Origin of the sequence: Streptococcus sp. HMSC072C09 (genome assembly GCF_001813105.1) — a bacterium.
In the GTDB taxonomy this organism is placed as follows: Bacteria; Bacillota; Bacilli; order Lactobacillales; family Streptococcaceae; genus Streptococcus.
Window position 1 is genome coordinate 1 of sequence record NZ_KV811505.1, and the last position, 44578, is coordinate 44578.

Annotated in this window: 56 protein-coding genes, 1 rRNA gene and 1 pseudogene; 6 read left to right on the forward strand and 52 right to left on the reverse strand. The window is 43.1% G+C overall.

Annotation, left to right across the window (positions count from 1 at the left end; translation table 11 throughout):
- From HMPREF2893_RS09420 to tgt, 32 genes are all read right to left on the reverse strand, one after another.
- Positions 1-265: ribosomal RNA gene (locus tag HMPREF2893_RS09420) — 16S ribosomal RNA — on the reverse strand; the annotation flags it as partial.
- A 259-nt stretch (positions 266-524) separates the two neighbouring features.
- Positions 525-1796, reverse strand: a complete 1272-nt coding sequence (locus tag HMPREF2893_RS09425) for a glutamate-cysteine ligase family protein (RefSeq protein ID WP_070675897.1) — start codon at positions 1794-1796, stop codon at positions 525-527.
- 253 nt (positions 1797-2049) lie between these two features.
- The gene (gene rplQ / locus HMPREF2893_RS09430) at positions 2050-2436 is read right to left on the reverse strand and encodes a 50S ribosomal protein L17 (RefSeq protein WP_003002399.1); all 387 of its coding nucleotides are present in this window, start codon (positions 2434-2436) and stop codon (positions 2050-2052) included.
- A gap of 11 nt (positions 2437-2447) precedes the next feature.
- A complete protein-coding gene (locus tag HMPREF2893_RS09435; RefSeq protein ID WP_003009635.1) occupies positions 2448-3386 on the reverse strand; it encodes a DNA-directed RNA polymerase subunit alpha in 939 nt (312 codons plus the stop codon).
- A 45-nt stretch (positions 3387-3431) separates the two neighbouring features.
- Positions 3432-3815 carry a 30S ribosomal protein S11 gene (gene rpsK / locus HMPREF2893_RS09440; protein WP_003002390.1) on the reverse strand — a complete coding sequence of 128 codons (384 nt, stop codon included), beginning with the start codon at positions 3813-3815 and terminating at the stop codon, positions 3432-3434.
- Between the two features lie 23 nt (positions 3816-3838).
- Positions 3839-4204: a 30S ribosomal protein S13 gene (gene rpsM, locus HMPREF2893_RS09445; RefSeq protein ID WP_003009631.1), complete on the reverse strand. Its 366-nt coding sequence runs from the start codon at positions 4202-4204 to the stop codon at positions 3839-3841.
- A 17-nt stretch (positions 4205-4221) separates the two neighbouring features.
- Positions 4222-4338 carry a 50S ribosomal protein L36 gene (rpmJ, locus tag HMPREF2893_RS10730; protein ID WP_001808836.1) on the reverse strand — a complete coding sequence of 39 codons (117 nt, stop codon included), beginning with the start codon at positions 4336-4338 and terminating at the stop codon, positions 4222-4224.
- 23 nt (positions 4339-4361) lie between these two features.
- On the reverse strand, positions 4362-4580 hold the full coding sequence (gene infA / locus HMPREF2893_RS09450; RefSeq protein ID WP_001029883.1) for a translation initiation factor IF-1: 219 nt from the start codon (positions 4578-4580) through the stop codon (positions 4362-4364).
- Between the two features lie 116 nt (positions 4581-4696).
- Positions 4697-5335 carry an adenylate kinase gene (locus tag HMPREF2893_RS09455; protein ID WP_021154254.1) on the reverse strand — a complete coding sequence of 213 codons (639 nt, stop codon included), beginning with the start codon at positions 5333-5335 and terminating at the stop codon, positions 4697-4699.
- 96 nt (positions 5336-5431) lie between these two features.
- Positions 5432-6742, reverse strand: a complete 1311-nt coding sequence (secY, locus tag HMPREF2893_RS09460) for a preprotein translocase subunit SecY (protein ID WP_023920186.1) — start codon at positions 6740-6742, stop codon at positions 5432-5434.
- Positions 6743-6754: 12 nt separating this feature from the next.
- Positions 6755-7195 (reverse strand): 50S ribosomal protein L15, encoded by a 441-nt coding sequence (gene rplO, locus HMPREF2893_RS09465; RefSeq protein ID WP_003002405.1) that lies wholly within the window; start codon positions 7193-7195, stop codon positions 6755-6757.
- 145 nt (positions 7196-7340) lie between these two features.
- Complete coding sequence (gene rpmD, locus HMPREF2893_RS09470; RefSeq protein ID WP_002894509.1) at positions 7341-7523, reverse strand: 50S ribosomal protein L30; 183 nt, start codon at positions 7521-7523, stop codon at positions 7341-7343.
- A 14-nt stretch (positions 7524-7537) separates the two neighbouring features.
- On the reverse strand, positions 7538-8032 hold the full coding sequence (gene rpsE, locus HMPREF2893_RS09475) for a 30S ribosomal protein S5 (RefSeq protein ID WP_003009617.1): 495 nt from the start codon (positions 8030-8032) through the stop codon (positions 7538-7540).
- A 17-nt stretch (positions 8033-8049) separates the two neighbouring features.
- Positions 8050-8406 carry a 50S ribosomal protein L18 gene (rplR, locus tag HMPREF2893_RS09480; RefSeq protein ID WP_003010871.1) on the reverse strand — a complete coding sequence of 119 codons (357 nt, stop codon included), beginning with the start codon at positions 8404-8406 and terminating at the stop codon, positions 8050-8052.
- An 83-nt stretch (positions 8407-8489) separates the two neighbouring features.
- Positions 8490-9026 (reverse strand): 50S ribosomal protein L6, encoded by a 537-nt coding sequence (gene rplF, locus HMPREF2893_RS09485; RefSeq protein WP_003009612.1) that lies wholly within the window; start codon positions 9024-9026, stop codon positions 8490-8492.
- Between the two features lie 189 nt (positions 9027-9215).
- On the reverse strand, positions 9216-9614 hold the full coding sequence (gene rpsH / locus HMPREF2893_RS09490; protein WP_003010897.1) for a 30S ribosomal protein S8: 399 nt from the start codon (positions 9612-9614) through the stop codon (positions 9216-9218).
- A gap of 283 nt (positions 9615-9897) precedes the next feature.
- Positions 9898-10083, reverse strand: a complete 186-nt coding sequence (locus HMPREF2893_RS09495) for a type Z 30S ribosomal protein S14 (RefSeq protein WP_001085699.1) — start codon at positions 10081-10083, stop codon at positions 9898-9900.
- Between the two features lie 17 nt (positions 10084-10100).
- Entirely contained in the window at positions 10101-10643 is a 543-nt protein-coding gene (gene rplE, locus HMPREF2893_RS09500) for a 50S ribosomal protein L5 (RefSeq protein WP_003009606.1), read from the reverse strand.
- A 23-nt stretch (positions 10644-10666) separates the two neighbouring features.
- Positions 10667-10972: a 50S ribosomal protein L24 gene (gene rplX, locus HMPREF2893_RS09505; RefSeq protein WP_003002315.1), complete on the reverse strand. Its 306-nt coding sequence runs from the start codon at positions 10970-10972 to the stop codon at positions 10667-10669.
- A gap of 74 nt (positions 10973-11046) precedes the next feature.
- Positions 11047-11415, reverse strand: coding sequence for a 50S ribosomal protein L14 (gene rplN / locus HMPREF2893_RS09510; RefSeq protein WP_003002384.1), 369 nt, complete (start codon positions 11413-11415; stop codon positions 11047-11049).
- 25 nt (positions 11416-11440) lie between these two features.
- Positions 11441-11701 carry a 30S ribosomal protein S17 gene (gene rpsQ / locus HMPREF2893_RS09515; protein WP_003009600.1) on the reverse strand — a complete coding sequence of 87 codons (261 nt, stop codon included), beginning with the start codon at positions 11699-11701 and terminating at the stop codon, positions 11441-11443.
- Between the two features lie 23 nt (positions 11702-11724).
- Positions 11725-11931 carry a 50S ribosomal protein L29 gene (rpmC, locus tag HMPREF2893_RS09520; protein WP_003002350.1) on the reverse strand — a complete coding sequence of 69 codons (207 nt, stop codon included), beginning with the start codon at positions 11929-11931 and terminating at the stop codon, positions 11725-11727.
- 9 nt (positions 11932-11940) lie between these two features.
- Complete coding sequence (gene rplP / locus HMPREF2893_RS09525) at positions 11941-12354, reverse strand: 50S ribosomal protein L16 (protein ID WP_000960947.1); 414 nt, start codon at positions 12352-12354, stop codon at positions 11941-11943.
- A 3-nt stretch (positions 12355-12357) separates the two neighbouring features.
- The gene (gene rpsC, locus HMPREF2893_RS09530; protein ID WP_003002336.1) at positions 12358-13011 is read right to left on the reverse strand and encodes a 30S ribosomal protein S3; all 654 of its coding nucleotides are present in this window, start codon (positions 13009-13011) and stop codon (positions 12358-12360) included.
- A 12-nt stretch (positions 13012-13023) separates the two neighbouring features.
- Positions 13024-13368: a 50S ribosomal protein L22 gene (gene rplV / locus HMPREF2893_RS09535; protein ID WP_000818139.1), complete on the reverse strand. Its 345-nt coding sequence runs from the start codon at positions 13366-13368 to the stop codon at positions 13024-13026.
- 11 nt (positions 13369-13379) lie between these two features.
- Positions 13380-13661 (reverse strand): 30S ribosomal protein S19, encoded by a 282-nt coding sequence (gene rpsS, locus HMPREF2893_RS09540; protein WP_000533766.1) that lies wholly within the window; start codon positions 13659-13661, stop codon positions 13380-13382.
- Between the two features lie 96 nt (positions 13662-13757).
- Positions 13758-14591 (reverse strand): 50S ribosomal protein L2, encoded by an 834-nt coding sequence (gene rplB, locus HMPREF2893_RS09545; protein WP_000512900.1) that lies wholly within the window; start codon positions 14589-14591, stop codon positions 13758-13760.
- 17 nt (positions 14592-14608) lie between these two features.
- Positions 14609-14905: a 50S ribosomal protein L23 gene (locus HMPREF2893_RS09550; protein WP_003009593.1), complete on the reverse strand. Its 297-nt coding sequence runs from the start codon at positions 14903-14905 to the stop codon at positions 14609-14611.
- Positions 14905-15528 (reverse strand): 50S ribosomal protein L4, encoded by a 624-nt coding sequence (gene rplD, locus HMPREF2893_RS09555; RefSeq protein WP_003009591.1) that lies wholly within the window; start codon positions 15526-15528, stop codon positions 14905-14907. The genes HMPREF2893_RS09550 and rplD overlap by 1 nt, the downstream gene beginning before the upstream one ends.
- Positions 15529-15552: 24 nt before the next feature.
- Positions 15553-16179, reverse strand: coding sequence for a 50S ribosomal protein L3 (rplC, locus tag HMPREF2893_RS09560; protein WP_003010846.1), 627 nt, complete (start codon positions 16177-16179; stop codon positions 15553-15555).
- A gap of 81 nt (positions 16180-16260) precedes the next feature.
- Positions 16261-16569: a 30S ribosomal protein S10 gene (rpsJ, locus tag HMPREF2893_RS09565; RefSeq protein ID WP_003009585.1), complete on the reverse strand. Its 309-nt coding sequence runs from the start codon at positions 16567-16569 to the stop codon at positions 16261-16263.
- A 432-nt stretch (positions 16570-17001) separates the two neighbouring features.
- On the reverse strand, positions 17002-18144 hold the full coding sequence (gene tgt, locus HMPREF2893_RS09570) for a tRNA guanosine(34) transglycosylase Tgt (RefSeq protein ID WP_049515053.1): 1143 nt from the start codon (positions 18142-18144) through the stop codon (positions 17002-17004).
- 150 nt (positions 18145-18294) lie between these two features.
- Here tgt and HMPREF2893_RS09575 point away from each other — a divergent pair, with 150 nt between their 5' ends.
- Positions 18295-19164, forward strand: coding sequence for a DUF975 family protein (locus tag HMPREF2893_RS09575; RefSeq protein ID WP_070675899.1), 870 nt, complete (start codon positions 18295-18297; stop codon positions 19162-19164).
- Between the two features lie 57 nt (positions 19165-19221).
- Here the strand turns inward: HMPREF2893_RS09575 and HMPREF2893_RS09580 are convergent, their stop codons facing one another.
- The 16 genes and pseudogenes from HMPREF2893_RS09580 to hisS form a co-directional block, all read right to left on the reverse strand.
- The gene (locus tag HMPREF2893_RS09580; RefSeq protein WP_021154247.1) at positions 19222-19674 is read right to left on the reverse strand and encodes a CoA-binding protein; all 453 of its coding nucleotides are present in this window, start codon (positions 19672-19674) and stop codon (positions 19222-19224) included.
- A 134-nt stretch (positions 19675-19808) separates the two neighbouring features.
- A complete protein-coding gene (gene polA, locus HMPREF2893_RS09585; protein WP_070675901.1) occupies positions 19809-22454 on the reverse strand; it encodes a DNA polymerase I in 2646 nt (881 codons plus the stop codon).
- Positions 22455-22711: 257 nt separating this feature from the next.
- Complete coding sequence (locus HMPREF2893_RS09590; protein ID WP_070675903.1) at positions 22712-24175, reverse strand: alpha-L-fucosidase; 1464 nt, start codon at positions 24173-24175, stop codon at positions 22712-22714.
- A 141-nt stretch (positions 24176-24316) separates the two neighbouring features.
- Entirely contained in the window at positions 24317-25093 is a 777-nt protein-coding gene (gene trpA / locus HMPREF2893_RS09595) for a tryptophan synthase subunit alpha (protein ID WP_070675905.1), read from the reverse strand.
- A gap of 1 nt (position 25094) precedes the next feature.
- On the reverse strand, positions 25095-26300 hold the full coding sequence (trpB, locus tag HMPREF2893_RS09600; protein WP_049515058.1) for a tryptophan synthase subunit beta: 1206 nt from the start codon (positions 26298-26300) through the stop codon (positions 25095-25097).
- On the reverse strand, positions 26290-26877 hold the full coding sequence (locus tag HMPREF2893_RS09605) for a phosphoribosylanthranilate isomerase (RefSeq protein WP_070675907.1): 588 nt from the start codon (positions 26875-26877) through the stop codon (positions 26290-26292). The genes trpB and HMPREF2893_RS09605 overlap by 11 nt, the downstream gene beginning before the upstream one ends.
- Positions 26864-27631, reverse strand: a complete 768-nt coding sequence (gene trpC, locus HMPREF2893_RS09610; protein ID WP_070675909.1) for an indole-3-glycerol phosphate synthase TrpC — start codon at positions 27629-27631, stop codon at positions 26864-26866. The genes HMPREF2893_RS09605 and trpC overlap by 14 nt, the downstream gene beginning before the upstream one ends.
- Positions 27628-28632, reverse strand: coding sequence for an anthranilate phosphoribosyltransferase (trpD, locus tag HMPREF2893_RS11245; protein ID WP_070676000.1), 1005 nt, complete (start codon positions 28630-28632; stop codon positions 27628-27630). Before trpD ends, trpC begins: the two co-directional genes overlap by 4 nt.
- Before the next feature lie 9 nt (positions 28633-28641).
- Positions 28642-29202 (reverse strand): annotated as a pseudogene (locus tag HMPREF2893_RS11250) (aminodeoxychorismate/anthranilate synthase component II); the annotation flags it as partial.
- Entirely contained in the window at positions 29199-30557 is a 1359-nt protein-coding gene (gene trpE / locus HMPREF2893_RS09620) for an anthranilate synthase component I (protein ID WP_070675911.1), read from the reverse strand. The gene trpE and the pseudogene HMPREF2893_RS11250, both read right to left, overlap by 4 nt.
- Before the next feature lie 504 nt (positions 30558-31061).
- Complete coding sequence (locus HMPREF2893_RS09625) at positions 31062-31424, reverse strand: DUF1304 domain-containing protein (RefSeq protein WP_049483572.1); 363 nt, start codon at positions 31422-31424, stop codon at positions 31062-31064.
- 15 nt (positions 31425-31439) lie between these two features.
- Positions 31440-31868 carry a MarR family winged helix-turn-helix transcriptional regulator gene (locus HMPREF2893_RS09630; protein ID WP_049483573.1) on the reverse strand — a complete coding sequence of 143 codons (429 nt, stop codon included), beginning with the start codon at positions 31866-31868 and terminating at the stop codon, positions 31440-31442.
- A 268-nt stretch (positions 31869-32136) separates the two neighbouring features.
- Positions 32137-32766: an HAD-IA family hydrolase gene (locus HMPREF2893_RS09635; RefSeq protein ID WP_049483574.1), complete on the reverse strand. Its 630-nt coding sequence runs from the start codon at positions 32764-32766 to the stop codon at positions 32137-32139.
- Entirely contained in the window at positions 32763-34040 is a 1278-nt protein-coding gene (locus HMPREF2893_RS09640) for an MATE family efflux transporter (protein ID WP_070675913.1), read from the reverse strand. Before HMPREF2893_RS09640 ends, HMPREF2893_RS09635 begins: the two co-directional genes overlap by 4 nt.
- A gap of 50 nt (positions 34041-34090) precedes the next feature.
- Positions 34091-35575 (reverse strand): threonine synthase, encoded by a 1485-nt coding sequence (gene thrC / locus HMPREF2893_RS09645; protein WP_049483576.1) that lies wholly within the window; start codon positions 35573-35575, stop codon positions 34091-34093.
- A gap of 161 nt (positions 35576-35736) precedes the next feature.
- Complete coding sequence (gene hisS, locus HMPREF2893_RS09650; RefSeq protein WP_049483577.1) at positions 35737-37020, reverse strand: histidine--tRNA ligase; 1284 nt, start codon at positions 37018-37020, stop codon at positions 35737-35739.
- 170 nt (positions 37021-37190) lie between these two features.
- On the opposite strand from hisS, the gene HMPREF2893_RS09655 reads away from it, so the two are divergent.
- A complete protein-coding gene (locus HMPREF2893_RS09655; protein WP_003010891.1) occupies positions 37191-37532 on the forward strand; it encodes a metal-sulfur cluster assembly factor in 342 nt (113 codons plus the stop codon).
- A 163-nt stretch (positions 37533-37695) separates the two neighbouring features.
- Here the strand turns inward: HMPREF2893_RS09655 and HMPREF2893_RS09660 are convergent, their stop codons facing one another.
- Both HMPREF2893_RS09660 and ilvD read right to left on the reverse strand, forming a co-directional pair.
- Positions 37696-38970, reverse strand: a complete 1275-nt coding sequence (locus HMPREF2893_RS09660; protein ID WP_049483578.1) for a uracil-xanthine permease family protein — start codon at positions 38968-38970, stop codon at positions 37696-37698.
- A gap of 585 nt (positions 38971-39555) precedes the next feature.
- Positions 39556-41259: a dihydroxy-acid dehydratase gene (ilvD, locus tag HMPREF2893_RS09665; RefSeq protein WP_070675914.1), complete on the reverse strand. Its 1704-nt coding sequence runs from the start codon at positions 41257-41259 to the stop codon at positions 39556-39558.
- 188 nt (positions 41260-41447) lie between these two features.
- Between ilvD and HMPREF2893_RS09670 the strand changes: the two genes are divergently transcribed.
- From HMPREF2893_RS09670 to rpmG, 4 genes are all read left to right on the forward strand, one after another.
- On the forward strand, positions 41448-42470 hold the full coding sequence (locus HMPREF2893_RS09670; protein ID WP_070675916.1) for an SPFH domain-containing protein: 1023 nt from the start codon (positions 41448-41450) through the stop codon (positions 42468-42470).
- Positions 42471-42472: 2 nt separating this feature from the next.
- On the forward strand, positions 42473-42673 hold the full coding sequence (locus tag HMPREF2893_RS09675) for a type II toxin-antitoxin system antitoxin (protein WP_003011522.1): 201 nt from the start codon (positions 42473-42475) through the stop codon (positions 42671-42673).
- Between the two features lie 150 nt (positions 42674-42823).
- Positions 42824-43006, forward strand: coding sequence for a 50S ribosomal protein L32 (rpmF, locus tag HMPREF2893_RS09680; RefSeq protein WP_003009516.1), 183 nt, complete (start codon positions 42824-42826; stop codon positions 43004-43006).
- Between the two features lie 15 nt (positions 43007-43021).
- The gene (gene rpmG / locus HMPREF2893_RS09685) at positions 43022-43171 is read left to right on the forward strand and encodes a 50S ribosomal protein L33 (RefSeq protein WP_001265622.1); all 150 of its coding nucleotides are present in this window, start codon (positions 43022-43024) and stop codon (positions 43169-43171) included.
- A gap of 270 nt (positions 43172-43441) precedes the next feature.
- Here the strand turns inward: rpmG and HMPREF2893_RS09690 are convergent, their stop codons facing one another.
- Positions 43442-44077: an SdpI family protein gene (locus HMPREF2893_RS09690; protein ID WP_070675918.1), complete on the reverse strand. Its 636-nt coding sequence runs from the start codon at positions 44075-44077 to the stop codon at positions 43442-43444.
- On the reverse strand, positions 44064-44345 hold the full coding sequence (locus HMPREF2893_RS09695; RefSeq protein WP_003009465.1) for an autorepressor SdpR family transcription factor: 282 nt from the start codon (positions 44343-44345) through the stop codon (positions 44064-44066). The genes HMPREF2893_RS09690 and HMPREF2893_RS09695 overlap by 14 nt, the downstream gene beginning before the upstream one ends.
- Positions 44346-44578 lie beyond the last annotated feature (233 nt).

The window sequence follows — 44578 nt, forward strand, 5'->3', positions numbered from 1 at the left end:
CTCACCAACTAGCTAATACAACGCAGGTCCATCTGGTAGTGGAGCAATTGCCCCTTTCAAATCAACATCATGCAATGTCGACTGTTATGCGGTATTAGCTATCGTTTCCAATAGTTATCCCCCGCTAAGAGGCAGGTTACCTACGCGTTACTCACCCGTTCGCAACTCATCCGCTCGGTGCAAGCACCAAGCTTCAGCGTTCTACTTGCATGTATTAGGCACGCCGCCAGCGTTCATCCTGAGCCAGGATCAAACTCTCATTAAAATAATTGTTTGTCTTAAACTCATTCTGTCACTGACAGATTTATTGTTTTTTTATTGTTCAGTTACTATAACCTTAGTTATAGCGCCCTGCACATTGGTTCGTCTTGTTCAGTTTTCAAAGGTCTTTGTCGCTCTCTCGCGACAACTATATTAGTATATCATGACCTGGACTTACTGTCAATACTTTTTCTCAAAAAATTTTATTTTTTTGAAAGTTTTCTTGAAGGTGTGAAGAAAAGCCTGTAATACAGGCTTTTCTATCAATTCAGTTCTTTGTTGATAATTAGAAATGTTTCTTCCCCGTAGCCTCTTTTGATCAAACCTGCTCTAGCCATGTCTATTAGATCTTTTGAAAAGGATTGGATAGTTTCTTCTTCCTTTTTGCTTAGAATTTTTTTTGAATATTTCTTTCTAAGTTTTCTATAGTCCTGTTTTTCACTTTTGAGAAATGAGCAATGTTCTAAATAGTTTTCCAAGTTTTCTAACTGTACAAATAGGCCGAGTTCAAAAGCTATCGCGGCAAATGTTGTTTCTAATGGTTGAGTACAAACACTTCTAAATTCTACTGTCCCGCGGGCAGTTAGATCCTGAAATTGGTAACTTCGATGTTGTTTTAGGTCTTCTTTTACAGGCCTAATGATTTTTTCATCACCATCAGCCGTATAGGCTGTGATTTTTTTTTGATCTAGATAGTCTTTTACTCGAATAGGTTTAAAATAATAGGATTGATCTTCTCTAGTTGCAGTAAAAATAGCTGTGCTAGCAAGATTATTAAAAAACTCTTCTTCGCTTTGGTAGTCCTTAGGATAAATACCTACATTCTCCTTATAATAACCATGTAAGGATTCTTCCCAAAAAATATCTCTCGTAATCTTTGTATCCCAAGCCTCTGCTGAAAATTCTGAGTTAGAAAACAAATATGCTTTTGCTGCTTCAATTTTATTAAAGGCATTAATGATGCGAAGATAGTTATCGCGCCTTACATCCAATTGAGCCTGGTTTCCGCATATAAATGCTCCGTACGAAGGATAGGGGTGTGTTTTCATCCCTGTACCATTCATTGCAAGGAAAGCCATTAACATCTTGTATCGTTCGATTTTCACTGGGCTATTATCATTTTCTTGCCACAGAGGATGGATTCCGTGCCCTTGGATTTCGTGATTATTTTCTTGCAAAATCGGTTGAATAATCTTCAAATAGGCCTCAAAACGTTTGGCCACCTCATTTATAGAACGAGCTCTCTCAAATGCAAATTCAATTGTATTGTAACTCAACTCGAATAGAATACGATCTTTAGAAGAGCAGTGAATCAATTGAATAGGATTTTGTTCGTCATCTATTTTTTCAACTTCAAAATCTGATAAGTTGGCTAAGGTTCGAAAAAGATTTTTCGTCACCTCTATATTTGTTTTGTTTCCATTTGTTTCTACAATCGGAAACTCTAATTCAACTCCGACAAAGAGTTCCGAATCCTCTTTCATATTACTAAGGTACTTCTCTTTTAGTAATTTAATTGCTTGTTGTTTTGTCATTGAATCCTTTTTCTTCTATTGGAGATATGGGTTCCATTATATCATTTTTTGCTATTCTCGACTACTCACGAAAGCAAGACAAAACGCCTGCTTACGAAATTGTTTTAAATTAAAGCAATTTCGTAAACAAGCGTCTACCATTCATTCAATATGATGAGTGTTCCCGCTGGGGAAAATCCCCAGCGGTAGACCAGAGCTAGACTAAGAATAACAGTGTATTCCATCATCATAACACTCAACAAAATTGATGATATTATACCAATTCGATGATAGCCATTGGCGCAGCATCACCACGACGTGGTTCAGTTTTAAGGATACGAGTATATCCACCATTGCGCTCAGCATAACGAGGTGCTAATTCAGAGAACAATTTTTGAAGTGCAGTTGTTTCTGAGTATTTACCTGTTTCTTCATCAAAGTTTTGTGATGCAACTTCGTTACGTACGAATGCAGCAGCTTGACGACGTGCATGCAAATCACCACGTTTACCCAAAGTAATCATTTTTTCAACTGATTTACGGATTTCTTTCGCACGTGCTTCAGTTGTTACAATTGCTTCATTGATGATAAGATCTGTAGTCAAATCGCGAAGCATCGCTTTACGTTGTGAGCTAGTGCGTCCTAGTTTACGGTAAGCCATGTATTCCTCCTCTATTTATCGTTTTTTAACCCAAGGCCTAAGTCGGCAAGTTTGATTTTAACTTCTTCAAGACTCTTACGTCCCAAGTTACGAACTTTCATCATTTCTGCTTCTGATTTTTCAGTCAAATCGTAAACAGTATTAATGCCAGCACGTTTCAAACAGTTATATGAACGAACTGAAAGATCTAATTCTTCGATCGTACGTTCTAAAATGCGATCATCAGAAGTTGTATCCACTTCCTTCATAACATCTGTTGCAATAGCAATTTCAGTTAAGTTTGTGAATAGATTTAGGTGTTCTGTCAAAATACGAGCAGACAAACCTAAGGCATCTTCTGGAATGATTGTCCCATTTGTCAAAATTTCAAGGGTTAGCTTGTCAAAGCCATCGTTGCTACCAACGCGTGCTGGTTCAACTTGGTAATTGACTTTAGTCACTGGCGTATAGATTGAATCTACAGCAAGTGTTCCCACTGGTGCATCATCTTTTTTGTTTTGATCAGCTGGAACATAGCCACGTCCACTGTTTACAGTAAGCGTTGCTTTCAAAGATGCTCCTTCTCCGATTGTAAATAGATAATGATCAGGGTTTACAATTTCGATGTCACTATCAGTAAGAATATCTCCAGCAGTTACTTCTGCAGGTCCTTCTACATCAAGTTCAATAATCTTTTCGTCTTGGACGTAAGATTTAACGGCGATTCCTTTAACGTTAAGAATAATTTGCATAACGTCTTCACGGACTCCTGGAACGGTATCAAATTCGTGGAGTACACCTTCAATGTTGATTGAAGTGACAGCTGCACCTGGAAGTGAAGCCAGAAGTACACGACGAAGTGAGTTTCCAAGTGTTGTACCATAGCCACGTTCAAGTGGTTCTACGACAAACACGCCATAATCTTTGTTTTCATCAATTTTTGTTATATTTGGTTTTTCAAACTCAATCATTTGCTATACTCCCTCTTAAACGAAAAGCTGTGTAATTGTTGATGATTATACACGGCGACGTTTTGGAGGACGAGCACCATTGTGTGGTACAGGAGTTACATCGCGGATTGCAGTTACTTCAAGACCAGCAGCAGCAAGTGCACGAATAGCAGACTCACGACCTGAACCAGGACCTTTAACAGTTACTTCAACAGATTTAAGTCCGTGTTCTTGAGCAGCTTTTGCAGCAGCTTCTGATGCCATTTGAGCAGCAAATGGTGTAGATTTACGAGAACCTTTAAATCCAAGTGCACCTGCAGATGACCAAGCGATTGCGTTACCATGCACATCAGTAATCATAACAATTGTGTTGTTAAATGTAGCGTGAATATGAGCAATACCAGATTCGATATTCTTTTTCACACGACGTTTACGTGTTGGTTTAGCCAAGATTTTTACCTCCTTATTTTATTTTATTTTTTCTTACCTGCAATCGCAACAGCTTTACCTTTACGAGTGCGAGCATTGTTTTTAGTGTTTTGTCCACGAACTGGAAGTCCACGACGGTGACGGATACCACGGTATGAACCGATTTCCATCAAGCGTTTGATGTTCAAGTTTACTTCACGACGAAGGTCACCTTCAACTTTGATTGCGTCAACTTCACGACGGATAGCATCTTCTTGATCTGGTGTAAGATCGCGAACACGAATATCTTCAGAAACGCCTGCAGCAGCAAGGATTTTCTTAGATGTTGGAAGTCCGATACCGTACACATAAGTCAATGAAATTACTACACGTTTGTCATTCGGAATGTCAACTCCAGCAATACGAGCCATGTTTTCTCCTTTCTATCTTATCCTTGACGTTGTTTGTGTTTTGGATTTGCTGGGCAAATTACCATAACACGACCATTACGACGAATTACTTTACAGTATTCGCAAATTGGTTTGACCGATGGTCTTACTTTCATTTTTATCCCTCCAAGTTTTTCGATTATTTAAAGCGGTATGTGATACGTCCACGTGTCAAATCGTACGGACTCATCTCCACTGTAACACGATCTCCCGCTAAAATACGAATATAGTTTTTACGAATTTTACCAGAAACTGTTGCTAAAATCTGATGTCCATTTTCAAGTTCAACCGTAAACATAGCATTCGGCATTGTATCGACTACTTTGCCTTCTACTTCAATCACATCGTCTTTTGCCACGCAAAAGTACCTCCATAAATTTCGATTCATTCCTCTGAGCACAGAGGTAACAATTATAAGTCAGACTAACTAATTGTAACACTAGTTGTCCAATATTGCAAGCATGAAAAACGCTTTTATTTCAAATTTGACAAGACTTTTTCAATGTCTGAAAATACATCATTGATATCTTGGTTTCCTTGGATGTCATGTACGAGTCCTTTTGAACGATAAAATTCAATGATTGGTTCACCTTGGGCAATATTAACATCCAAACGACGTTTTACTGTCTCAGGTTTATCATCTTCACGTTGGTAGTAATCTTCCTCTTTGTAATCAACTGGTGGATTGAATACTTTATGGAAAGTTTCTCCAGTTTGACGATGAATGATACGTCCGCTCAAACGCTCTAAAAGACTGTCTGGATTTACTTCGATGTTGATAACACCTTCAAGCTCAATACCAAGTTCAGCCAATGTTTTATCTAAAGCATGAGCTTGCTCAATGGTACGTGGATATCCGTCTAACAAGAAACCTGTTTCTTTAATATCATCTTGAGCAAGGCGTTCTTTTACAATTCCATTGGTTACTTCATCTGGTACCAACTCACCTTTATCAATGTATGATTTTGCAAGCACACCCATTTCAGTTTGGTTAGCCATCGCTGCGCGGAACATATCTCCAGTGGAGATATGCGCTACGTGAAATTCTTCAACGATTTTAGCTGCTTGAGTTCCTTTACCTGCTCCAGGCAACCCCATAATTAAAAGATTCATGATGAATTCTCCTTATTTTGTTTTTAAATGGAAGCAGGAGCGAATTCCTATTTCCATTTAAAAACAAAATAGAAGGCTGACAAAGTCAACCTTATTCTATTCTGTTGTTGTGTCCATAAATCCGACATACTTACGTTTTAATAAGTAGCCTTCTAATTGTTTCATTCCCTCAATACCTGTTGAAATAATGATTAACAAACTAGTTCCTCCAAGAGCCACTGCATCTGTCAAACCAAATAAATCTCGAGCCAGGATTGGAATGATGGTAATAAAGCCAAGGAATACTGATCCGACGCTTGCTAAACGACGTAGCAAACGAGACATAAACTCTTCTGTCCCCTTACCAGGGCGGACGCCTGGGATATAGGCACCACTCTTTTGAAGGTTTTCTGCCGTTTTTTCAGGATTGATCTGAACAAACGTGTAGAAGAAGGTGAAGAGAATGATCAATAAGGCATACATTGCCACACCAGTTGGTGTGTTTGTAGCCAACATGGCTTGAGCTGTTTTCACCCATCCTGCATTGTAACCCATAGCGCTAATCACTTGGAAAATTGCAGCAGGCGCTGCTGTAATCGAACTAGCGAAGATGACAGGAATAACTCCTGCTGGGTTTACTTTCAAAGGTAGGTAAGAACTTGATGGAGCTCCTTGTGCAATCTTTGTATATTGGATTGGAATCTTGTATTGTGCTTGCTCCACAAAGGTTGTAAAGTAAACAATAACCAAGACAGCAAGGATTAATACCCCAACAAAAATGAGGGAATTGGTCATTTGACCAGAACGAACATTCACAAATGCATTTTCATAGATTTCTTTAATCATCTCAGGAATTGATGACACAATCCCTGCAAAGATAATCATTGAAACACCATTACCGTACCCTTTATCTGTGATTTGTTCTCCAAGCCAAGTCACAATCATGGAACCGGTCGTCAGAATCGCACCGATTAATAGATAGGTCTTGGTATTTGGAGTTGCGACTAATTTCGCCTGAGACAAAGTGTGGAAGGTGGCTGTAATCCCGATGGATTGAACAAAGGCTAGAACCAAAGAAATATAGCGTGTTGCTTGGTTGAGCTTTCTTCGACCAACTTCCCCTTGTTTGCCCCATTCAACAAACTTAGGCAACAGATCCATTTGCAAAAGTTGCACGACGATCGAAGCTGTAATGTATGGGCTAACCCCTAATGCGAAAACTGAGAAGTTCCTCATGGCATTCCCAGAAACCAAACTGAGCATGTTCAAGAAGGACACATCTTGAAGGTTGTTCAGAATTTTCGCATTTACACCAGGCACTGTAATCGTGGTCCCAATGCGGAAAACAAGAATGATGAAGATCGTAAATAAAATCTTCGACCGTACTTGTTTCACCTTAAATGCATCTTTTAATAATTTAAAAAACATAGGTCACCTCACTTAGATGACTTCAACTGAACCACCTTTAGCAGTGATAGCTTCTTCAGCTGATTTAGAGAATTTAGCTGCTTTAACAGTCAACTTCTTAGTCAATTCTCCGTTACCAAGAATTTTGATACCTGATTTTTCAGCTTTTACAATTCCTGATTCTACAAGTACTACTGGAGTTACTTCAGCACCATCTTCAAAGGCGTTCAATTGATCAAGGTTCACAATAGCATATTCTTTAGCGTTGATGTTTGTAAATCCACGTTTTGGAAGACGACGGAACAATGGAGTTTGTCCACCTTCAAAACCAAGACGTACACCGCCACCGCTACGAGCTTTTTGACCTTTTTGACCACGGCCAGAAGTTTTACCATTACCAGATGAAGTACCACGACCAACACGGTTGCGGACTTTACGTGAACCTGTAGCAGGTTGTAATTCATGAAGTTTCATTATTTATTTTCTCCTCTTTTGTAAATTGCTAACGCATGTAATCAGGAAAAGGTGTCCTAACTACAAACTCGCCTATACTTATATTTAGTTTTAGGGGATGAGAATCTCTCATACCCCTGAAAACTTTGTTTCTATTTTAAATAGATTATTTTACTTCTTCAACTGTTACCAAGTGAGATACAGCAGTGATCATACCACGTACTGCTGGGTTATCTTCTTTAATAACAGAGCTGTTCAATTTGCCAAGTCCAAGTGCTACAACAGTTTTACGTTGTGACGGGATGCGTCCGATTGGAGACTTAGTCAAAGTAATTTTAATTTGAGCCATTTGAATCTCCTTTCTTAAGCCAAGTCAGAAACTGAAATACCACGAAGGGCAGCAACTTCATCAGCACGTTTCAATTGTGCCAAACCGTTAACAGTTGCACGAACGATGTTGATTGGAGTGTTTGATCCAAGTGATTTAGATGTAACATCTGCAATACCTGCCAATTCGACAACGGCACGAACTGCTCCACCTGCAGCAACCCCAGCCCCTTCGATAGCTGGTTTCAACAATACACGAGCTCCACCAAATACTGATGTTACTTCGTGTGGAATTGTTGTTCCAACCATAGGAACTTCGATCAAGTTTTTCTTAGCATCTTCAACAGCCTTACGGATTGCTTCTGGAACTTCTTGAGCTTTACCAGTACCAAATCCAACACGGCCATTACGGTCACCAACAACTACAAGAGCTGCAAAACGAAGACGACGTCCACCTTTAACAACTTTTGTTACACGGTTGATGGCAACTACGCGTTCTTCAAGTTCAACTGCATTATCTTTAAATGCCATTTTCTAGTGTCCTCCTATTAGAATTTCAATCCGTTTTCACGAGCTGCATCAGCCAAAGCTTTAACACGTCCGTGATATAGATATCCACCGCGGTCGAACACCACTTCAGAAATACCTTTAGCAACTGCACGTTCAGCAACAAGTTTGCCGACAACAACGGCTTGTTCAGTTTTAGTTCCTTTTGAAACTTCTTTGTCAAGAGTTGAAGCGCTTGCGAGCGTTACACCCGCTACGTCATCAATTACTTGAGCGTAGATGCCTGTATTAGAACGGAATACGTTCAAACGTGGGCGATCAGCAGTTCCAGAGAGTTTTCCGCGAACGCGACGGTGGCGTTTTTGACGGATTTTGTTTTTATCTGGTTTCGAAATCACAATTTTCACCTCTTAATTTTAAAATCATGTGCTAAGCACTGAGTTGGTAAGATGAAGGTTGGTTGAAAAACAACCAAACTACATTATTTACCTGTTTTACCTTCTTTGCGGCGAACGTATTCACCAACATAACGGATCCCTTTACCTTTGTATGGTTCAGGTGAACGAAGGCTACGTACATAAGCAGCTGTTTGACCAACTACTTCTTTTGAAATTCCGCTAACAACGATTGTTGTTGGGTTTGGAAGTTCAAAAGTAATTCCTTCTGGAGCTTCAACTTCGTCTGGGTGTGATTTACCAACAGCCAAAACAAGTTTTGATCCTTGAAGTTGTGCACGGTATCCAACCCCGCGCATTTCAAGTTCTTTCTTGAATCCTTCTGATACACCAGTAACCATGTTGTTCAAAAGGGCACGAGTTGTTCCGTGGATTGTTTTCATTTCTTTTGAATCGTTTGGACGGTGAAGTGTTACTTCAGTACCTTCCACACGGATTTCAATATCTTTTGAGAACTCACGAGTAAGTTCTCCTTTAGGTCCTTTTACAGTTACAACGTTGTCATTGTTAGTGATTTCAACACCAGCAGGCAACACGATAACTTTATTACCAATACGTGACATGTTTTTTATTCTCCTGTTAAATTGTCAGGCCTTTACGGGCCAGTTTTCACGGGGTTTAAATCTTTTTGATTTAAAAGTTAATGTTTAGGTCTCATTTTCTAAGTGAATCAAGGCATTGTCTCGCAGACATAACTTTGGGTTAGGCAAGAGACAATAACGAAGAGTCACAACGAAATTGGGAACTAAATATTACCAAACGTAAGCGATAACTTCCCCACCAACGTTCTTTTGGCGTGCTTCTTTATCAGTAAGCAAACCTTCAGAAGTTGAAAGGATAGCAATTCCAAGTCCGTTAAGAACTTTTGGAAGATCTTCACGTTTTTTGTAAACACGCAAACCTGGTTTAGATACACGTTTCAAGTTTGTGATAACTTTTTCACCGTTTTGTCCGTATTTCAAGAATACACGGATGATGCCTTGTTTGTCATCTTCGATGAATTCAACGTTTTTTACAAAACCTTCGCGTTTAAGGATTTCAGCAATCCCTTTTTTGATGTTTGATGCAGGTACTTCAAGTACTTCGTGTTTTGCTTGGTTAGCGTTACGAATACGTGTAAGGAAGTCTGCGATTGGGTCAGTCATAACCATTATAATCTCTCCTCTTACTAGTAGTTTGCAAGTTGCACTTGCTAGTTAATACATGATACAGAGAGCGTAACAGCGAGAGCAAAAATAGGCAATTTGATGCAGGAGCGATGCTCCAAAGAAAATTGGTCTTTTTTGCCAAAGCTGTAGCTCGTGTTCAAATTGGCAAGCCCAACTGAACCCGGGCTAAACTCTGTGTGAAAAAGATAAACTTTCCTAGAAACTAAAGTTTCTTCGTCAAGTTTCCTATTTTCACTTAGAGTTTTGACGCCCTAACTATCTTAAATTACCAAGATGCTTTTGTGACACCTGGGATTTGACCTTTGTATGCCAATTCACGGAAGCAAACACGGCAAAGTTTAAACTTGCGGTAAACTGAGTGTGGACGTCCACAACGTTCACAGCGAGTGTATGCTTGAGTAGAGAACTTCGCTGGGCGTTTGTTCTTAGCAATCATAGATTTTTTAGCCATTAGTTTTACCTCCTATATTATTTTGCAAACGGCATACCGAGGCCAGTAAGCAATGCACGTGATTCTTCGTCTGTGTTCGCTGTAGTTACGATTACGATATCCAAACCACGAGTTTTATCAACATCATCAAAGTTGATTTCTGGGAAGATCAATTGTTCTTTCACACCAAGTGTGTAGTTTCCGCGTCCATCAAATGATTTTGTTGGAACACCATGGAAGTCACGTACACGTGGAAGTGAAACTGTTACCAATTTATCCAAGAATTCGTACATACGTTCACCACGAAGGGTAACTTTTGCACCGATCGCAACACCTTCACGAAGACGGAAGCCGGCGATTGATTTTTTAGCCTTAGTGATCAATGGTTTTTGACCTGAGATCAAAGCAAGCTCTTCAGCAGCTTTTTCAAGGTTTTTAGCATTTGATACTGCATCACCGACACCCATGTTCAAAACGATTTTATCAACTTTTGGCACAGCCATAACTGATGAATAGTTGAACTGCTCAGTCAATGATGGTACTACTTCATTAAGGTATTTTTCTTTTAAACGATTAGCCATTATACTTCTCCTTTCCTTCGTGATTAGTCAAGCACTTCGCCTGATTTTTTGTTGTAGCGAACTTTTTTGCCGTCTACAAATTTGTAGCCAACACGTCCAGCAACACCGTTTTTGTCCAAAACTTGAACGTTAGAAGCATGGATTGGAGCTTCTTTTTCAACGATCGCACCTTGAGGGTTTTCGTTATTTGGACGTTGGTGTTTCTTAATGATGTTTACACCTTCTACAACAACTTTATTTACTTTTGGAAGAGCAGTAAGAACAACAGCTTCTACGCCTTTGTCTTTACCAGCAATAACGCGAACTTTGTCGCCTTTTTTTACAAACATTTTATTCTCCTTTTATTCTTACGCCCGATGGGCACCCTGGCTAAGCCAGGGGACTGTGTTTGTTTTTTTATTGATTAAAGTACTTCTGGAGCAAGTGATACGATCTTCATGAAACCACCGTCACGCAATTCACGTGCAACTGGGCCAAAGATACGAGTTCCGCGAGGAGTTTTGTCGTCACGGATGATCACTGCTGCATTTTCGTCGAACTTGATGTATGAACCATCTTTACGACGAGCACCTGATTTAGTACGAACGATAACAGCTTTTACAACGTCACCTTTCTTAACCGCACCACCAGGAGTAGCTTGTTTTACAGATGCAACGATTACATCACCGATGCTCGCGAATTTACGTTTTGAACCACCAAGAACTTTGATTGTCAAGATTTCGCGTGCGCCACTGTTGTCAGCGACTTTCAAACGAGTTTCTGTTTGAATCATTTACGTTTTCTCCTTTCAGGTATGATTAGATGATGACCGCTTTTTCAACGACTTCTACAAGACGGAAGCGTTTTGTAGCTGAAAGCGGACGAGTTTCCATGATACGAACGATATCGCCTTCTTTAGCAACATTGTTTTCATCATGAGCTTTGTATTTTTTAGAATAGTTGATACGTTTACCATAGACTGGGTGGTTACGTTTAGTTTCAACTACAACTGTGATTGTTTTGTCCATTTTGTCAGACACAACGCGTCCAACAAGAACTTTACGATTATTGCGTTCCATTGAAATTCTCCTTCCCTAGTCTATTATTTAGCTTCTGATTGAACAGTTTTGATACGAGCGATTTGTTTTTTCACTTCTTTCAAACGTCCAGTTTGTTCCAATTGACCAGCAGCTGCTTGGAAACGAAGTTCAAACAATTCTTTCTTCAATTCATTTTCACGCTTCGCGAGTTCTTCTTGAGAAAGACCACGAAGTTCTTTAACAAATTCTTTTACTTCTGTAAGTTTCATGACCTCTCCTTATTCTGCTTCACGTTTCACAAATTTAGTTTTAACTGGCAATTTGTGGCTAGCAAGACGAAGTGCTTCGCGCGCGATCTCTTCAGATACACCAGCGATTTCGAACATCACTTTACCACGTTTAACTGGTGCTACCCAACCTTCAGGAGCCCCTTTACCAGATCCCATACGTACCCCGATAGCTTTAGCGGTGTATGATTTGTGTGGGAAAATCTTAATCCAAACTTTACCACCACGTTTCATGTAACGAGTCATGGCGATACGAGCAGCTTCGATTTGACGGTTTGTGATCCAGTGGCTAGTTGTAGCTTGAAGACCGTATTCACCGAATGCTACTTCTTTTCCACCTTTTGCTTCACCGCGCATTTTACCACGGAATTCGCGACGGTGTTTTACACGTTTAGGTACTAACATTGGTTATTTACCTCCTTTAGCGTCTTTACGAGCTGGAAGAACTTCACCACGGTAGATCCATACTTTAACACCAAGTTTACCGTAAGTAGTGTCTGCTTCTTCCCAAGCGTAATCGATATCAGCGCGAAGTGTGTGAAGTGGAACAGTTCCTTCAGAGTATCCTTCTGCACGGGCGATATCTGCACCGTTCAAACGACCTGATACTTGAGTTTTGATTCCTTTAGCTCCAGCACGCATAGCACGTTGGATCGCTTGTTTTTGTGCACGACGGAAAGCAACACGTTGTTCCAATTGACGAGCAATTCCTTCACCAACAAGGTGAGCATCCAAGTCAGGACGTTTGATCTCAATGATGTTGATGTGTACTTGTTTACCAGTCAATTTGTTAAGAGCTGCACGAAGTGCATCAACGTTTGCTCCACCTTTACCGATAACCATACCTGGTTTAGCAGTGTGAAGTGAAACGTTAACTTTGTTTACTGCGCGTTCGATTTCAATAGTTGAAACGGCTGCGTCAGCCAATTCTTTTTGAATGAATTTACGGATTGCAAGATCTTCATGAAGGTAATCCGCGTATTCTTTTTCAGCATACCATTTGGCATCCCAATCACGGATGATACCAACACGCATACCAATTGGATGTACTTTTTGACCCACGAGTTTACCTCCTTATTTTTCTGCAACAGCTACTGTGATGTGAGCTGTACGTTTGTTGATTGGTGAAGCTGAACCTTTCGCACGTGGACGGAAACGTTTCATTGTTGGTCCTTCGTTTGCGAATGCTTCAGATACTACCAAGTTAGCTTTTTCCAAACCAAAGTTGTTTTCAGCGTTTGCTACTGCTGAGTTCAACACTTTAAGGATGATCCCTGCAGCTTTGTTTGGTGTGAATGTCAAAATAGCGATGGCATCGGCTACGCTTTTACCACGGATGTTGTCAAGAACAAGACGTGATTTACGAGGTGAAACACGCACTGTACGAGCCATTGCTTTAGCTGAAGTAATTTCTGCCATTTATGTTCTCCTTATTTTCTACGTGTCTTCTTGTCGTCTGCCGCGTGACCTTTGTAAGTACGAGTTGGTGCAAATTCACCAAGCTTGTGACCTACCATGTCTTCTTGGATGTAAACAGGTACATGTTTACGTCCATCATAAACTGCGATAGTGTATCCGATGAAACTTGGGAAGATCGTTGAACGACGTGACCAAGTTTTAATTACTTTTTTCTTTTCGTCGTTTGCTTGAGCTTCAACTTTTTTCATCAAATGCTCATCGACGAAAGGTCCTTTTTTAAGACTACGTCCCATTTTGTAATTTTCTCCTTTAAAATTTAGTACCACAGCGGCTTGCGCTGCTAGGCAGCGCTACCGAGCTGGCGGAAAGTGTAAGCTAGTTGCTTATGATTATTTTTGGTTGCGACGACGAACGATAAGTTTGTCAGATTTCGCTTTCTTGTTACGAGTTTTAAGACCAAGCGCAGGTTTACCCCAAGGAGTAGATGGCGCTTTACGTCCAACTGGTGCTTTACCTTCACCACCACCGTGTGGGTGATCATTCGGGTTCATTACAGAACCACGAACTGTAGGGCGAACACCTTTCCAGCGGTTACGTCCCGCTTTACCAAGGTTAACAAGTCCATGTTGTTCATTTCCGACAACACCAACTGTAGCACGGCAAGTTCCAAGAATCATACGAACTTCGCCTGATTGAAGACGAACAAGTACATATTTACCTTCAGAACCCAATACTTGAGCAGAAGCTCCAGCAGCACGTACCAATTCTCCACCTTTACCAGGTTTCAATTCGATGTTGTGGATCAAAGTACCAACTGGGATGTTAGCAAGTGGAAGAGCGTTTCCGACTTTGATATCTGCTTCTGGTCCTGATACGATGCGTTGACCTACTTCAAGACCTTTAGGGGCAATGATGTAAGCTTTCACACCGTCAGTGTAGTGTACAAGCGCGATGTTAGCTGAGCGGTTTGGATCGTATTCGATCGTTTTAACGACTGCTTCAACTCCATCTTTGTTACGTTTGAAATCGATCAAACGGTAATGACGTTTGTGTCCACCACCTTGGTGACGAACAGTGATACGACCGTTGTTGTTACGACCTGCTTTGTTTTTAAGAGAAACAAGCAAAGTTTTCTCAGGTGTGTTTGTTGTGATTTCAGCGAAATCCAAAGAAGTCATATTACGGCGACCGTTTGTTGTTGGTTTATAAACACGAATTCCCACGATATTTCCTCCTTAGATTATTCAGCTTCAGTAGCAAACAACTCGATTGCTTTAGAATCAGCTGCAAGCGTGATGATAGCTTTTTTAGTTTTTGAAGTAAAACCAGTGTAACGTCCAACGCGTTTTGCTTTAGGTTTTACGTTTACAGTGTTCACATTCGCAACTTTTACACCTTCAAACGCAGCTTCAACAGCTTGTTTGATCAAAAGTTTGTGAGCGCGAGTGTCAACTTCGAATACATATTTGCCTGCTTCAAGTTGAGCCATTGACTTTTCAGTGATAACAGGTTTTTTGATAACATCATACAAATTCATTATGCAAGAACCTCCTCGATTTTAGAGATAGCTGCTTGAGTAACAAGAAGTTTGTCACTATTTGCGATGTCAAGAACACTTGCAGTTGTAGCAGTCGCAACTTTCACGTTTGGAAGGTTACGAGCTGAAAGAGCTGCGAATTCATTTCCTTCTTCAAGAATAACAAGGACTTTAGAATCGATGCTCAAAGCTGCAAGAACTTTTGCAAATTCAGCAGTTTTTGGAGCTGTAAATTCAAGAGAATCAACGGCTACAAATTTGTTTTCAGCAACTTTTTCTGAGTAAACAGATTTAAGTGCAAGGCGACGAACTTTTTGAGGAAGTTTGTACGCATAGCTACGTGGAGTTGGTCCGAAGACGATTCCACCACCACGCCATTGTGGAGAGCGGATAGAACCTTGACGAGCACGTCCAGTTCCTTTTTGACGCCATGGTTTGCGTCCGCCACCTGAAACGGCTGAACGGTTTTTAACTGCGTGAGTTCCTTGACGAAGGCTAGCACGTTGGCTGATGATCACATCAAATACAACTGCTTGGTTTGGTTCGATACCAAAGATCGCATCGTTAAGAACAACTTCGCCCGCTTGTTTACCAGTTTGGTCGAATAATGTTACATTTGCCATTTTGACTGTATTCCCCTTTCCTTATTATTTACCAGCTTTAACTGCTGACTTGATAGTGATAAGAGATTTCTTAGCACCTGGTACGTTACCTTTGATAAGGATAACGTTCTTTTCTGGAACAACTTGTACAACTTCAAGGTTTTGAATTGTTACACGATCGCCACCCATGCGTCCTGCAAGGTTTTTACCTTTGAATACGCGGTTAGGTGCAACAGGTCCCATAGAACCTGGACGACGGTGGTAACGAGAACCGTGAGCCATTGGTCCACGTGATTGTCCGTGGCGTTTGATAACACCTTGGAAACCTTTACCTTTAGAAGTACCAGTTACATCAACAATGTCTCCAGCTTCGAAAGTGTCAACTGTGATTTCAGCACCAACTTCCAAGCCTTCAACGTTTTTGAATTCACGAATGAAGCGCTTAGGAGCCGTGTTAGCTTTTGCTACATGTCCTTTAGCAGGTTTGTTGCTCAATACTTCGCGTTTGTCATCGAAACCAACTTGGATAGCGTTGTAACCATCTGTTTCAACAGTTTTAACTTGAAGAACAACGTTTGGAGTTGCTTCGATAACTGTTACAGGGATCAATTCGCCAGCTTCAGTGAAGATTTGAGTCATTCCCACTTTTTTCCCTAAGATTCCTTTTGTCATGAGAAAATAGTTCCTTTTCTATAGTTTTTTATTCAAAAAGTTTTTAACGAGCGTTTTTTATGCTCTAGATCAAGCTTTAGATTAAAGTTTGATTTCTACGTTTACACCACTTGGAAGATCCAATTTCATCAAAGCGTCAACTGTTTTTTGAGTTGGGTTGATGATGTCGATCAAACGTTTGTGTGTACGCATTTCGAATTGTTCGCGAGAATCTTTGTATTTGTGAGTCGCACGAATGATTGTGTAGAGGCTACGTTCAGTTGGAAGTGGGATTGGCCCCGCAACTTGTGCACCTGTACGAGTAGCTGATTCTACGATTTTTGCAGCCGCTGTGTCGAGTGTACGGTGTTCGTACGCTTTCAAACGGATGCGGATTTTTTTGTTTGCCATCTTTTTCTCCTTTTCGTCTATTTAAGATAATAGGCTAGCTCCACAAGAAAACCGACGCGCGTTGCGTGGCAATGCAACCGAGCGTGTCGCAACCTCTTGCATCAAAGCTAATAGCTGTTTTTCACAGCACCATAGTAGTTTAACACAAACAAAGGCCCAATGCAAGGGATTTGAGAAGATTTTTTTCGTTTTTTTGATGAAAGTGTTTTCGAAAGAAAAAGCGTGCTAAAAAAGTTGCTATTATATAGGAAAAAGGGAGCGAGACAGAACAAATTTATATCCAATTTGTTCGTCGTCTCGCCCCCGCACAGTTGATTAGGTTATCTTTGGAGCTTAACAAGCGAACAAAGATACCAATCAACCACTGCGTCTAGCAGTTATTTCTATTATTCTCAGATGGCTGTAGTCTTTTTTCTTCCTATTTATCTATTTCTAGAAATTCCGTCCTGACTTGTTATAGCCATATTTTTCGACGAAATGCTCACGGAATTCTAAGAGATTGTCATCCATGATGGCTTGACGGACCTGCTTCATGAGGCTGATCAAGAAATACAAGTTGTGGTAGCTGGTCAAGCGAATGCCGAAGGTCTCATCTGCCTTGAGGAGGTGGCGAAGATAAGCTCGGGTGTAATTCTTACAAGTGTAGCAATCACATTCGGGATCCAGCGGTGTAAAGTCTTCTGCAAATTGCGCATTTTTCACTACTAGGCGACCTTGGCTAGTCATACAGGTACCATTTCGCGCAATCCGCGTCGGCAAGACACAGTCAAACATGTCCACTCCACGAATAACGCCATCAATCAGACTGTCTGGAGCTCCTACTCCCATGAGATAGCGTGGCTTGTTTTCTGGTAAGAGCGGAGTAGTGAAATCAAGCACGGCATTCATCTCTTCATGGCTTTCCCCAACAGCTAAGCCACCGATGGAATAGCCTGGGAAGTCCATGCTGACTAAATCTTGAGCAGACTGACGGCGCAAGTCTTCAAATCCAGCCCCTTGGACAATCCCGAAAAGACCTTGATCATGAGGGCGACGGTGAGCCTTTAGGCCACGTTCTGCCCAACGACTGGTCCGTTCGATTGATTTTTTCACATAATCATAGGGCTGATAGAACTGAGGGCATTCATCAAAGGACATCATGATGTCGCTTCCTAGATTGTTTTGGATGGAGATGGCCTTTTCTGGAGATAGGAACATCTTCGAGCCGTTGAGGTGGTTTTTAAAGGTTACCCCTTCTTCGGTGATGTTGCGGGTATCCGCTAATGAATAGACTTGGAAGCCTCCACTATCTGTCAAAATCGGCTGGTCCCAGTTCATGAACTGGTGCAGTCCTCCTGCTTTTGCGACCAAGTCGTCCCCGGGACGAAGCCAGAGATGGTAGGTGTTGGCCAAGATAATGCCGGAACCCATTTCCTTGAGTTCTTCTGGCGATTGGGTCTTAACGGTTGCCTGAGTCCCTACAGGCATAAACATTGGGGTTGGGAAGGTCCCGTGAGGGGTGATAATTTCTCCCAGACGAGCACCTGTATGCTTTTCTTTTTTGATTAATCGATATTGAATCGGTGAATCTGTCATGGTTACCTCCGTACTGGGAAAAACAGTCCCAGCCTTCTTATTCCTGTCACAGTTTTCCTGTGAGCACCTGTACGATTGTACCAAATTTTACCGGCTCTGTCACGGACTTATGTTATAATAAAAAGTACTACTATGAAGAGAGTGTCATCTATGAACCTTAAATTGATTCGCCTCCGGGCACGTACCATGCAAGTCCAGCAACCGGGCTTAGCTATCCTTTTTGCTCTTCCGGTCCTGTTGACCATTCTTGCTAACTTTCTCTTAAGCGGGCAAGATCTGGTCGATCTACTACCGGATATGACCTTGCAGCAAGCAAGTATCTACATGATCCAGCGGCAACTCTTTCCTTCTGTCGTCTCCTTTGTCATCTCCATTTTAGTGGTTGGTGCGACTTTTAGCTATTTAGATACGATTAATCCCAAGATCGAACACCGAACACGTGTCTTAGATATCTTTAAACAAGATCGCTTTACCTCTGTATTTGCCACCTTGATCTTGAAGCAAGCCGTCCTCTTTTTATGGGGACTCATCCTCTATGTGGGGAGTCTCATCAGCACCTACGCCAGCATTCGATTTTTAGCGATCTACGATAAGGTGAGCAACCCTAGCACTCTGAGTGCTTCCAGTCCTGAATTCCAATCTCTCATGCAACAAATGCCTCTGATGACTGCTGGTGTCATACTTGGCCTGATTGGCCTCCTCTTTTACCTGCCACAATACTACAGTCTCAACTTGGTCGAATTGATCCTCTATGAGCAATTACGAGACGGCGACTACAAGGGAGCCTTTGGAGTCCTTCGCCAAAGTCGTGAAACCATGAAAGGGTTCCGCAGCAATCGCTTGGTGCTCGATCTAACCTTGATTGGTTGGTACTTCTTGAATTACTTCACGCGCGATGTCATCGGCTTTTATACCATGCCTTACTTTATCAACTGCCAAATTGCCTTTTATGATCAAATCAAGCAGATTAAACAAGGGCCGCGCCATTTTACAGGCCATCCAAGCCATGAAACTGAATAAGAGTAAGAAGAAAACCCCAGCAAGCTGGGGTTTTCTTCTATATCAATTGTTTATCATTTATAAACCGTATAGGGAGTCTCCTAAGATCAGTCGGGTGTGTTCCCGTTTGATACAGCGGTTCATGACGATATCTTCTCGTCCAGCTCCACGAAGGATTTCTTCTGCTTCTTGATTTTCCAGCTCCAATTGTGCCCAGAAAATTTTCGCATCCGTCTCAATAAAATCACGTGCCACATCTGGTAAAAACTCACTGCGACGGTATACATCGACGATATCTACTGGGAAAGGAATCTCCTGCAAGCTAGCGTACACCGTCTCCCCAAGAATCTGGCCACCGGCTGCACGAGGATTAACAGGAATAATCCGATAGCCCCGCTCTTGCATCTCCTTACTGACACGATGACTGGTTGTGTCTTCACGATCAGATAATCCAACTACAGCGATGATCTTGCTCGTTTCTAGGTAATGTTTGATAATGCCATCACTAGGATTGCGAAATGAATAAGCCATAAGAATCTCCTTTTGTATGCGTTTCCTTTCTTTAAATAGTATAACAATACGGAGGGCATTGCAAGTGTTTGTCGTTAAAAGCGGTAGGAAACTGAAAAGTTTCCTACCGCTTTCTGTTTTGAACAAACTTAATCTTATTTGGCTTCATACCATGTTTTGCCTTCGTTCTCATCAGCTTCCAGTGGTACTGCAAGTTCGATAGCGGATTCCATGGTCTCTTTGACTAGTTCTTTGATCGCTGCCAGTTCATCACTTGGCACTTGCAGAACGATTTCATCATGCACTTGAAGAAGCATCTTGGTCTTGTATGCTCCTCTTTCTAGCGCTTGGTCCAAGTGGATCATGGCAATTTTCAAGATGTCTGCTGCAGATCCTTGGATCGGTGAGTTAATAGCTGTCCGCTCCGCAAAGCCTCGAACATTGAAGTTGCGAGAATTGATATCTGGAATCTCCCGACGACGCTTGAAGAGAGTCTCCACATAGCCTTTATCACGCGCTTCCCGTACCACTCTCTCCATATAGTCCTTGATGCCAGGGTAGCGTTCGAAGTAGGTCTCAATATAAGCCTTGGCTTCTTTTCGACTGATCCCTAGGTTGTTAGACAGTCCAAAGTCGGAAATTCCATAAACCACACCGAAGTTTACTGCTTTTGCATTGCGACGGTCGTTCGGCGTCACATCTTCAGGTTTTGCAATATTGAAAACTCGCATAGCAGTCGATGTATGGATATCTGCCCCATGTTTAAAGGCGTCAATCAAATGCTCATCTCCCGAAATATGGGCCAAGACGCGCAGTTCGATTTGTGAATAGTCCGAACTCAGCAAGACACTGTTTTCCTCTTCTGGGACAAAGGCCTTACGAATAAGACGACCTTGTTCCAAACGGACAGGAATGTTTTGCAGGTTGGGATCCACACTGGACAAACGGCCTGTCTGCGTCAAATCCTGTACATAGCGGGTATGGATCTTCCCATCTTCCAAAATCCAATCTTGAAGACCGATGACATAGGTCGACTGGATCTTAGCAATTTGGCGGTATTCAAGAATCTTAGACACAATCGGGGCAATTGGAGCCAGGCGTTCCAAGACATCAACGGCTGTTGAATAGCCGGTTTTGGTCTTTTTGGTGTATTCAAGAGGAAGTTCCAATTTTTCAAAGAGGATGACCCCCAATTGTTTTGGAGAATTGATATTAAACTCTTCGCCTGCCAGCTCGTAAATTTCTTGAGTCAAGCGTTCCAAGACCACTTCGTTTTCCACCTGCATGTCTTCTAGGGTCTGGCGCTCTACCTTGATCCCCGCGATTTCCATCTTGGCCAAAACAGCTGCTAGCGGTTGCTCCATATCATAGAGTAAATCTAGTTGGTCATGGGCTTGCAACTGCTCCATCATAGGCTCTTCGGTATCCAGTAGAACAGCGACTTTCCGTGCCAAATGCTCCAATAGGACCGCCTTCTCTGGGATAGCTTTTTTGACTCCCTTGCCATAAACGACTTCGTCCAGCGGCAGCGCAATCTGACTATAGAGACTCGCAATGGTTGAAATTTCATTGTCCTCTACGGTCGACAAGAGATACTTGGCCAATCGACTGTCAAACGCGGGATTTTGAAGGGTAATGCCCAAGTGGCTGAGCAAGACCTTGGCCCGTTTGAAGTCATAGACCTTGAGGGGCGTTTTTTCGAGAAATTCTTTGAAAATCGGTGTTTGTAAAAGACCAGTATCTGTACTCGCGTAGAGCTGACCTTTGGTCCCCCATGCGAAACCGATGATGGGTTCCGTATGGTAATTGTCCCCAAAAATCTCAAAATGGAAGAAACTATCTTCCGTGAGCATATCTGAAGTGACCTGCTCGACTTCTGTATAGTCAATAGCTACAGGAGCTGCTTCTTCTCCACTGAGATCCAAGGCCTGACGGAGTTGCTTGAAGCCCATCTCCTCATAAAACTTGGCAAGATTTTCTAGATGAGGACCCGTATAGGTGATGTCATCCAGACCAATCTCGATAGGCGCATTGGTGTCGATGGTCGCCAGGGTCTTGGATAGGTAGGCCTGCTCCTTGTCGTTGATGAGGTTTTCCTTCATCTTAGAAGCCTTCATCTCATCGATATGCTCATAAATACCATCGAGGGAGCCATACTCAAGGAGCAGTTTGATCCCGGTCTTTTCTCCAATCTTAGTGACACCTGGGATATTATCCGACTTATCTCCCATCAAGGCCTTGAGGTCGATAAATTGCTCTGGTGTCAGTCCCATCTTTTCTTTCAGATAGGCTGGAGTGAATTCTTCAAACTCTGCCACTCCTTTTTTTGAGATTTCAACCACTGTGTTGTCATCTGTCAGCTGGATCAAATCTTTATCCCCAGAAACGATAGTCACATCAAAAGGAACAGAAGTTGATTCTGCCAACTTGTCCAGCGTTCCAATAATATCATCTGCTTCATATTGAGCTAGCTCATAGTGGCGAATTCCTAGATGGTCTAATTGCTCGCGAATGAAAGGGAACTGCTCGCGGAACTCATCTGGAGTTTTTGCACGGCCCCCTTTGTAGTCGGCATACATCTCCGTCCGAAAAGTCGTCTTTCCTGCATCAAAAGCGACGAGAACATGGGTTGGTTGGATGCGCTCCAAGAGATGGCTCAACATGAGATTAAAGCCATAGACCGCATTGGTATGTAGACCATTGGCATTTTTGAAGCGATCGATTTGATTATAGAGTGCGAAAAAGGCACGAAAAGCGACGGAAGACCCATCGATGAGTAGTAATTTATTCTTTTTTTCCATAGGCCTATTATACCACGAATCACAAGGTCTCTGGTACATAAAAACTCTACCCTTTCGGGTAGAGCCTTCTTTAGGAGTTTCTTATGAAAAATGAAGAGAAGTGTTTATTCGCCGTAACAAGAACCTTGTTGTGGCAATTTCTTAAAGCGTTTTGGATAATTAACTGAGATTTTCATTTTCTGTACCTCATTTCTTATTGGATGAGTACAGTATACAAGAGAAACCTAAACGATTCCTTATAGAAAGCTTCAAGAAAACTAAAAGCTGAGGCGCAAAACACGCGGTTGTTTTCTACTACAAGCTGGTAACTGAAGATGGAGCCCTGTCTCATCTTGGCTCCAAGAAAGGGGCTGACTTTCTCCAAGGAGCTCTAGCTTTTGAATGCGCGCATGAAGAATTCTCGGTTGCTTGAGATCATAGGCGAGAGACGGCAAGGTCAACTCTTCCGTCCTTCCACTTGGTTCCAGCTGGATAGCATAAAGAAAACCATCACGCATGGTATAGCGGAAATCTCGGCTGGTATAGAGTAGCGCTTGCCCGTCTGAGAAGGAACCTTCCTGGGCCTCGGTCGGTCCGTCCGATGACACCCGCCAAGGCCGACTCTGATAAATGGCTTCTCCATTTACCGCCAGCCAGTCCCCGATCTCTGTGAGGATGTCTTGGTCTTGCTCAGGGATCGTGCCATCTGCCTTGGGTCCAATATTGAGCAGAAGATTGCCATTTTTTGCCACAACATCAACTAAATTTTGTAGCAATTCCTTACTGGTCTTGTAGGCTAGATCCTGGGTATAGCACCAAGAATTACGGGCGATCGCGGTATCCATTTGCCACGGAAAGGCTTGCGTCTCTCCGTATCCTCCCCGCTCCATTTCAACGATTCCTGAACCGAAAGGGAGGGCGTCCTGTTTGTAACAAACAGCCACCTTGCGATCCTCTTGTGCTGCTAGATTGTAATAATAAGCCAAAAAGCGCATCAAGTAGGGACGGAAACTCTCATGCTGGATCCACCAGTCAAAATAAAGGAGCTCTGGCTGGTAGTCCCGCACCAGTTCACAGGTTCGCAACAGCCAATCTTCCAAGAATTCTTTGCTTGGATAAGGCTTGGAAGTCAGATCAAAATGATCCTTGGGCTCTGGCTCCGCTGGCCAATAAAGGCTGTCTCTTGGGACTTCTTGCGGAATGTCACTAGTGAATTCCTTGCCATGTGAAAAGAAAAACTGGTGTTCTGCCCGGTGAGAGGACGTACAGAAGTGCAGGCCACGTTTTTCTGCTTCCTCCCTCAGCTCTCCTAAGACATCTCGTCTCGGCCCCATTTCTAAACTATTATAAGGCGAGAGAGTAGAGGCATACATCTGAAAACCATCGTGGTGCTCCGCAACTGGAAAAAGATACTGGGCTCCCGCTTTTTGAAAGAGATCCAGCCAAGATGCCGGATCAAATTGATCGGCTGTAAAAAGAGGAATGAGATCCTTGTAACCAAAGCTAGCCTGGTCTCCGAAATGCTCTCGATGATAGTCATAGCAAGGATTGCCTTGGATATACATATTTCGCGAATACCATTCTGAACCGAAGGCAGGTACACTGTAGACGCCCCAGTGGATAAACATTCCAAATTTGGCATCTCGATACCAATCTGGACAGATTTGATGGCTAAGAGAGTCCCAGGTTGGTTCAAAAGGACCTGACTGGACGACTTGATCAATCTCTTCAAGGCTTATCATTCTCTTCTCCTCTTTTCTTGTTACTACCTCTATTGTAACGAGAAAGCCTCGTTTGTAAAGACAAACGAGGGGAATGTTTAAAATAGTAGACAAAGAGCTTGATCTAGGAGAATCAAGCTGATGATGAATGAAATGAAGCTTCTAGCCCTTCACTGCTTGAGAAATAAAACGAGCGATGGCGTCTGTCTCCCCTTGGTGGAGAGCCTTAACGATTTTGGACCCCACAATCACTCCATCTGAGACCTTGTTGAAACGGTGAACATCCTCCATGCTGGAAACTCCAAAACCTGTTAAAACAGGAATGGACGCTATTTCGTGTAATTGGGCCAAGTGATGGTCCAAGTCATCTCGATAGCTACCAGCTTTCCCCGTCACTCCATTGACAGCAACGGCATAGATAAATCCTTCTGCATCATGGATCAATTTCTTCTGACGCTCGATTCCTGTGGTTAAGCTCACTAGCGGCACCAAAGCAATGTCTTTATCCACTAATAGAGGCTCTACCAGATCCGCATGCTCATGAGGGAGATCCGGAATAATCACTCCCTTGACCGCTGTTCCTTCTACATCTCTAAAGAAGTTTTCGAGCCCATATTGGAACAAGGGGTTGAAATAGGTCATGATGACCAAAGGAACACTTGTCTCTAAGTGCTGGATCGTTTGCACCAGTTCCTCTGTCGTCGTCCCATGGGCTAAACTTCGTAGTCCCGCCTCTTCAATCACAGGACCATCTGCCACCGGATCCGAAAAAGGAATGCCAACCTCAATAGCTGAGACACCAAGCTCCTCCAAAAATTGGATGGTTTCCTGCAAACCTGCCAAGCCTTTTTCATGATCTCCTGCCATAATATAAGGAACAAAGATCCCTTGCTGCTGATCTTTCAGCTTTTGTAAATGCTCTGTTAAGGTCTTTCCCATCTTACTCTCCCCTCTCTTGTTCTAGGCGGTCTTTGACTTGTACCACATCTTTGTCCCCACGACCTGATAAGCAAACGATCATAGATTTTTCAGGCCCCATTTCCTTGGCCAACTTCACCGCATAGGCGATAGCATGGCTCGATTCTAGAGCTGGAATGATTCCTTCTACTTTCGAAAGCAATTGAAAGGCTTCTAGCGCTTCTTGGTCTGTCACAGGCACATAGGTTGCCCGCTTGATCTCATGGAAATAAGAATGCTCTGGCCCAATTCCTGGGTAATCGAGACCTGCTGAAATCGAGAAGGCTTCTAAAATCTGTCCATGAGCATCCTGTAACACATCCATCAAGGCGCCGTGAAGGACTCCCGGACGCCCCTTGGTCAAGGTTGCTGCATGCTGGTCTGTATCCACTCCAAGGCCAGCAGCTTCTGCCCCATACATGGCAACAGATGTATCTTCAACAAAAGGATAAAAGAGCCCAATAGCGTTCGATCCGCCTCCTACACAGGCTAAGACTGCATCTGGTAGCGCACCGTCATTTTGCTCTGCAAATTGGCGTTTAGCTTCTCGACCGATGACACTTTGAAAATCACGGACAATCTCTGGGAATGGGTGAGGTCCTAGAGCAGAACCCATGATATAGTGGGTATCCTCCACATTTGCTACCCAGGCTCTAAGGGCAGCATTGACCGCATCCTTGAGGACACGCGAGCCATCTGTTACTGATTGAACCTTGGCGCCCAACAGCTCCATCCGAAAGACATTGAGGGCTTGGCGTTTGACATCTTCTTCCCCCATGTAGATGGTGCATTCCATATCAAATAAAGCAGCAGCCGTTGCCGTTGCAACACCGTGCTGTCCAGCCCCTGTTTCTGCGATGATCTTCTTTTTGCCCATCCGATGTGCCAATAAAACCTGTCCTAGGGCATTATTAATTTTATGAGCCCCTGTGTGGTTGAGGTCTTCTCTTTTAAGAAAAATCTTGGCTCCACCGACATACTTGGTAAGATTTTTAGCGTAATAGAGCGGTGTTTCCCGACCGACATATTGTTTCAGAAGCTGATCCAATTCTGCTTGAAAAGAAGGATCTGCTTGACTTTCTCTGTAGGCTTCTTCTAATTCTAAAACTGCTGTCATCAAGGTTTCAGGGACAAATCGTCCCCCGAACCGCCCGTAAAATCCGTTTTGATCTGGTTGTTTATATGCCATGCTTGGCCCTTTCTATAAATCGTTTTATCTTTTCTTGATCTTTTATTCCATTTGTCTCGACCCCACTGGATACATCCACCGCATAAGGATGAAAGAAGCTAATGGCATCTGCTACATTGTCTACCGTCAAGCCTCCTGCAATAAAGAAGGGCTTTGTAAAGTTTTGACTTTCGAGCTTTTGCCAGTTAAAAGTCTCTCCACTTCCTGCTACAGGAGCATCAAAGAGCAGATAATCGGCACTGGTCTCAGGAAGAGCTGCATCTTTTCCCACTTGAACAGCGCGAATCGTTTGTTGGGGAAGCTCTTGCAAGATATTATCATCTATCGGTCCATGCACTTGTATCAGGTCCAAGCCCACAACCTGGCAAGCTTGCTCCACTTCTTCTCTTTGTGGTGATACAAAAACACCGACTTTTTGAACCCCCTTTGGAATGCCTGTAGCCAACTGCCGGGCTTGCTCCAGCGTGACTTGCCGTTTGCTTGGTGCAAAGACAAAACCAATGTAATCTGCACCAGCTTCAACAGCTGTCTGGACAGCTTCTGGAGTGGACAATCCGCAAATTTTAACCTTTGTCAATCTGCAACTCCTTTACTTTTTCAGCCACATTGTCTGCCTTCATGAGGGCTGTCCCAACGAGAATGCCATTAAAATAAGGAGCCAGCATGCGCGCGTCTGCTGCTGTGAAAATAGCAGACTCCGAGATGTAAACCGGTTCTTGTTCAAAGCTTGTCGCCAATTCAAGGCTAGTATGAAGATCTGTCTCAAAGGTCACCAAGTTGCGATTATTGACCCCTATGATCTGAGCCCCAATCCGGTGAGCAACCTCTAGTTCTGTCAGATTATGGGTCTCCACCAAGATCTCCAGGCCAAGATGGGTCGCAAAATCGAAGAGTTCTTTCAGACGAGCCTCTGATAAGGCTGCAACAATCAACAAGATCACGGTTCCCCCTGCGTTTCGCGCCCGAATTATTTGCTTTTCATCCACAATGAAATCTTTGTTGAGGGTGGGGATACGTACTTGACTAGATATTTCCCGGAGATACTCGATACTGCCCTTGAAAAACACTTCATCGGTCAAGACAGAAATCATCACGGCCCCATTTTCTTCGTAAGTCTTAGCCTGAGCGACGATATCCACATCGACATGAATATCTCCCAGACTCGGGCTGGCCTTTTTCACTTCCGCAATGACCTGAAGCTTTTCTGGATGACTCTTTAGGTAATCATACAAGCGGTAGGTCTCACGCAACGGTTGGAGTTCCTCTTCTTTCATCGCAGCCACTTCACGCGCCTTTTCCTTTAGAATCTTTGGCAAGAATTCTTGACTCATTTTTGATACTCCTGTAATAATCTCAATTTCTCAAGGGCAGCCCCACTGGCAATCACTTCACGTGCCAAGGCCATCCCTTCCTTGATAGAATCTACCTTGCCGTTGGCATAAAAACCAAGGCCTGCATTTAAGACCGTCACCTCTAAGAAGGGACTCGCTTCATTCTTCAAGACGCTGAGCAAAATTTCCGCATTGCGTTTGGCGTCTCCACCACGTACTTGATCAATTTCAATGCGCTCCATTCCGATATCTTCTGGTTGAAAGCTGGATAAGGTAACCTGTCCATTTTCCAGAATAGCGAGCTGGGTTTCCCCATCAAGGCCTGCCTCGTCCAAACCTTGTGGACCACTCACCACCACTGCGCGTTTCCTTCCCAAATTCTTTAGAATCTCTGCCGTACTTTCCAGCATATCTGGACGACTGGTTCCCAATAGCTGGGTTTCTAGAGGAATCGGATTGATAAGAGGACCGGTTAAGTTCATCACCGTTGGAACCCCTAGCGCCAAGCGAGCGGGCATAATATAGCGCATGCCAGGATGCAGATTTTTGGCAAATAGGAAGATAATTCCCGCCTTTTCAAACACTCGTCCCAAGTCTTCTGGACCCAAATCAAGGTTAATCCCTAGCGCTTCTAGCACATCCGCAGAACCAGATTTAGAAGAGATCGAACGATTTCCGTGTTTCGCCATCTTGATGCCACCACCAGCAAGGACGAAGGCAGCTGTTGTTGAAATATTGAAACTATACGAACGATCGCCCCCAGTTCCACAATTGTCCATCGCTCCTTGAACTTCTGTAGGAATAGCGACTGCATAGGCCTGCATCACTTTTGCAATAGCCGTCCGCTCTTCAACCGTTTCCCCCTTCATTTTGAGACCTAGAAGAAGGGCCGTCACCTGTGCTTCTGAAGCACGACCAGCAACGACTTCCTCCATAGCAGCTTCTAACTCTGCACTGGTTAGATCCATTCCTTCTGCTACTTTTGCAAGCACTTGTTTCATCTTCCGCTCCTTGACTAGTTTGACAAAATTTTCGATGGTCTTGAGCCCATCTGGCGTTCCGATACTTTCTGGATGGTATTGAAAACCATAAATCGGTAAGCTACGGTTTTGAATTCCCATAATGGCTTGATCATCCGTCGTTCGAGAGGTAATGACAAAATCCTCTGGCATGTCTTCAATCGTCAGCGAATGGTAGCGCATGACTGGGACTTCTTTTGCGACACCCGCATATAGCGGAGAAGGAGCTTCTAGCTGGATCTGGCTTTGTTTGCCATGCATGACCTGTGGTGCCAATCCCAAGCGCCCTCCAAAAACTTCCGCAATCGCTTGATGCCCCAAGCAAATCCCCAAGATTGGTTTGATCCCCGCGAAATCTCGGATCATCTCCTCCATCTTGCCCGCATCCTTTGGCCAACCTGGACCTGGAGAAAAGACCAAGGCATCTGCTTCTTGGGCAACTTGGTACAAGTCCGGATCATCATTTCGAAGCACCTGGACCTCATCAAATTTTCCGATATACTGTGCTAAATTGTAGGTAAATGAATCGTAATTATCGACTAATAAAATCATCCTTCTTCTCCAATCCTTGTCATCGATTTTGCCTTATTGACGGTTTCTTGGTATTCATTTTCAGCGATCGAATCATAAACGATTCCTGCTCCGGCCTGCACATAAGCCTTCTTATTTTTGAGGATCATGGTTCGTATCGCAATAGCAAAATCAAGATCCCCCGTCACAGAGAGATAGCCAATAGCACCTGCGTAGACCCCGCGTTTCTCTTTTTCTGCCTCATAGATTCGCTTCATGGCTCGAATCTTGGGAGCACCCGAAACGGTACCAGCTGGAAGAGTTGCCTTCAGAGCCTCAATAGAGGCTAGTCCAGGAAGTAATTGACCCTTGACCACACTCGTCAAGTGCATCACATAACGGAAGAATTCCACTTCCATATATTTGGTCACTTCAACTGACCCATTTTGAGCGATACGACCAATATCATTGCGCCCTAGATCTACCAACATCCGGTGTTCTGCGACTTCTTTTGGATCCTCTGTCAAATCAGCTGCCAATTGCCGATCAGCCTCTTCATCGATCCCTCTGGGACGCGTGCCCGCAATGGGATTAGTTGTCACCACTCGATCCTTGACCGACACTAGACTTTCTGGACTGGCACCGATAATTTGGTACTCCCCAAAATCATAAAAGTAGAGATAATTCGAAGGGTTGGTCACGCGCAAATTGCGGTAATAATCCAATGGTTTACCTGAAAAATCAGCTGAAAAACGTTGACTAAGCACGCATTGGAACATATCTCCTTTTCGAATATAGTCCCGCGCTAGGGCCACCATTTCCTCAAACTCTTTTTGCTCCAAATGATTGTGGAAATGAAGCGCATGCAGGTCCTTGTCCTGAAACTCTTCTTTTGCAGGTCTTGCCAATTGTGCTAATACTTGCTCCAAGCTCGATGCTTGCTCTGCTTCACTCCGTCCACTATAGAGGTTCTCTTCCACCACATAGACCTTTTCCTTTTTGTGATCAAAAATCACATAGCTCTCATATAAGAAAAAGTGAAGATCTGGTGTGCCGATCGTATCTTCAGGAATGGAACCAATGTTCTCATAGAGGCCAATCAAGTCATAGCCGACAAATCCAATCGCCCCACCGTTAAAAGGGAGTTCTTCGGAAGTTTTCGTTTTGACCGTGATGCGATTCAAAAAGTCCAAAGGATCCTCTTCGATAATTTGATCATTGTAATAGAGGACGCCATTTTCAAACTTGACTTCACTGACTGGCCGATAGGCTACAATTGAAAAACGCGCATTCTCTTTTTCACGAGGGATCGACTCCAAGATCATTTTATGGGGCGCATCCAAACGCATATAAGCCAAAATTGGACTCAACACATCAGCAGATAAAACTTTTTTCATATCAGAAACCTCTCTTTTAGAACTCTTTTTCTAATGAATCGTAACGTCGCTTGCTAAGGCGATCAAGGTTATCCCATCGCTCAATTCTCGCTTTGGGATCAATGTGCCTAAGCTCGCTTCGCTCGCTAAGGCACATAGAAAAGCCCTCACACAAAAAACTGTGTGAGGGCGTAGTGTCCGCGGTGCCACCTCTTTTATAGGGAAAAATAGCTGGTCTTTCCCTACATCTCTATCTCCTCTATCAAGGAGTTGCACGGTAAGGGGTGCCAACCGAATTCACATGGGTTAGAATTCATTGATCATAACAGTCCAATTTTCATCAGTCGCTATTGCTTGTTCACAATTCCCACAAGCTCCCTGAAAATAGCTGACTCATTACTTTTCTGTTGCTACCATTATAACCCTTTTTCTTCGAAAGTCAATAAAATTTTTAGTCTTTTTTTATACTTTTTTCTACACTAATTTAATAAAATCAGCTCAAAGAGTCCTAGCGGCCCGTCCTTTTTATCCCAATAATAGGATACTCAACAAAGCTAAAATTGCAGGACCGCCTTGGGTCAAGATAATCTTTTTATTGGCTGTCATCGCACCGTAGGCCGCAGCTCCAATAATAAAGAGCACAAAAATCGTAACGACTTCAATATTTTTGGACACAAACAATCCATACAAGAGGAAGACACCAATCAAGGCATTGTATATTCCTTGATTTTTAAATAAGGAGGTCACAGATGGGCGAGCGAGTTCTTCTTTATCCATGTTGAAAACCCGACTGGTGGTATCAGATGTGGTTCGGATACTCTCCAAATAAAAAATATACAAATGCTCCAGCGCAGCAAGACTCGCTAAAATAATCGTCAGTAATGACATTGTAGATTCTCCTTTTTATTCAATCGTTATTTGTTCAATACCAGACACTAATTTATCCAGTAGGTAAGAAAATTGCTCTTGTTCTTGAGCGTTTAAAATGCGGCTCATCTGTTCTTTCACCGCTACATGATAGCGAGGAGGGCGATTGACCAACCAATTATAGGCCGTATCTGTCAGATGGATTACGATTTCCCGCTGGTTCTTTGGATTTCGACTCCGATGAACAAACCCTTCCTTTTCTAGTATTTTGAAATGCCGGGTTAAAGCTGCTGGATCAATCTGCAAGCGTTCCTGAACCGCGATCTGATTGCAAGGTGCTTGTTCTAATAGATACTGCAAGATTTGATAGCGTGTTAGGCTAATCCCTAGCCGCTTTTCAAATAGCTGTGTAGTCGATTGATCTGCCAAACGTAGTTGGTAGAGCAAATCATTTATTTCTGTCATATTCCTTCTCCAATTCTTTTTTGATAAATCAACAATTGATCGGTCAATTATAAACCATTTATCATCTCCTGGCAAGAAAAAGAGCTTGCACTATTCTTTCGCACAAAAAAAGCCGCCTGATTGGGCGACTCTTAGGGAGATTATTATGAAAAAGAAAAGTTTTAGGATTTTTCTAAACAAAGTTAGGAGGTCTTTGTTTATGGTTCTATTATAGCGGACATTTCTTAAAGAAAGCTTACGACTTTATTTCAAAATGAAAACAAATTCTTTACAGATTCTTTTCAACGTTTAAAATAGCTGGAATATCTAATAAACTTTCTATCTGATGATTACCTTCATAGTCAGATGTCAAGAAATTGATACTCTGAATCTGGCTATTTCTTGCAAAGTCAATATCCAGGCTCCTATCCCCTATATAGTAGGTATTTTCTGGCTCCAACCTGTACTTATCCATCAGATACATGGCAGCTTCCGGGTCAGGCTTGCGAGCAAAACCACTTTGACTGGTCAAAATTTCTGTAAAAAAAGCTTCCAAACCCAAGTCCCGCAGGATGACAAAGGCATTCTCTCCCTTATGGGTATAGACAAACTGCTCGATCCCAGCATCCTTCCCCCAAGATAAGACATCATGCGCCCCCTCCATCAGAAGGACCTGGGCATTTTTCTCTGCTAGACTTTCTGCTCGGCGATGATTTAAGTCCGTCACATCCAGATGATACTCCTCCGCCACGGCTACTAAAAGATCTTGAACCGAATGCTTCAAGATGTAATCTTTAATGCTGGCTCGGTCAAACGGAAGCTGATAAGTTGCATAGGTCTCCTCAAGACCTGCCAAAATAGCATCATAGGAATCCAGCAAGGTCCCATCCAAATCCCAAATAAAGGCTCGTTTTGTCATTTTCTCTCTCCTACTTTTCGTCTATAAAGCTGACTCAAAAATAGCCAACGAAAGCCATTGTCGAGCAGTGTCCCCGTCCAGACTCCTGGAAGGCCAAAGCCAAGAGTTACTCCAAGCAGATAACCGGCTCCAATTCGAATGATCCACATGCCAATGGTCGTTGCATAAAATGGAAGTTTCCCATTTCCCAAGCCTTGCCAAACAGCTGTATAGATGACCGTTCCTGCTGTAAACGGCGTTCCTAACAAAGAAAAGAGGACAACCGAAAGGCTAGCTTCTACCGCTTTCGCATCTTGTGTGTAGAGATGGGTCAGAAAGGTGCCCCCAAAAAAGATTCCCAAGGCAATGGGCAACATCAACATGAAAGACAACCAGTAAGACTGCTTTCGAAGGCGATCAATCTGCTCAAGATCACCTTCACCGAGGCTCCGTGCTACGAGCATGACCGTCGCTGTGGCCACTCCAAACATCGGCATGTAGTTAAACTGGGTCAAGGTCTCTCCGATGGCATTTCCTGCGACTGCCTCTGTTCCAAAAGCAACCACAATCGCAATAATCACCACATCTCCAGCCCGCATCATCAGCCGCTCTCCGGCAGCTGGAAGTGCTAAGTTCAAGAGCTTACGATCCAATCCCCAACGAAGGGGGGCAAAGGGCAACCGGACTTTTTGCCACAAGAGGAAGACGCCGATCGCACGGGCCAGCACAGTCCCCAAGGCCGCGCCGACAATGCCCCAGCCAAAAAGGAAAATGGCCACAGAGGAGAATAGAGCATTTAAAACATTGGTTAACAAGCTGATATACATAGGCAGACGTGGATTGTTGGCCACCCGAACCAAGGAGCCCAAGGTCGTCATCAAGCCTAAGAGAACAATAGTCCCACCGACCAAGGAAAGGTAAATTCCTCCACTTTCAGCTACTGCAGCTTCAGTTCCCAACAGCGAAATCATCTGGCGCCCAAATAACAGCGAAGCCCCTCCTAAGAGAGCACTCAACAGTAAGGTCACCTTCAGCGACTCTGTCGCATGGTAGGCAATGGTTTCTTGATTTTTTTCACCCAAGCTTTTAGACATGACACTGGCAACTGCTGCACCCAGTGCCAAAAAGATGGCTTGATAGATGGTGATGATGTTCCCTGCGACGGAAACACCTGAAATGGCAATCAAGCCCAGGTGAGCCACTAAATAAGAGTCCACCATGCCCATCAGCATTTGTAAGAAATTTTCACCCATGGCAGGAAGGGCGATGTTTAAGATTTTTTTGTATGAATTCATGCGTATAGAAAAGAGCCAAACGGCTCTTTTGATCTTTCTAATAGGAAGAATTAAAGTCCCAAGTAGTCTTCTACGGCTGCTTGCATGTCTTTGGCTGCCACGCTTGTACGATGGCGAACCGGTGCAGTTTCAAGGCCGTCTACAGCCGGTGGCACAGGAACACCTGAGAGTGTGTGTAATTTAGCCAAGGCTTCGAAATCACCTAGACCTGTCTCGCCCGTCACCGCTTCTACTGCCACAACTGGGAATTTATAAGGACTTGCTGTAGAGGCAATGACTGTTTTAGCAGTATCCCCTGTTTGGGTCCGGTATTTTTGATAAACGGCTGATGCTACGGCTGTATGAGGGTCTTCGATGTAATCAGACGCTTCATAGACCCGCTTGATCTCTGCAGCAGTTTCTGCTTCATCTGCGTATGCAGCCGCAAACAAATCTAAGATGTCTGCATCAAAGTTGGACAATTGGTACTGACCTGTTGCAAGGAGGTTTTCCATCAATTCTTTGGTCTTTGTGGCATCATTGCCAACCAAGTGGAAAATCAAGCGTTCCAAGTTTGAAGAGACCAAAATATCCATCGATGGACTAGTGGTTACTTTGAAGCTGCGTTTCTTATCATAGACGCGTGTTTTAAAGAAGTCTGTCAAAACATTGTTCTCGTTTGATGCACAGATCAATTTCCCAACTGGAAGACCAATTTGTTTAGCATAGAAAGCAGCTAAGATATTTCCAAAGTTTCCTGTTGGAACAGTGAAATTGACTTTTTCTCCAGCTGTGATTTGACCTGTCTTGACCAATTGCGCATAGGCGTATACGTAATAGACAACCTGAGGCACCAAACGGCCAATGTTCATCGAGTTGGCTGATGAAAATTGCATCTTGTTGGCTGCTAATTTTTCACGAAGGGCCACATCGTTGAACATATGCTTCACATTAGTCTGAGCATCGTCAAAGTTTCCATCAATGGCGATCACATGGGTATTCTCCCCCGTTTGAGTCGTCATTTGCAACTCTTGTACCTTGCTGACACCGTCTTTTGGATAAAAGACGATAATTTCCGTACCTGGAACATCCGCAAAACCTGCCATGGCAGCTTTACCTGTGTCTCCAGAAGTCGCGGTTAAGATGACAATCTTGTTTTCCAAACCGTGCTTCTTGGCAGCTGTCGTCATAAAGTAAGGCAAGATAGACAAGGCCATGTCTTTAAAGGCAATGGTTGAACCGTGGAAGAGTTCCAAGTTGTATTGGCCATCGAGTTTGACAAGAGGCGCAATGACTGGTGTATCAAACTTGCTATCATAGGCGTTGGTGATACAGTAGTCCAACTCTTCTGCTGTAAAGTCGTCCAAAAATGCTGACAAGACAAGCTTGGCCACTTCTTGGTAAGAAGCGTCTTTGAGGGTGTCAAAATCTAACTCTACTTGAGGGTATGCAATGGGGGTAAACAAGCCACCATCCGTCGCTAAACCTTGAAGGATAGCTTGACTGGCTGTTACGGTATTTTTTTCATCTCGTGTTGATTGGTAAACTAGTGTCATGACTGATTCATTCCTTTACTTGTTATCTTCTCATTATATCATAAAAGGCTTGGAAATTTATTGGCTTTTCACCAAATATTCGGAATTAATGCTCTTAGAAAGCAGAAAATCCAGATCTTTTCTGAACACACAGAAAGAGCAAGCTCTAGGCTTGCTCTTTTTTATGCTAATCCTAATTCAACTAAAACGGCTTGGAAGTCCTGCTTCAAGCTTTCAAGAGCAACTGTTACTTCTTGACGGGTTTGATTGTTTTTCACGGTTACTTGACCGCTCTCAACCTCACTACCTCCTAAGGTAATTAAGGCCTTGGCCGCAAAGACATCGGCTGACTTAAATTGTGCCTTGAGCTTACGTCCAAGATAGTCACGCTCTACTTTGAAACCTTGGATTCGAAGAGCTTGAACCAAGCTAAGGGCTGCTTCATTGACCTCATCTCCTAGGACGGCGATATAGGCATCTAGGCCTGTTTCGATCGGTAATTCGATGCCTTTCTTTTCAAGGACGAGAAGAATCCGTTCCAGACCAATCCCAAATCCAAAACCAGCTGTCGCAGGGCCACCGAAGTATTCGACCAAACCATCATAGCGACCACCCGCACAGACAGTTAATTCATTGCCTTCAATTTCTGTAATAAACTCAAAAATCGTGTGGTTGTAATAATCTAAGCCACGCACCATGTTGGTATCAATGACATAGGCCACCCCCAAGTCTTCCAACATTCGACGAACCGCATCAAAATGTGCTTGGCTTTCTTCATCTAGGTAGTCTAAGATGGAAGGAGCTTGTTCAACAGCCACCTTGTCTTCTTTTTCTTTTGAATCCAAGACACGAAGCGGATTTTCTTCTAAACGGCGTTGACTATCCTTAGACAATTGATCCTTCATTGGCAAGAGGTAGTCGATCAAGGCTTGACGATATGCCTGACGACTGGCTGGACTTCCCAAAGTGTTCAGGTGCAAGGTTACATTGTCGATTCCCAATTCTTTAAGAAATTGTGCCGCCATCGCGATCGTTTCAACATCCGTTGCAGGATTGCTCGATCCAAAGCATTCTACCCCAATTTGGTGGAATTGACGCAAACGACCTGCTTGAGGACGTTCGTAGCGGAACATTGGGCCTATGTAATAGAACTTACTTGGTTTTTGTACCTCAGGCGCAAAGAGTTTATTTTCTACATAGGAGCGGACAACAGGAGCTGTTCCTTCTGGACGAAGCGTGATATGACGGTCTCCCTTGTCATAGAAATCATACATTTCTTTGGTAACGATATCCGTCGTATCCCCTACTGAACGGCTGATGACTTCATAATGTTCGAAGATCGGTGTGCGGATTTCATCATAATTGTATCGCGCAAAGACCTTGCGTGCAAAGCCTTCTACATATTGCCATTTCGCTGAATCGCCAGGAAGGATATCCTGGGTCCCTTTTGGTTTTTGTAATTTCATAGCCTTCATCCTTTGTCTTACTTTTGCCTCTATTTTACCACAAATTCGAAGAGAAATGGAGGCTGGACCGAATTTCCTTCGTTCGACACCTTCAAAACCTCTTTCTCTTCTTGCCTTATCAGCCGAATTATGAGAAAATGGAAGCCATACTACACTGAAAGGATCTTGCGATGAGAGAGGATATCAAAATCAATGACCGCGCCCTGGCACTAGAGAAGCCGTTAATCGAAAAATTGGAGCTTGTATTTGATACCGATGTTGAGTTAGATGTCTATAACCTAGGACTGATCTACGAGATCCATCTAGATGAAGCCGGCACTTGCAAGGTGGTTATGACCTTTACCGATACGGCTTGTAGCTGTGCTGAGAGCCTTCCGATCGAAATCGTCGCTCGCCTAAAAGAAATCGAGGGGATCGAAGATGTCAAGGTTGAAGTAACTTGGTCACCCGCTTGGAAAATTACACGAATCAGCCGATACGGGCGCATCGCCCTTGGTCTTCCACCACGATAACAATCATTACCATTTAAGAAACGCAGTCAACTTAATGAAGGAAAGCCTCTTTGGGGATCCAATCCATAATAAAAAAACGAGGAACACCAACTCTGCCATCAGAGTTTGTTCCTCGTTTTTATAATGTTTGAATCCATTCAAACTTTTTCACTGCCAGAATGGACTAAGCCTCGTCAACTTTTGGTTCTGGAAGGATTTGATACAACACAATTCCAAGAATGGTTGACGTTGCCACACCCGTGATTTGAAGACCACCGAGGTCAATCATCAAACCACCGATCCCTGATACTAGGATCACACTTGCAATCAAGAGATTCTTTTTATTATCAAAATCAATCTTATGTTCAACTAAAATTTTCAAACCGCTAGCAGCGATAACCCCAAAGAGGGCAATAGACAAGCCTCCCAATACAGGAGTTGGAATGGAGTGCAAGAGTGCTGATAGCTTCCCAATAAAGCTCATGACAACCGCAATCACTGCTGCGCCTGAAATAACGTAAACTGAGTAGACCTTACTAAGGGCCATAACCCCAATGTTTTCCCCATAAGAGGTTACCGGAGGAGCTCCAAAGAATCCAGCAATAATCTGTGCCAAGCCATCTCCAGTAAGCGTATGGTCAAGCCCTGGATCCTTGAAGTAATCACGCTCCGTCAAACTATTTAAAACCATGAGGTGACCAAAATGTTCCGTCATGGTCACAAAGGCAATCGGAGCCATGGTCAAAATCGCACTTGGATAGAGTTTAAAGCTATAATCTACAAATGGAATGTCAAAGTTTGGAACTTGAATCCAATGCGCCGCACTTACCTCTGAGAAATTGACAAAACTATGTCCTGTCAGCAAACCAAGAGCCAATGAGAAAATATAGCCCACAATTAATCCAAGTAAAATTGGGACGACACCGACAATCTTCTTGCCATACATGTTAAATAGGATAACCGCAAAGAGGGTCACCATCGAAATCAATAGAGCATAGCCGCTGTAGCTATTATTTAAGGTTGTCGCATCAGTGACGGCATTCTTCGCAAGACTCAAACCAATTACCATGATAATGGGACCAACCACGATTGGTGGAAGGACCTTATTAATCCAATCTTTACCCGCATGCTTAACAATCAGAGCTACAAACAAGTAGACCAAACCGCCCGCCATGGCACCTTGGGCAACCGCTGCGATTCCATCTGTCTTCATCAACATCTGCATAGCAGCAATATAAGCAAAACTAGATCCCATGTAGGCTGGAATCTTATACTTGGTCACGGTTAAGTGAGCCAAGGTTCCCAAACCAGATGAAAACAAAGCAATGGCAGGATCAATCCCAACCAAAATCGGCACCAGCACTGTCGCCCCAAACATGGCAAACAAATGCTGGAAAGATAAACCAACCAATAAACCAGGTTTTGGCATATCATTCACATCATATTTAACGTCATTCACGATCGTAAAAACCTCCTAAAATTAAGATGCGACAAGCTATGGCTGAACAAAAACGTCTACCTTCGATGACCAAATCGTAAGGGAGTGCTTCATGCTCCATCATCGACTATTTCTTTTTTATCAAACCACTTTTCAATATACAAAAAAATCCCCCACAACAAGGAGATACACAAAATATAGGCTGGTCTTCCCAGGCCTTTCATTTCCATAGCTCCTTGCCTGCCTCTCTGGACAGTATTAAAGGATTGATTCGATTAGTCACAATTATAGCAGATTATAGACGGATTTACAAGAAAAATGACAGATGATACACCCAAATCCCCCAAAAAGTAATATTCATACGTTTCAGCGACAGGGTTGAAATTAGCTACTTTGAGCCAAAAAAGAGGCTGGGACAAAAGTCCTAGCCTCTTAATTGTTTTTGGATTGTCGAGCAAGACGCAGTGGTTGAGTGGGCTCTACTACGCTGATTTCATCAGCTTTTACAGCCCTACTCAACTGTGCGGAGGTGGGACGACGAAATCGAATTCTAATGAATTTCCGATTTCTGTCCCACTCTCTCTTTGGACAAAGTCGTCCTGGCAATTACTGTTTACCAGACTGTTCCATATTCCAGAAGTCGGTTACAGCACCACGTGATGCTGAAGAAACGATGTGGGCATATTTACCCAGAACCCCACGGCTATACAGTGGTGGCAAGGTTGTTTCAGCTTTCCGTTTCGCCAACTCTTCGTCTGAAACGTGCATGGTGATTTCTTTGGTATCTTGGTCAACCGTTACCAAATCCCCTGTGTGGAGGTAGGCGATCGGGCCACCAACCTGAGCTTCAGGCGCAATGTGACCAACAACGAGACCATACGTACCACCAGAGAAGCGTCCGTCTGTCAAGAGGGCTACCTTGTCTCCTTGGCCTTTCCCAACAATCATGGATGACAAGGATAGCATTTCCGGCATACCAGGACCACCCTTAGGACCTACGAAACGAACAACGACAACGTCGCCATCCACAATTTCATCCGAAAGAACGGCTTCAATGGCAGCTTCTTCGGAGTCAAAGACCTTAGCAGGGCCCGTGATGTTGCGGACCTTCACACCTGATACTTTGGCAACTGCTCCTTCAGGAGCCAAGTTCCCTTTCAAGATGATCAATGGACCATCCGCACGTTTCGGATTTTCAAGTGGCATGATGACTTTTTGACCCGGTGTCAAATCAGCGAAGGCTTCCAAGTTCTCAGCAACAGTCTTACCAGTACAAGTGATGCGATCCCCATGAAGGAAACCATTCTTAAGAAGGTATTTCATGACGGCTGGCACACCACCAACATTATAAAGGTCTTGGAAGACATATTTCCCTGAAGGTTTCAAGTCCGCCAAGTGAGGCACACGCTCTTGGAAATCGTTGAAGTCTTCAAGCGTCAAGTCAACGTTAGCTGCGTGAGCGATCGCGAGTAAGTGAAGGGTGGCATTGGTGGAACCACCCAGCGCCATGGTCACGGTAATCGCATCTTCAAAAGCTTCACGGGTCAAGATATCAGATGGCTTCAGTCCCATTTCCAGCATCTTGACAACCGCACGACCTGCTTCTTCGATATCAGCCTTTTTATCAGCTGATTCAGCAGGGTGAGAAGAGGAACCGGGCAAGCTTAGCCCAAGGACCTCAATCGCTGTCGCCATGGTATTGGCCGTATACATCCCACCACAGCCACCAGGGCCAGGGCAGGCGTTACATTCAAGATCTTTCACTTCTTCAGCTGTCATATCGCCGTGATTCCACTTCCCGATCCCTTCGAAAACAGAAACCAAGTCGATATCCTTGCCATTCAGATTACCCGGTGCAATGGTACCACCATAGGCAAAAATCGCAGGGATATCCATATTGGCAATGGCAATCATGGAACCAGGCATGTTCTTATCACAGCCTCCGATAGCTACAAAGGCATCCACGTTGTGACCCCCCATAGCCGCTTCGATAGAGTCCGCGATGATATCACGTGACGTTAGGGAGAAGCGCATACCAGGAGTCCCCATAGCAATCCCATCCGCAACCGTAATGGTGCCAAATTGGACCGGCCAAGCTCCCGCATCTTTCACACCTTCTTTGGCCAATTTTCCAAAATCGTGAAGGTGGATGTTACAAGGGGTATTTTCCGCCCATGTCGAAATCACTCCGACAATCGGTTTCTCAAAGCTTTCATCGGTCATTCCCGTCGCGCGAAGCATGGCACGGTTGGGAGATTTTACCATGCTACCGTAGACACTACTACGATGGCGTTTGTCTAATTCTGTCATCTAATTCCCTCTCATCGTATTTTTTATTATTATAGCACAATTCAAGCTTCAACGATAGAAGAAAATTCTTGAATTTTCAGACAATTCAGCTTGCTCGGTTTCTTGCTAAAATAATTTACAGTTATATCTTGACTTTTGTAAGCAAAGTGATATCATTTAGATATCACAAAGAAAGAAGGGTTCGTCCCATGGAAGAAAAAATTTTAACCCAAAAGAAAAACGGCTTAGCTGCCCTTATAGGCTTGCTAGTTGGGGATCTCGTCTTAGTTTTAGCATTTATTAGTGCGATTGCTAGTCTACCAGAAGGTTTTCCACTTGCGATTGCAGTTATTACCTGTATTTTTATCTTTATTGCTAGTCTGGTGTGCTATGCGGGAATCAAAATTATTAAACCGCAAGAGGCCTTGGTTTTGACCTTGTTTGGGAATTATATTGGAACCATTCGAGAAGCGGGTATTTACTTTGTCAATCCCTTCTGTGTCGCTGTCAATCCTGCCAATAACACCCGCTTGGGCCAAAGTGGTGATGTCACCACCAAGTCACCCATGTCTGTCAGTAAAACAGCAGAAGGTAACAATATTTCTATCGAGACAGGTAAAAAGAATATTTCCTTAAAAGTGATGACCTTGAATAACTCTCGTCAGAAGATTAATGACTGTTTGGGAAATCCTGTAGAAATCGGTATTGCCGTCACTTGGCGTGTAGTGGATACGGCTAAAGCAGTCTTCAATGTGGATAACTACAAAGAATATCTCTCATTGCAGTGTGATAGTGCTCTTCGTAATATTGTCCGCATCTATCCTTATGATGTAGCTCCTAATGTCGATACGACAGGAGACGGCCAGGCAGATGAGGGTAGCCTAAGAGGCTCCAGTGAAATTGTGGCCAGTCGTATTCGAGAAGAGATTCAAGCACGTGTAAAAGATGCTGGACTCGAAATTCTAGAAGCTCGTATTACCTACTTGGCCTATGCTCCAGAAATCGCAGCTGTCATGCTTCAACGCCAACAAGCTTCTGCCATTATCGATGCGCGGAAGATGATTGTCGACGGAGCAGTTGGGATGGTTGAAATGGCCCTTGAACGCCTGAGCGAAGGAGAGATTGTAGAGCTAGACGAAGAACGGAAGGCTGCCATGGTTTCGAACCTTCTTGTCGTTCTCTGTGGCAATCATGATGCACAACCAATTGTTAATACGGGAAGTCTCTATTAAGAATGGCTGACCAAAAGAAAAAACAGATTCCACTTAGATTGTCAGCCAAGTTATATGCTGCTATCGCATCATGGGCAGAAGATGACTTTCGATCGGTCAATGGGCAGATCGAGTACCTGCTGACAGAATGTGTCAAACAACGAAAAAAGGATGGCAAATACGTTTCGGAAACGATTGATGAGCCATTTGAAATAGACCTTTAAGGAGAACTCCTGTTCCATTTGATGGGGCGGGAGATTTTTTTAACAATTTTTTGTCAAGTAACTTTACTTTACAAAAAAGTTTTGTTATACTGTTAAAGTTGATGAAAATCAAACCTAATTGAATTTATATCTTAAAAGGAGAAAAACGAAATGGCAGTACCTGCACGTCGCACATCAAAAGCGAAGAAAAACAAACGTCGTACGCACTACAAAGTAACAGCTCCATCTGTAAACTTTGACGAAGCAACTGGAGATTACTCACGTTCACACCGTGTATCACTTAAAGGATACTACAAAGGACGTAAGATCGCTAAAGCTGCATCAGCTGAATAATAGAAGGGAGATACCATGCGCGTAAATATTACACTTGAACACAAAGAATCTGGTGAACGCTTGTACCTTACTTCTAAAAACAAACGTAACACTCCAGACCGTCTTCAATTGAAGAAATACTCACCAAAACTTCGCAAACACGTTGTGTTTACAGAGGTTAAATAATTGAGTTTAAAAAGCCTTTGAAATCAACGTTTCAAAGGCTTTTTTCTTTTTGCTAAATGCAGTATATTGCACTGTATTCCAATTCAATCACTACCTTTTTTGGACAAATTTCAATGACTATACTAGCTACTTTATGGAAAGGACATGAAAAATTATGACTTTCCGAAAATAAATCTTTCCCTGAAAATTTGGAATTTGAAACGATGAATATGCAAAAACAACCGGAAAAGAATCAGTTACCAACTAGTTTTTCTCTGGTTGTTTTTTATACTAACGATTTTTCCGGCTTAATTGATAAGAGTACATCATAGGGATAAACACAATGGCGAGGATGACCAGCACCAGTACATAAGAAAGCGCGAATTGAAGGCCTGCTTCAAGTAGGAGGATCAAACCTCCGAGGACCCACAACTTCCCTGCCAAGCGATGGGTTTTGTGCCAGTTATCTTCACTCTGTAAGGTCCAAGGCAGACGGATTCCAACCGTGTGATTCACTTTTAGCTTAGGCATGTAATTGCCCATGATTACAAAGATGAGACCCAGCAGAACCGAAACAAAAACTGATGGATTGGTAGTAGATCCTAGCGCCTTGCTATAGATGAGATAGGAGGTACTTAAGGAAACGATTGGGGTCAACCAGTAAATCGCTCTGATCATTTTTTCATTCATAGCGCTATTCTTAGAATCGCGACCGATCATAAAGATCATAAACAGATGCACCATGAGATCGAAAATAGGAAGACCAAACACAACCAGGGGTTTCGATTGGAAGTTATTGGCCTGGCCAGCAAAATTGAAGTGAATCGGGATTTGGTTAGGCAATTGCGACCAAATCATCAGCCCCCAAAGCATGGGGAAAAGGATCACCATAGAAGTCAATAGCAATAGTTTTTTATTCGTTTTCATCAGTAGAGTCTCCTTTCAAATCAACGAGCCAGACCATTAAATCCTCCAAGACAGAAGTATTGAGTTCATAGTAGATAAAATTCTTCTCTTTTTCCTCTCGAATTAAATCTGCCTGCTTGAGGAGGCTTAAATGATGGGAAATGGTCGCTCCTGCTACATCAAAGTGGCCAGCGATATCTCCCGCAGATAATTTTCCTGCCTTTAGCAGTTCTAAGATACTTCTTCTTATCGGATTCGATAAAGCTTTAAATGTTTGCGCAAAATTCATTCTCTATCTCCTCTAATCTATTTAGAAATCTTTCTAAATAGATTCTAGTACTTTTGGATGGGTTTGTCAACTCTATTTAGAAAAAATTCTAAATAGAGTCTGTTGTAAAAAAATATCAGACCTAAGACCGATTCTTATAAACAGCGCCTTTTCTTAAGTTTTCTTTAAGAAATCATCCTTATAATAAAACCATCAAATGAAGACCTCCTAACTTTGTTTGATAGAAAATCCTA

Bases quoted from the DNA above. Each gene is read 5' to 3' on its own strand.
- HMPREF2893_RS09425 (WP_070675897.1), bottom strand. From the start codon at position 1,796: ATGACAAAACAACAAGCAATTAAATTACTAAAAGAGAAGTACCTTAGT.
- rplQ (WP_003002399.1), bottom strand. From the start codon at position 2,436: ATGGCTTACCGTAAACTAGGACGCACTAGCTCACAACGTAAAGCGATG.
- HMPREF2893_RS09435 (WP_003009635.1), bottom strand. From the start codon at position 3,386: ATGATTGAGTTTGAAAAACCAAATATAACAAAAATTGATGAAAACAAA.
- rpsM (WP_003009631.1), bottom strand. From the start codon at position 4,204: ATGGCTCGTATTGCTGGAGTTGACATTCCGAATGACAAACGTGTAGTA.
- rpmJ (WP_001808836.1), bottom strand. From the start codon at position 4,338: ATGAAAGTAAGACCATCGGTCAAACCAATTTGCGAATACTGTAAAGTA.
- HMPREF2893_RS09455 (WP_021154254.1), bottom strand. From the start codon at position 5,335: ATGAATCTTTTAATTATGGGGTTGCCTGGAGCAGGTAAAGGAACTCAA.
- secY (WP_023920186.1), bottom strand. From the start codon at position 6,742: ATGTTTTTTAAATTATTAAAAGATGCATTTAAGGTGAAACAAGTACGG.
- rplO (WP_003002405.1), bottom strand. From the start codon at position 7,195: ATGAAACTTCATGAATTACAACCTGCTACAGGTTCACGTAAAGTCCGC.
- rpmD (WP_002894509.1), bottom strand. From the start codon at position 7,523: ATGGCTCAAATTAAAATTACTTTGACTAAGTCTCCAATCGGACGCATC.
- rpsE (WP_003009617.1), bottom strand. From the start codon at position 8,032: ATGGCATTTAAAGATAATGCAGTTGAACTTGAAGAACGCGTAGTTGCC.
- rplF (WP_003009612.1), bottom strand. From the start codon at position 9,026: ATGTCACGTATTGGTAATAAAGTTATCGTGTTGCCTGCTGGTGTTGAA.
- rpsH (WP_003010897.1), bottom strand. From the start codon at position 9,614: ATGGTTATGACTGACCCAATCGCAGACTTCCTTACACGTATTCGTAAC.
- HMPREF2893_RS09495 (WP_001085699.1), bottom strand. From the start codon at position 10,083: ATGGCTAAAAAATCTATGATTGCTAAGAACAAACGCCCAGCGAAGTTC.
- rplE (WP_003009606.1), bottom strand. From the start codon at position 10,643: ATGGCTAATCGTTTAAAAGAAAAATACCTTAATGAAGTAGTACCATCA.
- rplX (WP_003002315.1), bottom strand. From the start codon at position 10,972: ATGTTTGTAAAAAAAGGCGACAAAGTTCGCGTTATTGCTGGTAAAGAC.
- rplN (WP_003002384.1), bottom strand. From the start codon at position 11,415: ATGATTCAAACAGAAACTCGTTTGAAAGTCGCTGACAACAGTGGCGCA.
- rpsQ (WP_003009600.1), bottom strand. From the start codon at position 11,701: ATGGAACGCAATAATCGTAAAGTTCTTGTTGGACGCGTTGTGTCTGAC.
- rpmC (WP_003002350.1), bottom strand. From the start codon at position 11,931: ATGAAACTTACAGAAGTAAAAGAATTTGTTAAAGAACTTCGTGGTCTT.
- rplP (WP_000960947.1), bottom strand. From the start codon at position 12,354: ATGTTAGTACCTAAACGTGTAAAACACCGTCGCGAATTCCGTGGTAAA.
- rplV (WP_000818139.1), bottom strand. From the start codon at position 13,368: ATGGCAGAAATTACTTCAGCTAAAGCAATGGCTCGTACAGTGCGTGTT.
- rpsS (WP_000533766.1), bottom strand. From the start codon at position 13,661: ATGGGACGTAGTCTTAAAAAAGGACCTTTCGTCGATGAGCATTTGATG.
- HMPREF2893_RS09550 (WP_003009593.1), bottom strand. From the start codon at position 14,905: ATGAATTTGTATGATGTTATCAAAAAACCTGTTATCACTGAAAAGTCA.
- rplD (WP_003009591.1), bottom strand. From the start codon at position 15,528: ATGGCAAATGTAACATTATTCGACCAAACTGGTAAACAAGCGGGCGAA.
- rplC (WP_003010846.1), bottom strand. From the start codon at position 16,179: ATGACAAAAGGAATCTTAGGGAAAAAAGTGGGAATGACTCAAATCTTC.
- rpsJ (WP_003009585.1), bottom strand. From the start codon at position 16,569: ATGGCAAACAAAAAAATCCGCATCCGTTTGAAAGCGTACGAACACCGT.
- tgt (WP_049515053.1), bottom strand. From the start codon at position 18,144: ATGACAGATTCACCGATTCAATATCGATTAATCAAAAAAGAAAAGCAT.
- HMPREF2893_RS09575 (WP_070675899.1), top strand. From the start codon at position 18,295: ATGAACCTTAAATTGATTCGCCTCCGGGCACGTACCATGCAAGTCCAG.
- HMPREF2893_RS09580 (WP_021154247.1), bottom strand. From the start codon at position 19,674: ATGGCTTATTCATTTCGCAATCCTAGTGATGGCATTATCAAACATTAC.
- polA (WP_070675901.1), bottom strand. From the start codon at position 22,454: ATGGAAAAAAAGAATAAATTACTACTCATCGATGGGTCTTCCGTCGCT.
- HMPREF2893_RS09590 (WP_070675903.1), bottom strand. From the start codon at position 24,175: ATGATAAGCCTTGAAGAGATTGATCAAGTCGTCCAGTCAGGTCCTTTT.
- trpA (WP_070675905.1), bottom strand. From the start codon at position 25,093: ATGGGAAAGACCTTAACAGAGCATTTACAAAAGCTGAAAGATCAGCAG.
- trpB (WP_049515058.1), bottom strand. From the start codon at position 26,300: ATGGCATATAAACAACCAGATCAAAACGGATTTTACGGGCGGTTCGGG.
- trpC (WP_070675909.1), bottom strand. From the start codon at position 27,631: ATGAGTCAAGAATTCTTGCCAAAGATTCTAAAGGAAAAGGCGCGTGAA.
- trpD (WP_070676000.1), bottom strand. From the start codon at position 28,632: ATGAAACAAGTGCTTGCAAAAGTAGCAGAAGGAATGGATCTAACCAGT.
- trpE (WP_070675911.1), bottom strand. From the start codon at position 30,557: ATGAAAAAAGTTTTATCTGCTGATGTGTTGAGTCCAATTTTGGCTTAT.
- HMPREF2893_RS09625 (WP_049483572.1), bottom strand. From the start codon at position 31,424: ATGTCATTACTGACGATTATTTTAGCGAGTCTTGCTGCGCTGGAGCAT.
- HMPREF2893_RS09630 (WP_049483573.1), bottom strand. From the start codon at position 31,868: ATGACAGAAATAAATGATTTGCTCTACCAACTACGTTTGGCAGATCAA.
- HMPREF2893_RS09635 (WP_049483574.1), bottom strand. From the start codon at position 32,766: ATGACAAAACGAGCCTTTATTTGGGATTTGGATGGGACCTTGCTGGAT.
- HMPREF2893_RS09640 (WP_070675913.1), bottom strand. From the start codon at position 34,040: ATGAATTCATACAAAAAAATCTTAAACATCGCCCTTCCTGCCATGGGT.
- thrC (WP_049483576.1), bottom strand. From the start codon at position 35,575: ATGACACTAGTTTACCAATCAACACGAGATGAAAAAAATACCGTAACA.
- hisS (WP_049483577.1), bottom strand. From the start codon at position 37,020: ATGAAATTACAAAAACCAAAAGGGACCCAGGATATCCTTCCTGGCGAT.
- HMPREF2893_RS09655 (WP_003010891.1), top strand. From the start codon at position 37,191: ATGAGAGAGGATATCAAAATCAATGACCGCGCCCTGGCACTAGAGAAG.
- ilvD (WP_070675914.1), bottom strand. From the start codon at position 41,259: ATGACAGAATTAGACAAACGCCATCGTAGTAGTGTCTACGGTAGCATG.
- HMPREF2893_RS09670 (WP_070675916.1), top strand. From the start codon at position 41,448: ATGGAAGAAAAAATTTTAACCCAAAAGAAAAACGGCTTAGCTGCCCTT.
- HMPREF2893_RS09675 (WP_003011522.1), top strand. From the start codon at position 42,473: ATGGCTGACCAAAAGAAAAAACAGATTCCACTTAGATTGTCAGCCAAG.
- rpmF (WP_003009516.1), top strand. From the start codon at position 42,824: ATGGCAGTACCTGCACGTCGCACATCAAAAGCGAAGAAAAACAAACGT.
- rpmG (WP_001265622.1), top strand. From the start codon at position 43,022: ATGCGCGTAAATATTACACTTGAACACAAAGAATCTGGTGAACGCTTG.
- HMPREF2893_RS09690 (WP_070675918.1), bottom strand. From the start codon at position 44,077: ATGAAAACGAATAAAAAACTATTGCTATTGACTTCTATGGTGATCCTT.
- HMPREF2893_RS09695 (WP_003009465.1), bottom strand. From the start codon at position 44,345: ATGAATTTTGCGCAAACATTTAAAGCTTTATCGAATCCGATAAGAAGA.